Genomic DNA, 56768 nt, shown 5'->3' with positions numbered 1-56768 from the left:
TGCCGGCCCGGCTGGCCGCCGGCAACGCCACCCGCAATCCCCGGCGGACGGCGGCCACGGCCACGGCGCTGCTCATCGGGGTCACGCTGACCACCGCCATGGTGGTCGGGGCGGCCACCACCCGCTCGACCGCGCAGGCCGGCCTGGCCGCGCAGTACCCGACCGACGTGGTCGTGTACGGCAACACCGAGGACGGCGTCCCGGCGACGCTGCTCGACCGGCTGACCGCCGTGGACGGCGTGGAGGCCGGCGTCGGGCTGACCGGCGGCATCCTGACCGGGCCGGACGGCACCGACACGTGGAGCCAGGGCGTCGACCCGCGGGCCGCGGCGCCGGTGCTGCGCTCCACCGACGACCTCCCGCTGCCCGCCGACGGCACCGCCGTCCTCCCGTGGTGGACGGTGTCGGCGTGGGGCGTCGAGGAGGGCGACCAGGTGACCCTCGAGGGGCCCGGCGGCTCCCGCACCCTCACCGCGCGGCTGGGCGACACCGACTACCCCCTGCTCACCACCGCCGACCTCACGGCCCTGGCGCCCGACGCCTACGTCGACACGTTCTGGCTCCGGCTGGCCGACGGCGCCGACCAGACCGAGGTCGTCGACGCGCTGACCGACCGGGTGGGCGAGGCACTGCCCACGGCCCTCGTCTCCGGGCTGGCCAGCGAGCGGGCCGCGCTGGACTCGGTGCTGGACGTGCTCCTGCTGGTGGTCACCGGCCTGCTCGCGGTCGCGGTGCTGATCGCGCTGATCGGCGTGGGCAACACCCTGGCGCTGTCGGTCGTGGAGCGGCGCCAGGAGAACGGCCTCCTGCGGGCCCTGGGGCTGACCCGCGGGCAGCTGCGCGGGCTGCTGGCCTGGGAGGCGGTGCTGGTGGCCGGGGTGGCCGCGGTGCTCGGCGTCGTGCTCGGCGGCGGCTACGGGCTGGCCGGCGCCGCGTCGGTGCTGGGTGACGTCGGCGAGGTGCAGCTGACCGTGCCGTGGCTGCAGGTGGCCGCGATCGTCGTGGTCGCCACCGCGGCGGGGCTGCTGGCCTCGGTGCTGCCGGCCCGCCGGGCGGCGCGCACACCGCCGGTGGCCGCCATCGCCGCCTGAGTGGAGTGGGAGGGACGCGGATTCCGCGCCCTCCCACTCCGCTCAGCGGGGCGGGGGAAGGGAGCGGCAGTCCGCGGCGAGGACGGCGCGCAGCAGGTCGGGGCGGTCGGTGACCACCCCGTCGACCCCGGCCGCGACGACGGCGCGCATGGTCGCCGGGTCGTCGACGGTCCACACCTGCACCCGCAGGCCGAGCGCGTGCGCCTGGCCGACCAACCGGCTCTCGGCGAACGGGACGTAGCCCGGCGTCCCGGCCGCGCCGTCGAGGGGGAAGCCGTGCGGAACGGCGATCCCGTCGAGGTGCAGGGCGGCGACCGCGGCGACGACGTCCCCGCCGAAGGCGTCGACGTCCAGACCGGCCAGCCACGGCGACCGCCCCGGCCGGCCGAGCTCCAGCTGGTCCGGCCCGGAGAACAGCGCGGTGAGGGCCAGCCGGGGCTCGACGGCGCGCACCTGCAGCAGCGCGCTCCAGTCGAACGAGGAGATCGCGACCCGGCCGACCAGGCCCGCCCGCCGCACCTCGGCCACGACCAGCGGCACCAGCCGGTCGCGCAGCGCCGGCTCGGCCGGGGTGACCTTGAGCTCGACGTCGACCGTGACCTCGCCGGCCCCGGGCGCGCGCACCAGGTCGAGGACCTCTCCGAGCAGCGGCAGCCCCGCCGGCGACGACGGCGGCCCGCACGCCACGGTGCGCACCTGCGCGAGCGTGAGCTCCGACAGCCGGCGCGGTCCGGGCACGTAGGGGAACTCCGGGTCGCCGGGCACGGCGGGGCGGGTGTCGCGGCAGCTCGCGGGGGCGAGGTCGCCGTCGTGGCCGACCACCACCTGCCCGTCCTCGGTGACGTGGACGTCGAGCTCGAGGGTGCTCACGCCGAGGGCCAGCGCCCCGCGGAAGGCGGTCAGGGAGTTCTCCGGCCACAGGTCGGCGCCCCCGCGGTGGGCGACCACCGCGACCGGGGGCAGCGGCACCAGCGGCGTCGGCTGGGCGGCGGCCGCCCGGCGGGCCGCGCCCGGTCCGACGTCGGAGACCAGCGTGACCAGCAGCGCGACGGCGACGACGGCGACCGACCAGGCGGATCTGCGCAACGCGGCACCTTCCGCGGGCCCCGGCCGGCCGGCCGGAGGGGGCGCTAACCCTCCCAGACCTCGCGGACCTCGGACAGGGCCTCGCGCGCCTGGCGTCGGCCGGCCTCGGCGGCCGGCCGCCGGGCCGCGGGGTCGAGCACGTTCGCGCCGATCGCCCGGCGGCTGTCCGCATCGGGGGCGACGACGGCGACGCGGGCCACCATCCCGGTGACCTGCGCGTCGACGCTGGCCATCGGCCCGACCCCGCGCGGGATCGGCGCCAGCACGACCAGCCGCTCGCAGCCGTCGGCGAGGTCGGCGTTGGCCGCCGACCGCATGCCGCCGTCGACGTACCGGCGGCCGTCGATCGTCACCGGCGGGTACACCCCCGGGACGGCGCAGCTCGCCGCGACCGCGGAGACCAGCGGCACCCCCGACTCCCGGTCGAGGGCGCGGAACTCCCCGGTCTCCGCGTCGACGACGGTGACCACCAGCCGCCGCTCCGGCCACTCCGTGCTGACCAGCCGGGAGCCGATGACCTCCAGGCGCTCGGCCTCCGGCGGGGTCAGCCCGGCCCGCTCGGCGGCCAGCGCAAGCGCGCCCACCCGGCGGCGGAACTCCTGGTCGCGCCCGCGGCTGCGCAGCATGGCCCATCCGTAGCGCGCCAGCGCCGCGCGCGTCATCCGGGCCACCTTCTCGGCGGCCGGCGGCTCCAGCTGACGGGCGTAGAGCTCCTCCAGGTCGGCGCCGCTGGTGATCTGGGCGCCCACCACCGAGCCGGCCGAGGTGCCCACCACGAGGTCGGCGGGAGTGAGGTCGACGCCGGCCTCGGCCAGGCCGGCCAGCATGCCGATCTCCCAGGCGATGCCGGTGATGCCCCCGCCGCCGAGGACGAGGGCCGTGCGGGGTGCGCTCATCGGGTCATCCTCACAGAGCGCGCACACTCGACACGGGACTGTGACCTGAGCCACGCTGGTCGGGCCCCGACCGGCGCCGAGAGGGACCCGCATGACCGCGACGCAGGACGCCTCCACCACCGCGATCCGCAGCTGGCCGCCGGGCCTGCCGCGGTCGCTGGACTACCCGCTGGTGCCGGTCGGCTCGATCCTGCGGGCGGCCGTGCGGCGCTGGGGCGACCGCACCGCGTTCCTCGACGCCGACGTGCCGCTGACCTACACCGAGCTGGGCCGGCGGGCGCACGCGGTCGCCGGCTGGCTGGCCGACGCCGGCATCGGCCGCGGCGACGTCGTCGCGGTGCACGCGCCGAACTGCCGCCAGTACCCGCCGCTGTACTACGGGGTGCTGCTGGCCGGCGCCACGTTCTCCCCCACCAACCCGCTGCTGCCCGCCGAGGAGCTGGCCGCCCAGCTCACCGACGCCGGCGCCCGGGTGCTCATCACCTGGGAGCAGGTGCTGCCGCTGGTGCGGGACGCGCTGGCGCGCACGCCGGTGGAGACCGTCGTCGTGACCGGGCCGGCGCACGTGCTCGACCTCGACGCCCGGCTGCAGCTCGCCGACGGCGACGTCGACGCCGCCGACCTGCTGGGCGCCGACCCCACCGACCGGCACCTCGACGACGCCGTCGACCCGGCCACCGACCTCGCCCACCTCGCCTACACCGGCGGCACCACCGGGGTGAGCAAGGGCGTGGAGCTGCCGCACCGGTGCGTCGTCACCAACGTGCTGCAGTCGGCCTGCTGGACCTCGGGGTCGGTGCCCGAGCTCGACGCGGCGGGCGACGTGACGCTGCGCCAGGTGGTGGGCCCGGAGGAGTACCCGGTGCGGCTGGGCGAGGCGCGGGTGGTGAACCTGACGCCCTGGTTCCACGCCATGGGCGCGATCGGCTACCTCAACGGCCTGGTCATGGGCGGGACGACCACCGTGATCCACATGCGCTTCGATCCCGAGCGCTACCTCGCCGACGCCGTCCGGCACCGGGTCACCAGCCTCGGCGGCGCACCCCCGGTGTTCGCCGCCCTCCTGCAGCTGCCCGGGATCGCCGAGGCCGACCTGTCCAGCGTGCGGGGCGTCGCCAGCGGCGCGGCACCGCTGCCGGTGCCGGTGATCGAGCGGCTGCAGGCGCTGGTGCCGGACGCCGTCATCGGCGAGGGCTACGGGCTGACCGAGGTGACCATGCAGGCCACCGGCAACCCGACGTTCCGCTCCGGCACCCGCAAGGCCGGCACCGTGGGGGTGCCGGTGTTCGACACCGAGATCACCATCCGGCCGCTGGGCGGCGGACCGGCGCTGCCGCCCGGCGAGCGGGGCGAGGTGTGCATCCGGGGGCCGCAGGTCATGCGTGGCTACGCGCACCGGCCGGAGGCCACGGCGGAGGCGATCGACGCCGAGGGCTGGTTCCACACCGGCGACGTCGGCGTGCTCGACGAGGACGGCTACCTCGCGATCGTCGACCGCACCAAGGACATGCTGCTGCACAAGGGCTACAACGTCTTCCCGCGGGAGCTGGAGGAGATCCTGTTCGGGGTGCCGGGCGTCGCCGGGGCCGCCGTCGTCGGCCGGCCCGACGAGCTGGCCGGCGAGCTGCCGGTGGCCTACGTCGTCCGCGCGGCCGGGGACGACGGCGCGGCGCTGACCGCGGAGTCGGTGATGGCCGCGGTGAACGGGCGGGTGACGCCGTACAAGCGGCTGCGCGACGTCGTCTTCGTCGACGCGATCCCGGTGTCGGCGGCCGGCAAGGTGCTCAAGCGCGAGCTGGCCGCCCGGGAGCGGGCCGGGCTGCCGGAGGCCTGACCGGGCGGCCGCCCTCCCCCGGAAGGGTGCGGCGCCACGCCGCGGGCCGGTGCGCTCACTATCGTCCGCGACGTGAAGCAGCACCGCGGAGACGCCGACGACCCCCACACCGGGGTGATGCTGGCGCACATCGAGGAGTCACCGGCCCGCCAGGTGCGGCGGCGGGTGGCCCTGGCCGCCTTCTTCCTCGGCCTCACCGTGCTCATCGTCTGGCTGGACCGGGACGCCTACCGGGACGGCGACGAGATCGGCATCTCCCTGCTCGACGCCGTCTACTACTCGACGGTCACCCTCTCGACCACCGGCTACGGCGACATCACGCCGCTGACCGACGGCGCGCGGCTGGTGAACATCCTGTTCATCACCCCGCTGCGCATCATGTTCCTGATCGTCCTCATCGGAACCACCCTCGAGGCGCTGACCGCGCGCTCGCGGGAGGAGTTCCGCATCCGCCGGTGGAGGTCCCACGTGCGCCAGCACGTCATCGTCTGCGGCTACGGCACCAAGGGCCGCAGCGCCATCCGCGCGCTGCGCGCCAACGGCACGCCGCCCGAGCAGATCGTCGTCGTCGACACCGACGCCCGGCTGGTCGACGAGGCGACGACGACCGGGCTGACCGGCGTGGTCGGCGACGCCGGCCGCCGCGAGGTGCTCAAGCGCGCCGCCGTCGAGCGCGCGCGGGCGGTGATCGTCGCGGCCAACCGGGACGACGCCGCGGTGCTCATCACGCTCACCGTGCGCCAGCTCAACGCGACCGTGCCGATCACCACCAGCGTGCGCGAGGAGGAGAACGCCAACCTGCTGCGCCAGTCCGGGGCCGACACGGTCATCACCACCTCGGCGACCTCCGGCCGGCTGCTGGGCCTGTCGACCGACCACCCGCGGGTGGTCAACGTGGTCGAGGACCTCGTCACCGGCGGGCAGGGCCTGGACCTCCACCAGCGCACGGTGAGCTCCGGCGAGGTGGGGCTGGGGCCGCGTCAGCTGCGCGACATCGTGCTGTCGGTGACCCGCGGCGGGCGCACGCTGCGCTTCGACGACCCGCTGATCGGCACGCTGCAGGCCGAGGACGAGCTGGTGGTCGTGCGCGCGCACTGACCCGCCGATGAGTTCGCGGCCGCCCGCGGGTCCGACCACCATGGGACGGGCACCGGACCGCGGGCTGATCGCGGCAGCAGTCGAGCCGCACGTCGAGTCGGGGGCGGTGCCCGGCCTGGTGTGGGCGGTGGCCCGCGGGGACGACGTCGCCGTCGGCTGCGCCGGGCTGCTGGACCCCGCCACCGGGACGCCGGTGCGCCGCGACTCGCTGTTCCGCATCTCCTCGATGACCAAGCCGGTCACCGCCGTCGCCGCGCTGGTGCTGGCCGAGGAGGGCCGGCTCGGGCTCGACGACCCGGTCGACGAGCTGCTGCCCGAGCTGGCCGGCCGCCGGGTGCTCGCCGCGCCGGACGGCCCGCTCGACGACACCGTGCCCGCCGAGCGCCCGCTCACCCCGCGCGACCTGCTCACCTCCACCATGGGGCTGGGCGCGGACATGACCGGCGCGCCGCAGCCGGCGATGGCGCGGTTGGCCGAGCTGGGCCTGCCGATGGGCCCGCCCGCGCCGGCCGCGATGCCGCCGCCCGGGGAGTACCTGCGGCTGCTCGGCCAGGTGCCGCTGGAGCACCAGCCGGGCCGGCGCTGGCTGTACCACCTCTCCCTCGACGTGCTCGGCGTGCTCGTCGGCCGCGCGGGCGGCGGGCCGTTCGACGAGGTGCTCGACGCGCGGGTGCTGCGCCCGCTGGGCATGCGGGACACCGGCTTCTGGGTGCCCGCCGCCGACCGGCCCCGCTTCGGCCCGAGCTGCTGGACCGATAACGGCACCGGGCAGCGGCAGGTCTACGACCCGGCCGACGGCCAGTGGGCGGCCCGGCCGGCGTTCCCCGGCGGTGGCGCCGGGCTGGTGTCGACCGTCGACGACCTGCTGGCCTTCGGCCGGATGCTGCGCCGCGGCGGCGACGGGCTGCTGTCGCAGGCCGCGGTGGCGGCGATGACCACCGACCAGCTGCCGCCGTCGGCGGCGGTCGACCCCACCGGCGCCACCGGCTGGGGCTTCGGCCTGGGCGTGCAGCGGCGCGACGACCCGCCGCTGCGGGCCGGCGCCTACGGCTGGGACGGCGGCATGGGCACCGTCTGGCGGAACGACCCGGGCCTGGACATGACCGCCGTGCTGCTGACCAACGAGCTGTGGAGCTCGCCGGAGCCGCCCCCGGTGGTGGGCGACTTCCTGCGCGCGGCCTACGCCTCGGTGGGCGGCTGACGCAGCACGTAGGTGCGGGTCGTCTCGCCGCGCCCGCGCAGCTCCACCTCCGCGCCGGGCGCCCAGCGCGACGCCTCGCCGCCGCCGGCGCTGCGCACGGTCGGCTCGCTGGTGACGATCCGGCCGGGGTGCTCCTTGGCCAGCTCGGTGAGCCGGGCCGCCTCGTTCACCGGATCGCCGATGACCGTGTACTCCAGCCGGCTGGCCGCGCCCACCTGGCCGGCCCAGACCCGCCCGCAGGCCACCCCGATGCCGACGTCGACCTCGCCGGCACGGCGCACCTCGGCGCCGATCCGCCGCGCCGCCCGGAGCGCGGCGCCGGAGGGGTCGGCGTGCTCGGCCGGCGCACCGAAGACGCACAGCGCGGCGTCGCCCTCGAACTTGTTGACCAGGCCGCCCTCGGCCTCGATCGCGTCGACGACGACGGCGAAGAACCGGTTGAGCAGGCCGACCATGTCCTCCGGACCGGTGCGGCGGACCAGCGAGGTGGAGCCGGCGATGTCGACGAACAGCGCGGCGACGGTGCGCAGCTCCCCGCCCAGCGAGACGCCGTCGGACAGCGCGCGCTGGGCGACGGTCGTCCCGACGTGCCGGCCGAACAGGTCGCGCAGCCGCTCCCGCTCGGCCAGCCCCGCGGCCATGGTGTTCAGCCCCTCCTGGAGCAGGCCGATCTCGCCGCCGTCGTCGACGACCACGCGCGCGTCGTAGTCGCCCTCGCCGACCCGCTGCACGGCCTGGCGCAGGTCGCGCAGCGGCTGGCCGACGGCGCGGGCGGTGAGCAGCGTGGCCAGGCCGCCGACCAGCACGGCGACCACGGTGAGGAAGACGACGGGCACCGGCCCGGGCCCGCCCGGATTGCTGGGGTCGAGGAACAGCAGGACGACGCCGACCATCGGCACGCCGCTGGTCAGCCCCCAGGTGAGCAACAGGCGCGGGCGCACGCCGAGGGTCAGCCGGCCGGTCGGCGGATGGGCGGCCAGCGCGCGGGCGGTCACCCCGCGGGCGGCTCGGGCGACCAGCAGGTAGGTGACGCCGGCGGTGGCGATGCCGCCGAGCAGCACCGCGACCGCGATCCGGATGCCGACCCGCGCGTCGGGGAACGACGCCGCGGCGACGACGCCGACCAGCACCGCGCCCACCAGCCAGACCAGCCCGGCGGTGACCGCGGTGTCCACCGGCAGCCGCAGGGTGCGCGCGGCCTCCTCGCGGGTGGGCTCGCGCCCGGCCTGCAGCCACGCCTGGGTGGTGCGCTGGCGGCCCAGCCCCACGCCGATGCCGATCGGCAGCCCGACGGCCAGGTAGGCCAGCGCGGTGAGCAGCACGGGGGTGCGGCCGTCGTCGCCGGCGCCGTCGTCGACACCGACCAGCAGCATGGTGACCGTCGCGACGCCGACCAGGTTGGCGACGACCACCAGCAGCACGATCAGCGGAACGGCGATCCGCCCGGTCGGCGCCCACGCGAGGACGGCGTCGGCGCGCTGCACGACGTCCGCCGTCCGGCGGGCACGGGAGGTCACGCGCTCATGATCGCCGAGCCGGGTCGCCGACGCCGTCCCGCTCCCCCGACGGGAGGACGTCCCTGCCCCCGGGACGACGGTGCCGGCACCGCCCGCACCGTGCCAGGGTGGGCCCGTGTTCGCGGTGCCCGACGGGCTGGTGGCGGTGGTCAAGCGCGACTGCCCCACCTGCGTGCTGGTCGAGCCGGTGCTCCGGCGGCTGGCCGCGAGCGGCCCGCTGACCGTGTACAGCCAGGACGACCCCGGGTTCCCCGCCGGGATCGCCGTGGTCGACGACCGCGAGCTGGAGGCCAGCTGGCGCCTGGGCATCGAGACGGTGCCCACCCTGCTGCGGATCGAGGGCGGCCGGGAGACCGGCCGGCTGGCCGGCTGGCTGCGCGACGCGTGGGCGGCGTTCACCGGCGTCGACGACCTCGGCGCGGACCTGCCCGAGCACCGGCCGGGCTGCGGCTCGCGCAGCGTCGAGTGGGGTGTCGAGGAGCAGCTGGCCCGCCGGTTCGGCGGGCGCGTGCTGACCAGCCGGCGGGTGGAGCTCGCCGACCTCGAGGACGAGGTCGAGGCGATGTACGACCGCGGCTGGACCGACGGGCTGCCCACGGTGCCGCCGACCGAGGAGCGGGTGCTGCGGATGCTCGCCGGCACCTCGCGCGCGCCCGGCGAGGTGGTCGCCGTCGTCCCGCCGGACCTGGTCGAGTGCACGGTGGAGAAGGTGGCCGTCAACGCCGTCCTCGCCGGCTGCCGGCCGGAGTACCTGCCGGTGGTGCTGGCCGCGGTCGAGGCGGCGTGCACCGACGCGTTCGCCCTGCACGGCGTCCTGGCGACGACGTACTTCGCCGGCCCGATGCTGGTCGTCAACGGGCCGGTGACCCGCCGGCTGCGGATGAACTCCGGCATCAACGCGCTGGGCCAGGGCAACCGGGCCAACGCGACGATCGGCCGGGCGCTGCAGCTGGTGGTGCGCAACGTCGGCGGCGGCCGGCCCGGCGGCGTGGACCGCGCGACGCTGGGCAGCCCGGCCAAGTACACGTTCTGCATCGCCGAGGCCGAGGACGGCCTCTCCCCCTTCGCCCCGCTGGCCGCCTCCCGGGGAGTGCCCGGGTCGGCGGTGACCGTCTTCGCCGCCGCGGGCTTCACCCCCGTGCTGGACCAGAGCAGCCGGACGCCGGAGCCGCTGGCCGCCACCCTGGCGCGGACGCTGGCCCAGCTGCCGCCGGGGGTGGACGCGCTGGTGGTGGTCAGCCCCGAGCACGGCCGGGTGTTCCGCGAGGCCGGCTGGGACCGGGCGCGGCTGGTGGCCGAGCTGGCGGCACTGGCCCCGCGGCCGCGCGAACCGCTGCTCACCTACGCCGGCGGCCCGGCCGGGATGATGTCGGCGGTCATCAGCAGCTGGGTGGCCGGGCCCACCGGCAGCGTCCCCGTCACCGTGCCGATCGAGGAGCCCTGATGGCCCGCGTCCTGCTCGACCCCACCTCCGAGCGGCAGCCCGCGCAGCGGACGCTGACCGCGCGCCCCGCGTCGCTCGACGGACTCACCGTGGGGCTGCTCGACATCTCCAAGACCCGCGGCGACGTGGTCGTCGACGAGCTGGAGCGGCTGCTGGCGGCCGACGGCGTGCGCACCCTGCGCTACCGCAAGCCGACCTTCGCCCGGCCGGCTCCGGTGGACCTGCGGCACGAGATCGCCACGCGGTGCGAGGTGGTCATCGAGGCACTGGCCGACTAGGGCTCGTGCACGTCGTGCAGTGTGCACGACATCGCCGATCTGGAGGGTCGTGGCGTGGTGGGGGTGTTCCTCGCCTCGAGCGAGTTCGCCGACGCCGCGACCACCCAGTCGCGGGCGCTGGGCCTGGCGGTGCCGCACGTGCTCGTGCCGCATCCGATCCAGGACCGGACCGACGAGGAGCTGCGGCAGCTGGCCCGCGACGCGTACGCCGCGGTGCTGGCCGCGGTCACCGCCGGCTGACCTCGGGGATCGGCTCGAGCAGGCGCGTCCGGGGCGTCCCGGCCAGCGCGGGTGAGCTGTCTCGGGAGGCCCACACCGTCGTCTCGAGGAAGGTGAGGAACCGCTGCGCCTGATCCCGGGTCGGGAAGTCGAGATCGACGACGACGTAGCGGTCGTCGTCGACCGGGTGGTTCACCCGCTCGCCGCAGACGCCGCCCTGTCGGCGGCGCTCGGCGAACCTGTCGAAGGCGGCCTTCCAGGTGGGGAGGTCGCTGATCGGGTGCTCGATGTGCAGGGTGATCATGGCCGCGACGCTAGGAGCGAGGCGGCGGCGGGCCCATCCCAGAAGTCTGGGGTCTCGGGGCGACGGGGCGCCCGGCGGTGCCGCGGCGTCCGTAGCCTGACGCCGTGGCCGGGTCCACGGCGGCGCGGGAGCGAGTCGAACGGATCTGCGCGGCGGGTGCCGACGCACGCACGGTGCGCCTGCGGCTGCTGGCCGAGTTCCGCCGCGCGGTCGGGTTCGACGCCTACGCCTGGGTGCTCACCGACCCGGAGACGCGGGTGGGCTGCGCGCCGCTGGCCGACGTGCCGTGCCTGCCCGAGCTGCCGCGCCTGATCCGGCTGCGGTACCTGACCCGGCTGAACCGCTGGACCACCCTGGTCGACCAGCCGGTCGCGCTGCTCACCGAGGCCACCGACGGCGACCTCGGACGGAGCCCGCTGTGGAGCGAGCTGCTGTGCCGGTACGACGTCGCGGACGTCGCCTCGGTGGTGTTCCGCGACGGCTTCGGCTGCTGGGCGTTCCTGGAGCTGTGGCGTACCGGCGGGCACCCCTTCGACCGGCAGCACGCGCAGTTCCTGCGGACCATCGCCCCGACCGTCACCGTGGCCCTCCGGCGCGGCCAGGCGCACACCTTCGAGGCGGCCTCGCCCTCCGACCACCTGGCCGGTCCCCTGGTCCTGCTGCTGGCGCCGGACCTGCGGGCGGTGCGGCTGACGCCCGGCACGCAGGACGCGCTCCGGCTGCTGGTGCCCCGCGACGACGAGGGGCCGCCGGTTCCGGCCGGCGCCTACAACGTCGCCGCGCAGTTGCTGGCGGTCGAGGCGGGAGTCGACACCTCGCCGCCGTGGGCGCGGGTCCACCTGGCCGGGAACCGCTGGCTGACCCTGCGGGCGGCCAGGCTCGAGGGCGACGCGCCACGCGAGGAGCGCGACATCGCCGTCACCATCGACGAGTCGAGCGCCTCCGAGCGGCTGTCGCTGTTCGCCCGCTGCACGGGGCTCAGCGCCCGGGAGGCCGAGCTGCTCGCCCACCTGGCCACCGGCGCCGACACCCGCGACGTGGCCGCACGGATGTGCCTGTCCGCGCACACCGTGCAGGACCACCTCAAGTCGGTGTTCGACAAGACGGGCACCCGCAGCCGCCGGACGCTGCTGGCACGCGCCCTCGGCACCTGACACCGGCGCGTTCCGATCGCGGGGCCGACGCCGGTCGGCGATCCCTGCCGCGGTCTCCGCGGGCCGAGGGTGTACCCCGGCGTCCTCGTGCTCTGCCCCCACCTGTGGGCAGAGCACGAGGACGCCGGGAGGTGGGTGGTCCCCCCGGACCTCAGCCGATGAGCTCGGCGGACCAGTCCGCCATGCGCCCGGCCTCGAGCACCAGGTCGGCGGCGGTGGTGTGCCACCCCGCCACCAGGAGCAGCGGCCACGCGCGCTCGGAGTCCCCGGAGGCCGTCGCGGCCGACATCCCCGCCTGGGCGATGGCCCGGCACGCCGTCTCGTTCATGCCGGGGAGATCGGCAGGAAGGGCGCCGCGCTCGATCCGGGGAGGCGCGGCTCACCCCCGGGGGTGAGGTGGACGCCGGTTCAGCGGGCGGCGGCCGCCGAGCGCACGTAGGGCGCCACCGGGCTGAACCGGAAGGACACCGGCAGGGCGCGCACCAGCGGCGTCTCCCCGGTCACGACCAGCCGCCGGTCACGGATCGCCGCGCCGTACTCCATCGCGCCCTCCCAGACCTGGTAGAGCGTGCCGAGGTCGGCGTCGACGGTGACGTCGACGTCGAAACCCGGGTCGGTGAAGCACAGCGAGACGTCGTCCTGCTGCAGGACCAGCCAGAAGTGCCGGCGCCGGCCCTCCCGGAACCGCACGTGCACCACCACCCGCTCGCGGTCGCCGAACGCGGCCGGGTCGATGCCGCCGCGCAGCCACCACATGAGCACCGTGGCGTCGAGCTCGTCGGCGCGCGGCTCGCCGAACGCCCACCGGGCACCCCACTCGGCCAGCCCGAACACCACCGGCCGCAGGTCCAGCGCGGCCTGGGTGGGCAGGTAGCGGCCGTCGACGTGTTCCACCAGGCCGGCCCGCACCAGGTGGTCCAGCCGCTTGGCCAGCAGCCCGCGGGACAGCCGCGGCAGCCCCCGGGCCAGCTCGTTGAACCGCTCGGCGCCCACCAGCAGGTCACGGACGACGAGCAGCGTCCACCGGTCGCCCAGCAGCTCCAGCGACCGCGTGATCGGGCAGTACTGGCCGTAGGTCGGCATGCCGGGGATGCTCGCAGCGGTTCAGAACGAGGACTAGTGCCCGAGGTCCACGGTCGCGACCGTCGACGGCATGACGACGACCCTCTCCCCCGCCCCTCCGTCCACCGCCGACGACCGCTTCTGCGCCCTCGCCGCCGAGATCGGCCGCACCGCCCGCGAGCACGACGCCGCGCACGACCGCGACGCCACCTTCGTGGTCGAGGCCTACCGCGCCATGGCCGACAGCGGCTACCTCGCCATGGCCGTGCCCCGCGAGCTCGGCGGCTCCGGCGCCACGATCCGCCAGGTGGTCTGCGCGCAGTACGAGCTGGCCCGCTGGTCCGGCTCCGCGGCGCTGGCCTCGGCCATGCACCTGTACCTCACGCTGCTGCAGCGGTTCCGCCGCGACGCCGGCGCGGCCGACGCCGAGGCGGTGCTCACCCGCGTCGCCGACGAGGGCATCGTGCTGGCCACCAGCGGCGGCTCGGACTGGGTGTGCCCCACCACGACCGCCACGCCGGTGGACGGCGGCTTCCTGTTCACCGGCCGCAAGGGCTTCGTGTCGCAGGCGCCGGTGGCCACGGTGCTGTCCACCTCGGCGGTGCTCGGCGAGCCCGGGCCGGGCGCCGAGGTGCTGCACGCCGGCGTCCCGATGAGCAGCCCGGGCGTCACGGTCGACGAGACCTGGGACACCCTGGGCATGCGCGGCACCGCCAGCCACGACGTCGTCCTCGCCGACGTCTTCGTGCCGGCGGCGAAGGTGGCCGGCCGCCGCCCGTACGGGCAGCTCGCCGGGCCGCTGCTGCTGGCCGCCACCTACTTCGCGCCCGTGGTGTCCGGGGTGTACCTCGGCGTCGCGCAGGGCGCCTACGACGAGGCGCTGCGGCTCACCGCCGCCCGGGCCGAGGTCGCACCGGCCGCGGTCCGCCAGCTCGGCGAGATGCGCGCCCGGCTGCGGGTGGCCCGCTGGGCGGTGCTGGGCGCGGTCGACGAGGCCGGCCCGGCGCCGGGGCCCGACCACGCCGTGCTGGCCACCCTCATGACCGCCAAGCGCGCCGCGGTGCTGGAGGCGGTCGCGGTCACCGACCTCGCCCTGCAGGTGGTGGGCGGGCCGGCGTTCGCCCGGCGGTCGCCGCTGGAGCGCGCCTACCGCGACGTGCGCGGCGGCCCGTTCCACCCGCTGACCCCGGAGGTCACGCTGCAGACGGTCGGCGAGGCGGCCCTGCGGGAGGCCCGCGGCTGACTCAGCCGCGGGCGGCGCGCACCGCCTCGGCCAGCGGGGTCGCCGGACGGCCGAGCAGCCGCTCGAGGTCGGTGCTGTCGGTCTCCAGGTCGCCGCGGGCGATCGAGGCGTCGATGGCCGCGACGAAGGCGGCCGGTCCGCTGTCGACCCCGGCGGCCTGCAGCGCCGCGGACAGCTCGGCCGGCGCCAGGTCGCGGTAGGTCACCGGCGTCCCGGTCACCTCGGTGACCACCGCGGCGAGGTCGGCCAGCGAGAACGCCGGGCCGCCGAGCTCGTAGGTGACCGACCCGCCGTCGTCGGCCAGCAGCGCGGCCGCGGCGGCGACGGCGTAGTCGGCGCGCAGGGCGCCGGACACCCGGCCGGTGCCGGCGTTGCCGATGATCTCGCCGGTGGCGAGGTACTGGTCGAGCCGGCCGGTGTAGTTCTCGGTGTACCAGCCGTTGCGCAGCAGCGTGACCGGCAGGCCGGTGGCCGCCAGCGCCTCCTCGGTGCCGCGGTGCTCCACGGCCACGGGGTTGGTGGAGGTGTCGGCCTTCAGCACGCTGGTGTAGGCGATCCGCTGCACCCCGGCGTCCACCGCGGCCGAGGCGACGGCGGCGTGCTGCTCGACCCGGTGGCCCACCTCCGTGCCGGAGACCAGCAGCAGCCGGTCCACGCCCGCCAGCGCGGCCGGCAGCGTCTCCGGCCGGCCGTAGTCGCCCTCGCGCACCTGCACGCCGCGCTCGGCGAGGGCGGCGGCCTTCTGCGGCGTCCGGACGACGGCGACCACGTCCCCGGCCGGGACGCCGCGGGCCAGCAGCTCCTCGACGACGCGGGAACCCAGCTGGCCGGTGGCCCCGGTGACGGCGTACGTGGTCATGGGCGGCACTCCTCGGGACGGGAACGGCACGGACGGCGGGCACCAACCCGGCTGCTGGGCCGGACATTCCGCGCCGGGTGCGGCGGGCCCCACGGGCACCGCCGCGTCCGGTAGAAGGTGGCGCCATGGCAACCGCGCAGCGCCCGGCCGGCACGGTCCGGCGGACGGTCGACCTGGTCCTCCTCGCGGTGGTGGCGCTGGCCGTCGGGATCGGCACGTTCGTGGCGGCGGCGACGGCCGCCGAGGAGCGGGTCGCCCGGCTCTGGGTGGCCGCGACCGTGCAGGACGACGGCAGCGCCCGGGTGGTCGAGGTCGTCGACTACGACTTCGGCTCCGACGACCGGCACGGCATCTACCGCGACGTGCCGGGCCTGCGCACCGACGAGCCGGTCACGGTCACCTCCCCCGACGCACCGGACGACGTGTTCGTGAGCACGGCGGCCGGAGCGCCGCGGATCCGGATCGGCGACGCGTCGCAGACCGTCGACGGCCGGCACCGGTACGTCATCGAGTACACCCTCGACGGGGTCGCACCGGGCGGCGCGCTGGCCTGGGACGCGGTGGGCACCGGCTGGCAGGTGCCGATCGACCGGGTCGAGGTGCACGTCGTCGCCCCGGCCGCGCTGGGCGACGGCGACTGCGCGGTCGGCACGACCGGGTCGACCGACGCCTGCACCATCGGCGAGGCGGCGCCCGGGCACCTGGTGGCGCGGGTCGAGGAGCTGGCCGCCGGCGAGGGGGTCACCGTCACGGCCACCGCGGGTGCCGCGCTGGCCGCCGCGCCCGCCGTCCCGGATCCGCCCCGGTCGGCGCCGGACCGCTCGGGCGTCGACCCCATCGCCCCCGCGGCGCTGGCCGGCGGGCTCACCCTGCTGCTCGCCCTGGCCACGGCCCGGGTGCTCCGGCGGGCCGGCAGGGAGCGGGTGCCCGCCTCGGGCATCCCCGTCGTTGCCGCGCCGGGCGAGGAGGCGCGCGTCGACCTCGCCGAGCTGGGGACGTACGCGACGCCGTCGGCCACGCTGCCCGCCGGGCTGTCGGCGGCGCAGGGCGGCGTGCTGCTGGCCGGCGCGGTCCACTCGCAGCACCAGGCGGCCTGGCTGCTGGAGCAGGCCGCCGCCGGGGTGCTGGAGCTCGAGTCGCCCGACGGCGGGTCGTCGAAGCGCATCGTGGTGACCCGGCGGGCACCGGGCGAGGACCCGGCCCGCCGGATCCTCGACGCGGCCTTCCGCGGCCGCGGCGTGCTCGTCCTCGGCAGCTACGACAAGGACTTCGCCGGGGCCTGGCGGTCGATCGGCACGGAGCTGCGCGGATGGCAGCGCCGCAGCGGCCTGTGGGACGCCGCCGCCGACCGGCGCGCCCGGCGGATCCGCTCCTGGGGCGTGGTCGCCGGGCTCGCCGGGATCGTGCTCGCGCTGTACGGGGCGTCGTTCGCCGCCGACTCCCCCGCCACCTGCCTCGCGCTGGCCACGGTCGCCGGGGTGCTCTGCGGCCTCGGCTGGGCCGGCGCGATCAGCGGCTGGGAGCTGAAGGTGCTGACGCCGGAGGGGTCGGCCGCGTGGCTGCAGGTGGAGTCGCTGCGGCAGTTCCTGGCGACCGCGCCCCGGGAGGCGCTGCTGGACGAGGCGCTGGCCTCCGGCCAGGTCGAGCGCTACACCGCCTGGGCGGTCGCGCTCGGTCAGGCCGACCGGTGGGCCACCGTGCCGTTCAGCCGTACCGCGAGCGGCGGGGGCCGCTACCACCACCCCGCCCACCACGCCGTGTTCGCGCCGGTGTTCGTGTCCAGCTGCACGACGGCGAGCACCAGCCCGTCGTCGTCCTCGAGCAGTGGCGGGAGCAGCAGCGTGGGCGGCGGCGCCGGGGGCGGGGGCGGCGGCTCCTGGTGAGCCGGCTCAGGCCGGCACGAGCTCGGCGGCCGGCCGCGGCGCGGGCGGCGCGGCGACCGGCCGGAAGCCCTTGACCACGAGGTACGTGGCGAGCGCGATCTCCCACGAGAAGACCGGGACGGCGGCCAGCCCGGCCAGCGGCGACGAGGTGTCGTAGACGCCGGACGCCAGCGCGAGGTTCGACGCGAACACCACCGGCCCGCCGACCAGCCCGAGCCGGCCGATCCAGCGCGGCACCAGCCCCGACCGGACCACCAGCGCGGCCAGCACCACGGTGTTGGTGCCGCAGACCAGGCCGGGCCCGACGAGGAACGTCCAGTCGTGCAGGGCGACCAGCCCCTCGGCGACGGCGGCCGTGGTCGCGTCCGCGGTGCCCGACTGCCGCAGGGTGACGACGGCGAGCACGCTGCAGACGCCGACGAGGATGACGCCGGCCTCCAGCGTGCGCAGGCCGACGTAGCCCATCGCCAGCCCCGCTCCGTGCGCCCGGACCACCGGGTACAGCGTCACCGCCGTGCCGACGACGCCGAGGGCGAGCAGCACCTCGAGCAGCGCACCGGCCAGCACCGTGCCGTCCCGGCCGGGGCCGAGCACGTACTCCGGGTCGGTGAGCACCGGCCCGTAGAGGAACACGGCGGTCACCGCGGTGACGTGGGTGAGGAAGTAGAGCGCGCCGGCGACGGCGGCGGTCCTGCGGTGCATGGTGTCCTCCTGCGAACGAGGTGTACGGCGTACACCTACAGCCGGGAACGTTAGGTGTACGGTGTCCACCTGTCAAGCACGCCGAGGAGGACGCCGATGACGCGGGACGTTGCGACCCGGCGGGAGCCGTTGAACCGCGACCGCGTGCTCGCCGCCGCGGTCGCGCTCGCCGACCAGGCGGGGCTGGCCGCGGTGAGCATGCGGCGGCTGGCCCAGGAGCTGGGCGTCGTCCCGATGGCGCTGTACAAGCACGTCGCCGACAAGGAGGAGCTCCTCGACGGCATGGTCGACGTGGTGATCGGCGGGATCGCCCCACCGGCGCCCGGACTGGACTGGAAGAGCACCGTCCGCGAGCGCGTGCTGGCCGCGCGGCGGGCGGTGCTGGCCCACCCGTGGGCGCGGCAGGCGATCGAGTCACGGACCCGGCGCTCGCTCGTCGTGCTCGGCCACATGGACGCCGTCACCGGCGGCTTCCGCGCCGGCGGCCTCTCCCCCGACCTCGTGCACCACGTCATGCACGCGCTCGGCAACCGCATCTGGGGCTTCAGCCCCGAGCTGTTCAACGCGCCGCCGGGCGAGCCGGCGGCGTCGCCGACGGCGGAGGAGCGGGCGGCCATGGCCGAGGAGTTCGGCCGGCGCTTCCCGCACATCCTGGAGATCGCGGCGGCCACCGATCCCTCCGGCACCCAGGGCGGCTGCGACGAGGAGTTCGAGTTCGGCTTCGCGCTCGACCTGCTGCTCGACGGCGCCGAGCGCCTGCACCGTGCGGGCTGGTCGTCAACTCGGAATTGACGACCTGAGCGCCGTCAACCTAGCGTTGACGGCATGACCGACACCTCTCCCCCGCCCACCGTCCGGCTCGACGACCTGATCGGCGCGGTGGCCGGCGCCTCTCCCGAGCCGCTGGAGCGGCTGTCCTCGGCCGTGGTGCTGGCCGAGCACCTCGGCGAGGTCGCCGACGCGCTGATCGGCCACTTCGTCGACCAGGCCCGCCGGGCCGGGGCCTCCTGGTCGGAGATCGGCCGCAGCATGGGGGTGACCAAGCAGGCGGCGCAGAAGCGGTTCGTCGCCCGCGGGCCCGGTGCGGCCGCACCGCTGGACCCCAGCCAGGGCTTCAGCCGGTTCACCGACGACGCCCGCGCCGCGGTGGTCGCCGCCCAGGAGCAGGCCCGCGCCGCGGGCAACGCCGCCATCGGCGTCAGCCACCTGGTGCTCGCGCTGGTCGCCGATCTGGCGAGCCCGGCCGCGCGCGCGGTCGCCGCCGCGGGCATCGCGCCGGACGACGTCCGGCGGACCGCCACGGCCACGCTGCCGCCGCGGGTCGACGAGCTGCCGGCGATGATCCCGTTCGACGCGCACGCCCGGGACGCCCTGGAGCGCACCTTCGCGGAGGCCACCCGGCTGGGCGCCGACGCCGTCGACAGCGGGCACCTGCTGCTCGCCGTCCTCGCGGTGGAGGACGGCACCGGGGTGCTGGCCGGCCTCGGGGTGCGCGCCGACGCGGTCGAGGCGCACCTGACCGGTCAGACCAGCGGCACCAACCCCGACTCGTAGGCCGCGATCACCGCCTGGGTGCGGTCCCGCGCCCGCAGCTTGCGCAGCAGGCTGCTCACGTGGGTCTTCACCGTCTGCAGGCCCAGGAACAGCTCGCCGGCGATCTCGCCGTTGGACAGCCCGCGGGCCATCAGCCGCAGGATCTCCCGCTCGCGGGGCGTCAGGTCGGGCAGCTCCCGGCCGGGCCGGGCGGCCGGTCCGTGCCGGGCGGCGAGCGAGCGGATCGCCGCCGGGAACAGCAGGCTGTCGCCCCCGGCCACGACGCGGACGGCGTCGACGATCTCGGCGGGCCGGGCCCGCTTCGGCAGGAACCCGGCCGCGCCGGCCTGCAGCGCGGCGTAGACGTTCTCGTCGTCGCCGAAGGTGGTCACCACGAGCACGCGGGGCGGCTCGGGCACCCGCCGCCGCAGGTCCCGGGTGGCGGCGATGCCGTCGACCAGCGGCATCCGCAGGTCCATGAGGACCACGTCCGGGCGCAGCGAGGTCACCAGCGGGACGACGACGGCGCCGTCGGCCGCCTCCCCCACGACCTCGATGTCGTCGGTCGCCGCCAGGATTGCGCGCAGCCCGCCGCGGACCAGTTCCTCGTCGTCGACGAGCAGCACCCGGACGGTCACGGCCGCCCCACCGTCGGCAGCCGCACCGCGACCCGCCAGCCGCCGTCGACCGGGCCGGCCTCCGCGGTGCCGCCGAGGGCGGCGGCCCGGGCGGCCAGGCCCCGCACCCCGCTGCCGGTTCCGCTCCCGGCCGGCACGGCCACGGGGACGGGGTTGGCCACGACCAGGTCGACGCCGCCCGGTGCCACGGCGACGCGCAGCTCGACCGGCACCGGGCCGGCGTGCCGGAGGGCGTTGGTGAGCGCCTCCTGCACGATCCGGTAGGCCTCCCGGGAGACGACCGCCGGCACGGCGCCGACCGGTCCGGTGACGGCGCAGTCGACGCGGGCGCCGGCCGCCTCGGCCGAGCGGACCAGCCGGTCGACGTCGGCCAGCGTCGGCGCCTCGGGTGCCGGCGCGTTCTCCCGGAGCAGACGCAGCACGCGCTCCAGGTCGCCGGCGGCCTGGCGGGCGCTGTCCTCGATGGCGGCCAGCGCCCGGTCGACGAAGGCGGGATCGTGGCCGGCGACCTCCCGGGCGGCGGCGGCCTGCAGCAGCGTCACGGTGAGCGCGTGACCGATCGAGTCGTGCAGCTCGGCGGCCAGGCGGGTGCGCTCGAGCAGCCGCTCGGTGCGAACCTGCTGGGCGGCCAGCCGCTCGGCCGGTGACGGGTGCAGCAGCCGGCGGGCCGCCGCGGCGGCCAGTGCCCCGAGGCCGGCGATCGCGTACGCCCACGCCAGCCCGGCGGCGACCGCCGCGGGGAGGACCGCCCACCCGCTCGCCCGCGCCGCGGCGGCCACCGCGAGCGCGGCCAGCTCCCCGGCCAGGACGCCGAGGGCGACCCGCACGACGAGCCAGCCCAGCAGCCGGCCGCGGTCGGCCCACGTGCGCGACGGTTCCACGGTGACGTCGTCGTCCCCGGGCAGGAGGAGGGCGCGCGCCTGCAGGCCCTCGCTGCGGCGCACGGCCGGCACGCAGGCGAGGACGGCGAGCACCGGGAGCGGCGCGAGGTAGAGCCCGAGGACCGTGCGAGCGCTCGTGCCCTCCAGGCCCGGCCACACCATCGCGCAGAGGACGGCCAGCGCCAGGCCGAGGAGCAGGTGCAGGGCGCGGGCCCAGGTCGCCCTCCGGACGAGCGGCTGCCACACGGTCACCGGCCGATCCTCCCGCGCCGGACCCCGGCGCCACCTCCCGCTGGAGAGGGAGCGATCCGGACCGCCGGAGGGAGGTCGGGCGCGCGCCGGCGCGGCAGCGTGGCCGGCATGACGACGATCGAGGTGCGGGGGCTGGGCAAGCGCTACGGCGCGGTGACCGCGGTGGCGGACCTGACGTTCGACGTCCGGCCGGGGATGGTCACCGCCCTGCTGGGCCGCAACGGCTCGGGGAAGTCGACGACGCTGCGGATGGTGCTCGGCCTGGACGCCCCCACCACCGGCGCCGCCCGCATCGGCGGCCGCGCCTACGGGGAGCTGGACCGGCCGCTGTGCACGGTGGGGTCGCTGCTGGACAGCACCGCCGCCCACCCCGGCCGCACCGCCCGGGACAGTCTGCGCTGGCTGGCCGCGAGCAACCGGATCCCGGCCCGCCGGGTCGACGAGGTGCTCGAGCAGGTGGACCTGGCGGCGGCCGCCGGCCGCCGGGTCCGCGGCTTCTCCCTGGGCATGCGGCAGCGGCTGGGCCTGGCCGCCGCGCTGCTCGGCGATCCGCCGGTGCTGCTGCTCGACGAGCCGACCAACGGGCTGGACGCCGAGGGCATCCGGGAGCTCCGCACCCTGCTGCGGAGGCTGGCGGCCGAGGGGCGCACCGTGCTGGTGTCCACCCACCTCCTGGCCGAGGTGGAGCGCACCGCCGACCACCTGCTGGTCATCGGCGCCGGCCGGCTGCTGGCCGACGTCGGGCTGCGGACCTTCCTCGACGCGCATGCGCCGCAGTCGCTGGAGGACGCGTTCCTCGCGCTGACCGGGGCGGCGGCGTGACCGCCGCGCTGCGCGCCGAGTGGATCAAGGCGACGACGCTGTGGTCGATCCGGCTGTCGCTGCTGGCGTTCGCCGTCGTCACCGCCGGGATCAGCGTCGCGGTGGCGGCCACGGTCGGCGCGGCCGAGGCGGCCCGGCCCGACTACGACGCCGCGGTGATCGCCTTCTACGGATTGAACTTCGGGCACGTGGCGGTGCTCGTCGTCGCCGTCCTGCTGACCGCCGGGGAGTACGGCGCGCGGACCATCGGGACGTCGCTGACCGCGGTCCCCCGGCGCGGGGTGTTCCTCGCCGCCAAGGTCGCCGTGGGCGCGGGGCTGGTCCTGGCCGTCGCGACCGTCACCGCCGTCGTCACGTTCGCCGCGACCCAGGCGGTGCTCGGGCCGGACGCGGTGGGCCCGGGGACGCCGGGGGTGCTGCGCTCGATCGCCGCGGCGGCGCTGTTCCCGGCGCTGCTGGCAGTGGTGTGCATGGGCATCGGGATGCTCGCCCGCGACGCCGCGGGCGCGCTCACCGCGCTGGTGCCGTTCTTCTTCCTCGTGTCGCCGCTGCTGGAACTGGTGCCCGGGCTGCAGCGCGCCGCGGTGTTCCTGCCCGACCGGGCGGGTGCGGTCGCGGTCCGGCTGCACGAGCGCCCGGTCGACGCCTTCGGCCCGGTCACCGGGCTGCTGGTGATGGCCGGGTGGGCCGCGGCGGCGGTGCTGGCGGCGTGGTGGGCGCTGCACCGCCGCGACGCCTGAGACCACTACGGTGCGACCGTGATCATGGCCGCCGCCGTCGCGGGCACCGCCGTCCTCGCCGCCCTGGCCGTCTTCCAGGCCGCGCTCGTCGCGGGCGCGCCGCTGGGCCGGTTCGCGTGGGGCGGCCAGCACGTCGTCCTGCCGCCGGGGCTGCGTGCCGGCAGCGTCGTGTCGATCGTGCTGTACGCGCTGTTCGCCTCGGTGCTGCTGCAGGCCGCCGGGACGGTGCGCGTCTGGCCGGCCGGCTGGGTGGGGACGGCGCTCTGGGTGCTGACCGGCTACTTCGCACTCGGCGTCGCCATGAACGCCGCCTCGCGCAGCCGGCCGGAACGGCTGGTCATGACCCCCGTCGCCGTGGTGCTCGCCCTCGCCTGCCTGGTGCTGGCGCTGCGGTGAGGCCCCGGCCGGCTACTCCCCCAGCCACCGGGCCAGCGCCTCCAGCCCGCCGGTGATCATGGCGCCGTAGCCGTCGTCCGGCAGCGCCGCGACCGCCTGCCGGCCGAGCTCGAGGTGGTGCCGGGCGGCGGCGAGGTCGCCGAGCCTGCGGTGGTCCTCGCCGAGGTTGAGGTGCAGCGAGGGGTAGAAGGCGGCGACCGGGCCGGTGGCGCCGGCCGCGGCGGCCTGCTCGTCGGTCACGCTGTCGGCGGCCGCCAGGGCCCGCTGGTCCCAGGCCAGCTCGTCGCGGGGGTCGTCCTGCAGATCGGCCAGGTGGTGGGCGAGCATGCACCGGGCCAGCGCGTCGCCGTCGTCCCCCAGCTCGGTCCAGATGCTCTCCAGCGCGGTGCGCGCCGCGGCCCGCTCCCCGCTCTGGCCGAGGGTGATCGCCGCGCCGATGCGGGTCATGACGTCGTCCGGGGTCGATGGCATGGCCGCACGGTAAGGGTGCCCACCGACGACGCCGTCGCCCCGCGGTCAGTCCCCCGCTCCGGCCTCCTCCACGATCTCGGCGTCGATGATGTCGACCAAGGGCACCTCGTCCTCGTCGCCATCGGCGTCCTTGCGGAATAGGGCGGCCCCCAGGCCGGCCGGACCCTCCGGTCCGTAGCGGTCCTGCAGCAACCGCTCGCGGTAGAGCACGTCGATCTCCTCGATGGCCGAGTCGAGCAGCTGCGCGTTCAGCCCACCGCCGATCAGCATGCCGACGACCGGCACGACCTGCGCCAGCTTGCGCTTCACCAACCGGTATCCGAAGCGGTCGTAGACCTTGCGGACGACACGGGTGAGCAGGTGCTCGTTCAGCTTCTCCCACGTGGCGTCTCGCACCAGCTTCTGCGCGAGCTGGCTGAGCTCCGCGTAGGCGGCGCTCTTGCCGGTGCCGGCGAGGGCTGCGTTCATCACGCCCAGGGCGAAGAGGCGCTCCTCCGGCCTCGTGGCGTCGTAGCCGTAGTAGGCCGCCACCTGGGCCACTCCCCGGTTCACCGCCCCCAACGTGAGTGCCGCGTCCGTGGCCATGGCCGTCGCCACGACACCCAGCCCGGGGGCGGCGCCCGCAGTGGAGGCCAGCGCCCCGCCGCCCGCGACGGCCCCTGATGCCGCACCGGTGAGGAAGGTGCCCAAGGCATACCGGACGTCGAGCGCGGGGCGCACCTCGTCGATCGACCGCAGGGGCAGCTCCCTGATGTCGGCGAGGTCGACGACGGCGGCGCCGTGGCGGGAGTAGCGGGCGACGATGCGCCGGCGGCGCACGGTGCGGACGGCGGCCTTCCCGATGAGGCGGTTGCCGCCGTCCAGCGCTCGCGAGAACGCACTGTGGAACACCTCCGCGCCGGGAGCGGACTCGAGGAACGCGCGCAGCCGCTCGCTGAGCTCGTCGACGGCACGGCGAGGCCCGGGTGGCAGGAGCCGGCGCGGACTCCGCTCGGCCTGCCGTCGCTTGTGCTCCTGCACCGCCTCCCACGCCGCGCGCTCGTACTCGAAGTCGTCCGCCATGCCCAGTCCCCCGTCGTGCGATCCGATCGAGACGACTGTGGGGCACGCAGCGCCGGGGGTCGAGCCGGGCGCGCTGCGACGGAGCACGCTCATGCGATGAGCACGCCTCCGCAGCCCCTCGATCCCCCCGACCTCGCGCAGACCGCCGGCTCGGCGCTGGCCGACCGGGACGGCGTCCTGCGCGTCCTGTCGGAGTACCTCGCCGCCGCCTGGCGCTCGTTCGACGCCCCGCGGCCGTCGGAGCCGGAGCCCGACGAGGACCTGCTGGAGCGGCTGCGTGCCGGCCTGCCGGCCGGCCCGTGCGATCCGCGGGAGGCCCTGGACGATGCCGTGCACGTGCTGGAGGCCAGCGTCTCCCCCGCCCGCCCGCTGTTCCTGGCCTACGTCGGGTCCAGCGGCCTGGAGACCGGGGTGCTGGCCTCGGCGCTGTCGGCCGCCTACGACGCCAACCTGGCCTCGGCCGCGGGCACCGCCGACCTGCTCGACCAGCAGGCGGTGCGCTGGGTCGCCGAGTTCGTCGGCTTCCCGATGGCCGAGGGGCACTTCACCAGCGGCGGGCAGACGTCGAACCTCACCGCGCTGCTGGCCGCGCGCGAGCAGGCGCTGCCCGGGTCGCGGGAGGACGGCGTGGCCGGCGTGCGGGCCGCGGTCTACTGCTCGGACGAGGCGCACCACTCCGTCGTCCGCGCGGTGGAGGCGGCGGGGCTGGGCCGCCGGGCGGTCCGGCGGATCCCCACCGACACGCGGCGGCGGATGCGCCCCGACGCGCTCGCCGAGGCCCTGGAGCGCGACCGTGCCGACGGGGTGACGCCGGTGGCGGTGGTCGCCACCGCCGGCACCACGCTGACCGGCGCGGTCGACCCGATCGACGCGGTCGCCGACGTGTGCGCACCGGCCGGGGTGTGGCTGCACGTGGACGGCGCCTACGGCCTGCCCGCCGCCGCGACGACCGCCGCCGGGCACTGGTTCGCCGGGCTGGACCGGGCCGACTCGGTGACCGTCGACGCGCACAAGTGGCTGGGCATGCAGAAGAGCTGCAGCGTCGTGCTGGTGCGCCGGCCCGGCGCGCTGCGGGCGGCGTTCGGGCACGAGGAGCGCTACATGCTCCACGACGAGGACGCCGGCAACCCCGTCGACTCGACCTTCGAGTACTCCCGGCCGTTCCGGTCGCTGCGGCTGTGGCTGTCGATGCGGGTGCACGGCGCCGACCAGTTCCGCACCTGGATCGAGGGCACCCTGCAGAACGCCGCGCTGTTCACCGAGGCGGTGCGCGGCACGCCGGGCTTCGAGCTGCTGCACGAGCCGATGCTGTCGACGGTCTGCTTCCGGCACGTTCCGGACGGCCTGCCCGCCGGCGAGCTCGACGGGCACAACGCGCGGCTGGCCCGCACGATGCAGCGCGACGGCCGGGTGTTCCTGGCGCCGGCGGAGGTTGACGGGCACACCTGCCTGCGGGTCTGCTTCGTGAACTTCCGGACGACGCCGGAGCAGGTGCGCGTCGTGCTCGACGTGGCCGCCGAGCTCGGCGAGCAGCTCAGCCGCGCACGGTGACCGGGACGGCGACGTCGGCGGTGTAGGCCGCGTGGTCGGTGAGCAGCGATCCCTCGGCCGACAGCGGCCGGTGCACCGCCGCGGCGCCCCGTGCGAGCGGCGCGCTGACCGCGAGGTGGTCGATCGCCGGCGCCTCCGGCTCCAGGTGCTCGGCGTCCTCGGTGAGCGGGCGGAGGCCGAACCGGTCGAAGGCGGCGCGCAGCCGGTCGATGCCGCCGTGCGTGCCGGCCAGGCGGTAGCCCAGCGCCTTCCGGGCAGGGTCGAGGTGGCGCAGCTCCTGGTTGAAGTCGCCGCCCCAGACGATCGGCTCGGCGCCGTCCCAGGCCTCGGCGATCCGCCGCACGTGGTGCTCGAGGACGAACGCCTGCTGGTCGTCCAGCCGGTTGCCCGGCAGACCGGGCCAGTACCGCGCGCAGCCGCCCCAGGGCAGGACGGAGCAGGCGACGAGCAGCGACGTCGCGTCGGGGAGGTGCACCCGCGCCAGGCTCAGCGACTCCTCCGCCTGGGGGCGCGCGCCCGCGCCGTCGTCCAGCTGGGTCATCGGCAGGGCGGTCTGGACGGCGGCCCAGCGCCGGACGTCGGAGGCGGCGCCGCCGCGCGGCGGCGAGCAGGCCACCTGCCCGGCCGGTGAGATCCAGTCGCGGTGCACCTCGGTGAGCAGCCAGACGTCGGCGGCGACCTGCTCCTGCCAGCGGGCGATCTCCTGCCCCCGCGCACCCCAGGGGTCGGGGGCGCGCTCGACGTTCCACGTCGCGACGCGCAGCGTGCCCACGGCCTTGGCCGCGACCGGCTCGGGGCCGAACGACCGGCCGCACCGCGGGCAGGCCCACCGCGGCATGGGCCCCTCCTCGACCAGGCAGCCCCCGAGCACCACCTCGCCCCGCTCGGCCGCCTCGATCGTCTCCCCGGCCGGCAGGCCGAACACGAGGGCGACCGCACGGGGCCACCCCGGGCAGTCCGGGCAGCGGGGCGCGCGGCGACTCATGATCGGCACGGTAGGGGCGACCACCGACAGGACCAGGGCGTCTCGCCCGTCAGGGGGAGCTGCGAGCATCGGGGGCGTGACGACGACCGACCGCGCCATGCCCCCGCTGCAGGCCGACGAGGCCACCACGCTCGCCGCCTGGCTGGACTTCTACCGGGCCACGCTGGTCGGCAAGTGCGCCGGGCTCACCGACGAGCAGCTGCGCACCGCCGCGGTCGACCCGTCGCCGCTGACGCTGCTCGGGCTGCTGCAGCACATGGCCGAGGTGGAGCGGAACTGGTTCCAGCGCGTGCTGCTCGGGCAGCGGGTGCCACCCATCCACGACCCGGCCGCCGACCCCGACGGCCCGGACGGCGGCTTCGAGGTGACGGGGAGCAGCACGCTGGCCGCGGCGCGGGAGACGTGGGAGGCCGAGGTCGCCGTGTCCCGGGCCAACTGCGCGGAGCGCGGGCTCGACGCGACCAGCCCGTTCATGGGCACCGAGGTCACGCTGCGCTGGATCTACGCGCACATGATCGGCGAGTACGCGCGGCACGCGGGGCACGCCGACCTCATCCGCGAGCGCATCGACGGGGCCACCGGCGTCTGACGCCGTCGGTCAGGTAGGTCCTCCCGAGATCGGACGCCCACGGGAGACGCAGATCGCCAGCGCCTGGACCGTGTAGCCGTACTCCTCGTCCCATGTGGCGGTCGGCCAGCCGTAGTAGGCAGCGGCCCGTTGCACCAGCGCATCGAGGCCGCGGATCAGCGGGCTGAGCCAGCCGGCCGTCTCTGCGACCGATGTACGGAACTCCTGCTGCTGCAGTACGCCCGGTGCCCAGTCGGGGCTCTCGACCTGTCCGACGAAGGGGCCCAAGCCGTGCGGCTGGGCGTGCACCAGTGCTGAGAGGAAGCGGTGGTAGTAGCGACCCGCCTCGGGCCCGTAGGCGTCCAACAGCTCGGCGATCATCGGCCCGGAGTCCGGGAGCTTGGCCCCGATCGAGCGCTCCAGCGGCCATCCGGTGCCCGAGTACGCCTTGCCACGGACCGGGAAGCCGAGGGCCTCGGCGTCCTCGAGGAGGCGACCGGCCAACTGTTGGACCTGCTGACGGTGGTCCGCGTCTTCCGGCGCGAGGAGCAAGCGCTCCTGCTCGGTCAATGAGATCAACTGGAGGTTCAGCCAGCGCCGGATCCGCTCGAGGGCGTCGAGGCCGGGCTCGAGGAGATGGTGGGCCGTCGCAGCGGACTCACAGGTGGGCCGCAGCAGCGAGAGCGGCGCCACGATGACCCCAGCAGCCGAGAGCAACACACCGAGGCCGTGCAGGTGGTCGGCGGTGTGCGCGAGCAGTTGCCGCGCCGCCTGGGATGCCTCCAGCGGAATGTTGCGAAAGCACACGGCGTCCGGCAGTGCCCACGCCTCGTCCGCCAGCGCCGGTGCCCCCTCCGCGGGGGGAAGCAGGTTGAGCCCGGACAGGGCCTCCGACAGGTCGACGAACTGCCGACCGAGCGCGTCGAAGGCGTCTCGGATGGGCGGCGTGGCCGACGCCGTGCGGTGCACGCCCCGGCGACTCCGGGACCGACCCCCTCTGGACATGGCGGGAAGGTAGCCGCCGTCCGGCCGGCAGCCCGGGAGGCCGCCTCCCTACCCTCCGACCGTGACCCTCCCCCTCGACCGCGAGACCCTCGCCGCCCGGCTCGCCGGCTTCCCGCGGGTGCCGATCGACCGGCCGGACCTCAAGCAGGCGGCGGTGGCCCTCTGCGTCACCGAGGTCGAGGGCGCACCGGCGCTGGTGATCACCCGGCGGGCGGCGCGGCTGCGCGGCCACGCGGGCCAGTGGGCGCTGCCGGGCGGCCGCCGCGATCCCGGCGAGACCGCCGTGGAGGGCGCGCTGCGCGAGACCCGCGAGGAGGTCGGGCTCGACCTCGGCCCGGACGCCGTCCTCGGGGTGCTCGACGACTACGCCACCCGGTCCGGCTACGTGATGACGCCGGTCGTCTGCTGGGTCGGGCCGGCCGGTGCCCTGCGCGGCAACGCGGGCGAGGTGGCCACGGTGCACCAGGTGCCGCTCGCCGACCTCGACGTGGAGCCGGTGTTCACCTCGATCCCGGAGTCCGACGCCCCGGTCATCGGGCTGCCGCTGTTCGACCGGCACGTGCACGCGCCGACCGCGGCGATCGTGCACCAGTTCTGCCGGATCGCCTGCCGCGGCGAGGTGGTGCGGGTGGCGCACTACGAGCAGCCGGTGTTCGCCTGGCGCTGAGCGTTCCCGCGGGAACGCCGTCAAGGGCCGAGGCTTGACGACGTTCCCGCGGGAACGCCTTCGGCGGCTGGAGGAGCAGGTCGGGTCACGCCGGCCGCCCCGATACCGTCGGGGCCCATGACGACCGGGCGACCGTGCGTGCACGGAGAACTCCCCTGGCTGACCGGCCCCCTCCACCGGGTGCACGGGAGCGCCCGCACGGAGGTCGACGCATTCCTCGACCGGTTCCCGTACCGGCGGATCCACCTGGACGGCCGCGCGATGACCTCGAGGCCGGCCGCCCACCGTGAGCTGGCGCGGGCATTCGCGTTCCCCGAGTACTACGGCCACAACTGGGACGCGTTCGACGACTGCTGGGAGGACTTCGCGATGAACCACTCCGGGCAGCTCGTCGCAGTCGTGTGGGACCACGTGGACGTCGCCGCCCGTGCGGCACCTGCCACGACGGTCGAGGTCGGGTGGGCTCTCCTCGAGCGCTCGGCCACGAGCACGGGACGGCTCGTCGCATTCGACGTCTTCGCGGTCGGGGACGGCGACGACTTCGACCGCCCGACGTAGCGGCACCATCGCAGAGGGGTGGCGGTCGCACGCTGACTGCCGGCGACCTCCTCGGACAGCTTCGCCTGGCGCTGAGCGTTCCCGCGGGAACGCCGTCAAGGTCCACGGCTTGACGACGTTCCCGCGGGAACGTCTCGACCGATGCGGAGATGTCAGCTCCCGGACGTAGCTTGCGCGCATGCGGGTGGGTCTGAGCATCCCGGTCATGGACGAGCCGGCTGCGCTGGTGGAGATCGGCGTCGCCGCGGAGGCCAACGGGTGGGACGGCGTCTTCCTCTGGCACCACGTCGTCGGCACGCCCGACCTCCCGATGCCGATCGCCGACGCGTGGGTCGTGCTCGGCGCGCTGGCGGTGCGGACGTCGCGCGTCCGGCTCGGCACCACGATCACCGCGCTCCCCCGCCACCAGCCGCAGGAGGTGGCCCGCCAGGCGGTGACCGTCGACCGGTTGTCGGGCGGGCGGATGACGCTCGGCGTCGGCCTCGGTGAACCGCCGGCGGAGTACACGGCGCTCGGCCGGAGCGCGGACCGCGCCACCTTGGCCGCTCTGCTCGACGAGGGGCTGGAGGTGGTGTCGGGCCTGTGGTCCGCGGAGCCGTTCTCGCACGCCGGCGCGCACTACACGGTCGACGGCGTCCAGTTCCTGCCCCCGCCGCTGCAGCAGCCGCGCATCCCGGTCTGGACGTCGGCGATGACCCGCACCGAGCGCACGCTGGGCCGGGCCGCCCGGTGGGACGGCGTCATCCTCGGCGCGATGACCGCCGAGGGCGGGATGGACGTGCTGCCGCCCGAGGCGGTGGCCGAGGTCGCCGCCCGCCCCGACGCACCGGCCGACGTCGTCGTCGCGACGCCGACCGGCACCGACCCGGCGACCTACGCGGACGCCGGCGCGACCTGGGTGCTGGTCACCGGCTGGCTGGACGAGCTGCGGGAGGCCGCCGCGGCGGCTCCTCGGAGCGTCCCTCGACCGCGCCGTGACGGATCAGGCTGACGATCGCCAGCACCAGTCCACCCCAGATCACGGCCATCGCCACCAGCATCATCACGATCGCGCTGCCGCTCATCGGGGCCCTCCCTCGTGCCGGTCCCGGTCGTCCGGAGCCGCAGTCGCGTGCAGTGGCGCCGCAGGGTCGGAGCCGGGTGGCGGCCCGTCCAGGTGCGTTCCGGCGCGCCACCTCAGCCGGGCGACGACGAAGCCGATCACCGGCAGGGCCACGACCATCCCCCAGCCGAAGACCACGAGCAACCAGGTGGGGTAGTCGCCGTAGGGGGCCTCGAGGTCGTCCCGCAGCGCGAACACGAGCACGAGGGCCAGTCCCACCGGGGCCACCAGGCTGACCAGGACCCGCCAGCCGGTGCCGACCCGCGGCCGGCCGTGGACGTTCAGGTGCGCGCTCAGTCCGGCCAGGGCCCGGAGGAGCCAGGCGACGACCAGCATGCTGACCAGGGCCACGACGAGGATGCCGTACTGGTTGACGAAGTGGTCGACGACGTCGAGGACGTAGAGGCCGCTCGTCGTGCTGAACAGCACCAGGCTCAGGATCGCCGCCGGGACGGCCACGACGAGGGTCGCGGTGAGCCGGCCGGTGTCGAGCTTGTCGCGGACGGCGGAGATCACGACCTCGATCACGCTCACCAGCGAGGTGATGCCGGCGATGACCAGCGACGCGAAGAACAGGACGCCGATGAGGGCGCCGGCCGGCGCCTCGCTGATGATCGTCGGGAAGGCGATGAAGGCCAGCCCGATCCCGTCGCTGGCGACCTCGGCGACCGGGACGCCACCGGCCTGCGCCATGAAACCGAGGGCGGCGAAGACACCGATGCCGGCGAGCAGCTCGAAGCTCGAGTTGGAGAAGCCGACGACGAGCCCCGAGCCGATCATGTCCTCGCGACGGCCGACGTACGAGGCGTAGGTGATCATGATGCCGAAGCCGATCGACAGCGAGAAGAAGATCTGGCCGAAGGCGGCGGCCCACACCGAGGCCGAGGCGAGCGCCGACCAGTCGGGGGTGAAGAGCGCGTCGAGGCCGGCCGCGGCGCCGGGCAGCAGGAGCGCCTGCACGACGAGGGCGGCGAAGGCGAGCACCAGCACCGGGATGAAGATCAGCGAGGTCGCACCGATCCCGCGCTGGACGCCGAGCGCCATGATGGCGATGACGGCCAGCCAGACGACCAGGAGCGGCACCAGCACCCCGGGCACCACGTCGGCGGTGACCGAGACGTCGCCGGCCTGCAGGAACTCGCCGAAGAAGAAGCCCTCGGGGTCGGCTCCCCATGCCTCGTCGAGCGAGAAGAAGGTGTAGCGCAGCGCCCAGGCGATGACCGCCGCGTAGTAGATGGCGATGACGAAGCAGATGCCGACCTGCCACCAGCCGAGCCCCTCGGTGCCGCGGCGCAGCCGGGCGAAGGACAGCGGCGCCGAGCCGCGGTGACGGTGGCCGATCGCGTAGTCCAGCAGCAGGAACGGGATGCCGGCGGTCAGCAGCGCGACCAGGTAGGGCACCACGAAGGCACCGCCGCCGTTCTCGTAGGCGACGTACGGGAACCGCCAGATGTTGCCGAGGCCGACGGCCGATCCGATGGCCGCGAGGATGAAGACGCGCCGCGAGCTGAACGCGCCGCGGCGGCGCTCCTGGCCCGCCTGTTCCGTGGTTGTGCCGGCCGTGCTCATGCGACCTCCCGGTTCGCGGTCCGCCGAGCCGGGCGGATCCGATCCACATCGCGCCGTCGACGGAAGGATCCCAGGATCCGGGCGTCCCGGCTCCCGGAGCGGGTGTCCGACCGACACCTCCGGCGGCGCGGACTCGGCAGGGCCGTCCGCCTCTTCGCCCGGAGGTCCAGGACCTCTACCGTCGGCCCATGACCGGGAAGCCCGTCCGGTGCTGGCTGGGGTTCCACTCCTACGTGCAGCGGCGGCCGGACGACGAACGCCCGCGCGGCCCGGACCAGAAGGTCTGCCGGCTGTGCGGCAAGCAGCGGGACGTGCCGTTCGGCAACCTGCCGGGGTTCGGCATGGGGGCTGGTCTCGGGGGCGGCGGGCTCTGACCGGGCCGCTCAGGCCTCGCCCGGCACCCGCCGGTCGCGCAGCGCGTCCAGGGAGCGGCGCATCCCGACCGTGACCGCGCCGAGTGCGAGGAAGGCCTCGTCGTCGGTCACCTCCGAGGTGCGCAGCAGCGTCGTGAGCCGGGCCAGCGCGTCCTCCGCGGCGTCGATGGCGGCGGCCCGCTCGTCCGGGGTCTGCTCGCCGTCGCCGGTCCGGTAGGGCACGCAGACGACGCGGGCCAGGCTCGCCAGCGCGTCGGCCAGGAGCGCGCCCGTGCCGCCGTCGATGCGGTCGGCGCCGACGCGGTGCGGCTGGAACTCCACGACCAGCGTGGTGAGGTCGTCGACGAGGACCGCGACGCGGTCCAGGGCGCGGGACTGCTCCCGGATGCTCGCGGCACTGCCGCCCCAGCGCCGGGCCCGCGGGTTGGCCCGCCGCGCCCGCTCCACCAGCCCCTCGGCGCCACGCATGCGGTCCAGCGCCGCATCCAGTTCACCGCCGCGCCGCGCCCACTCGTCGGTGGTGGGCACCGCACCGCGGCGCAGCCCGTCGGCGATGTCACGCAGGTGCCGGGCGAGCAGCCCGCGGGTGCTCGCGATGCTGCGGGCGGCCGTGGTGAGCTGCAGCGGCGGGAACAGCACGGTGGTCACCAGCACGCCGATCGCCGCACCGACCAGGGTCAGCCCGGCGTAGGCCAGGGCGTACCGGGCGGGGTCCCCCGCCGTCCCGACGGTGAGCATCAGGACGGCGGCGAAGCTGACCCAGCTGGCGTGCTCGCGCAGCGCCCGCCACTGTTCGAGGACGATCGCCAGCGCGACGATCAGCGCGATGGTGAGCGCGTTGGGGATCGACCGGGTCAGCTCGTGCACCACGACCGCCAGGCCGAACCCCATGAGGATCGCGACGACCGTGCGCCAGGCCGCCGCGGCGGAGTCCGCGACCGTCGGGTGCACGGCGATGACGGCGCCGAGCGGCGCGTAGTAGGCGTACTGCGGCATCGGCGGCGGCAGCAGCGTCGCGACCTGCCACGCCACCGCCGCGGCCAGCGCCGCGCGCACCCCGCGCTGCACCCAGGGTTCGCGCAGCAGCTCCCGGGCCGGGGTCACCCCCGAGGCGTTCCCGGCACCGCGGACCTGCCGACGACCCCGGCGCGGGTCTCCTCGCGCACCGGCGCCACGCCGGCCACGTTGTCCACGAACTGCACCGGCGGGGTCGCCGCCGTGCCGTCGTCGGAGGTCGCGGCCGCCTCCACGACGATCACGAAGTCGTCGCCGTGCCTGGTGATGCCCTCGACCACCGCCTGCTCGACGGCCTCGTTCGCGTAGCTGCGGCGCAGCACCATCGGGTCGGAGCGCACGTCCTTGGCCAGCGAGACGGCCAGGCCGACCATGACCAGGGCGAAGGGCAGCGCCGCGATGATCGTCAGGTTCTGCAGCCCGGTGAGCGCTTCGTCCCCGCCGACCAGCAGCATCACCGCCGCCACCGCGCCCATCACGACGCCCCAGAAGACGACGGTCCGGCGGCTGGGCACGAGCGTGCCCCGCTCCGACAGCGACCCCATGACGATCGAGGCGGCGTCGGCGCCGGAGACGAAGAAGATCGCCACGAGCACCACCACCAGCACCGTCATGACGGTGGCCATCGGGTACTGCCCCAGCACCCCGAACAGCTGCCCCTCGGAGGTGGCCTGACCGGCGACGTCCGCGCCGTCGCGCTGAGCGGCGATGCCGGCCCCGCCGAAGACGGCGAACCACATCAGGGTGACCGCGCTGGGCACCAGCAGCACGCCGGTGACGAACTGACGGATGGTCCGGCCGCGGCTGATCCGGGCGATGAAGACGCCGACGAACGGCGTCCAGGAGACCCACCACGCCCAGTAGAAGACGGTCCAGCCGCGCAGCCACTCGGCCATCGCGTCCCCGCCGGTGGCCTCGGTGCGGGCGGCCATGTCGGCGAGGTCGGAGAAGTAGCTGCCGACCGCCTCGGGCAGCAGGTTGAGGATCAGCACGGTCGGTCCGGCCACGAACACGAACAGGGCCAGGACGACGGCGAGCACCATGTTGACGTTGGACAGCCACTGGATGCCCCGGCCGATGCCGGAGACCGCGGAGGCGACGAAGGCCGCGGTGAGGACGGCGATGATGCCGACCAGGACGCCGTTGCCGACCGACCCCGCCCAGCCCAGGATCTCCATCCCGCTGCCGATCTGCAGCGCGCCCAGACCCAGCGAGGCGGCCGAGCCGAACAGCGTCGCGAAGATGGCCAGGACGTCGATGAGCCGGCCGGCCGCGCCCTCGGTGCGGCGCCGGCCGAACAGCGGCTCGAAGGCGGCGCTGATCAGCTGCTTGCGGCCACGGCGGAAGGTGCCGTAGGCGATGGCGAGGCCCACGACGGCGTAGATCGCCCACGGGTGCAGCGTCCAGTGGAACAGCGTCGTGGCCATCGCCGTCCGGACCGCCTCGGGGCTCTCCCCCGGAACCGTGCCCGGCGGGGGCGCCACGTAGTGCGCCAGCGGCTCCGCGACGCCGTAGAACATCAGGCCGATGCCCATCCCGGCGCTGAACATCATCGCGATCCACGAGACGGTCCGGAACTCGGGCGCCTCGCCGTCACGGCCCAGCGGGATCCGGCCGTACCGGCTCGCCGCCAGCCACAGGACGTAGACGACGAAGGCGGACGCCAGGGTCACGAACAGCCAGCCGAGATTCTCCTCGATCCAGGTGAGCGCCGAGCCGCTGGCCGAGCCGAGACCGCTCGGGGTGAGGAAGCCCCAGGCGACGAACGCCAGGGCGAGGACCGCCGCGACGGCGAAGACGACCCGGTCCAGCGACCCCTTCTCGTCGGCCACCGGCGGCGGCGGCTCGGCGATCGCCGGGTGCTGGTCGGTGTCGGGGCCGGTCGCCTCGGCGTCGGGACGAGGCGGTGTGGGGAAAGTCGTCACAGGCAGGTGCTGCGCCCGCGCGGGGGCGCCCTCCGATCGTGTGCAGGGACCCGCGGTCCGCAGTCTGGGGCCGGCCGAGTTCCGCGCCCAGCGCGCTCGGCCCATCACTCCCAGCCTCATGCGAAACGGATCGATCCGCAATACACGACAGGCGGCCGGGGCTGTGGTTGTCGTCATGTGCCGACGGCGGGATGCGCGCTGTCAGTGGTCGCGGCGTGTCGTCGCAGGTCAGCCAGGGCGCGGCAGCGCCGATGGGGGGAGGCCGTGGTGCTGTGATGCTCCTCGCGGTCGGGGCCGGAACCCGGCTCCGGACCCGCGGACGACGAGAGCCGGTGGCCACCGCTGTCCGCGGTGACCACCGGCTCGTCGCCGACTGTCGTCCTGGCTGCTCGCCAGGACCAGGGGTGGGGTCTTCGTGGATCGAAGAACGGCGAGGTGAGAGCAAGGTTTCTGCGAACGTCCCACGGGCCTGGCACCCATCGACTCCAGAATCAGCACCCCCGCCGCCTGACGATCACCTCGCTGGCGCACTGCTCGCGTAGGTCCCCAACCTCCGCTCGAGGTTCGCGATCAACGCCTCGACCACAGACTCAGCGGTGCTGGCGATGGCCCCGACTGGCTGCTCCGCGACAGCCCGCGCCACCGCATGCTTGACCGCCGTGAGGTCAGCCACGGATTGGCCGCTCGCCTGGAACACCCGGCTTGCACGGTCCGACCAGCGCGCGCGTCGAGCGTTGAAGTCGGGGGTGGGGAACGTGACGCCGTAGTGATTGACGAGCACCTGCCCGTACGCAGCAGGGTCGAAGAGGTCCTCAACCTCAGAATCCCGCATGCCCGCAGCCATCGCGAAGTTCACCTCGGAAGGCTCGAGCAGGTTCTCCCTCCGCGCACGCTCCTCCGCCTCCCGGCCCGCCTGGTCGTGGTCTATGAACACGTGGACTGCGCAGAGGAAGCCGCGCAAGAGAGTCAACTGGTTGGCAAGGTTGCGCACACCACGCATGCTCATGACGACGAGTTGACCGTTTCGAACTGCTTCATCGAGGCGCCGAGAACGCGACCGCAGGACCGAGCTGATCGACAAGACATCAGTCTCTCCCTCGACCAGCAACACCAGAGCCGCGGACGCAAGGTTGTCCGAGACCTCCACTCCGAGCACGTCACGAACATCTGCGAGCGAAGCCGCTGCCCGCGCGCGGTTTCGGTGCACCACGACGTTCTGTCGAATGTTGGACCTGTTTGTCAGTAGGGGGCTGTGCGTTGTGACGACTACCTGCTGATCCCGGCTGATGTCTTGGAGCACCCGGCGGAGAGCATGGATCGCCTTCGGATGAAGATGCGCTTCCGGCTCTTCGATCGCAAGCATGATCGCCCGCGACGTCTCACCAGATTGACGGGATAGGTGGTGAGCAAGACTCAGCGCCGCAACGCTTTGGACACCGTCGCCCTTCTGCCCGAGAGGCGTCGGCACGCCGTCGTCAACAAACACCTCACACTGTCTCCGCAAGGCCGACATCCTGTCCTGGACGGTGACGCGGACCGACTTCACGTCTGGAAGAAACTGGGACAGCGACCCGCATAGGACATTCTCGAGCGCGTCGAGGACCGGCTGCTGCATTTCGGCGACCTTCGCCACTGCAGCCTGGTAGTCGTCGGAGGCTTCCAGCAGTTGCAGTTCCGACTCGACCATTCGCCGAACCATCTCCACCGCACTGGCCCCGGTCCGCACTGCGGGGATGTGTTCCAGCTTGATCATGGACCCTACGAAACGGGAGATCAGACGACTCTTACTCGACAGCGTCTTCGCCCCGGGACCTTTCTTGCGCACCTCGAATGTCAGCGCCTCTGAAGATACGGTTATCCTAACGGGCAGCCGACCGTTGAGATTGCTCTTGACCGTCTCCTTGAACTGTCGAACTTCATCGTCGGTCAACTCAAACTCGAAGTCGAAAACCGTCTTCGTGGATGCGTTCCCCTGCAATGAGATCGGCACGTCACGCTCCCACTCGAAGACGCCGGAGCGCGCGACGCGCTGCATGATGACCCGGTCCGTCGTCCGGACGCCGATGGGAGCGTCATGCAAGGCCAGCAGTCGCATTCCTGCGACAAGACCGGACAGGATGTTCGACTTGCCCTCATTGTTCGGGCCCACAAGCACCGTGAGGTCACCAAGAGCGATTTGCTCCGTACGACGAATGCTCCGGTAGTTCTGCAGGGAGAAGTGCACCAACCTCACGCGGCGACGACCTCGGCGGCGAACAACTCGGCCTGCTGCATGACCATGAGGACGGCACCCTCCTGCTTGTCCGGCGGATAGCGGTACTTCATCAGGAGCCGGCGGATGTGCCGGCGCAAGGACGCCCGTACCTGCTCCTTCTTGTCCCAGTCGACGGTGGCGTTGCGGCGGACGATGCCGACCAGTTCGTGCGCGATCGCCTTGAGGGTGTCGTCACCCAACTCCAGCACCGCAGAGTCGTTCTGGCACACAGCGTCGTAGAACGCGAGCTCGTCCTCGCGCAGGCCCAGCTTCTCGCCGCGTTCGTGTTCGGCGCGCATCTGCTTGGCGAGCTGGACCAGTTCGGCGATGACCTCGGCGGCGTCGAGGCTGCGGTTGGTGTAGGAGCGCATCGCTCGTTCGAGCATCTCGGAGAACTTCCGCTCCGTGATCAGGTTGCGCTTGGCGATGGTCTTCAGCTCGCTGTTGAGCAGCCGCTTGAGCAACTCGATCTGCAGGTTCGGGTGCGGCTTGGTCGACAGCCGGCGGGCGAACTCCTCGTCGATGATGCTGATGTCGGGCTTATCGATGCCTGCGGCGGCGTAGATGTCGATCACCCCGCCGGTGGTGACCGCGTCGGAGACAACCTGGCGGATGGCGGTCTCCATCTCCACGTCGTCGGCGACGCCCGGAGTGCTGTCGGCACGGGCCCGGCGGAGCTCGACCGCGACAGCCTGAAAGAAGGCCAGGTCGTCGCGGAACCGCAGCGCCTCCGGTGAGGAGACGGCCAGGGTGAACGCCTGCGCGGCGACCCGGGCATGGTGGAGGAACCGGTCAGGCAGGTCCATCTCGGAGGCGCCCAGCAGGTGCTCGAGGGCGGCCATGATCGCCTCGACCTTCGCCCGGTCGGACCCGGAGGCCAGCGCTTCGCGCCAGGGGCAGCCGTAGAGCAGCTCGCCGAGGACCTCGACCTTCTCCTCCAGCAGGGCCAGCGCCTCGTCGACCGGGGCGCCGACCTCCTGCCGGGCCCGGTCGCGGTCGGTGTAGTCGGCCAGCGCCGCCTGCAGGGACTCCGCGATGCCGATGTAGTCCACGACCAGCCCACCGGGCTTGTCGCGGAAGGTGCGGTTGACCCGGGCGATGGCCTGCATCAGCCCGGCGCCGCGCATCGGCTTGTCGACGTACATGGTGTGCATGGCCGGAGAGTCGAAGCCGGTCAGCCACATGTCCCGGACGATCACCAGTTCCAGCGTGTCGTCGGGGTTCTTCGCCCGGGCCTTCAGCTCCGACAGCGCCTGCTTGCCGCGCACGTGCCGCGCAAGCTCAGGGCCGTCTGCGGCCGAGCCGGTGATGACCACCTTGACCTTGCCCTTCGTGTCGTCATCGCTGTGCCAATCCGGCCGCAGAGCGACGATGGCGTCGTAGAGCTCGACGCAGATGCGCCGGGACATGCAGACGACCATCGCCTTGCCGGCGAGCGCACCGCGGCGGGCCTCCCAGTGGGCGACGATGTCGGCGGCGACCGCCTTGACCCGCTTCGACGCGCCAACGACGGCTTCGACCCGGGCCCAGCGGGTCTTCAGCCTCTCCCGGGTGTCGGTCTCGGCGAGCTCGGTGACGTCCTCGAAGCCGCTATCCAGGGCTTGGCGCGCCTCGTCGGGCAGCTCGACCTTCGCTAGCCGCGCTTCGTAGAACACCTTGACGGTGGCACCGTCCTCGACGGCCTGGGTGAGGTCGTAGACGTCGATGTACTCGCCGAAGATGGCGCGGGTGTTGCGGTCGGCGGCCTCGATCGGGGTGCCGGTGAAGCCGATGAACGACGCGTTGGGCAGGGCGTCGCGCAGGTTGCGGGCCAGGCCGTCGATCAGGTCGTACTGCGTGCGGTGCGCCTCGTCGGCGATGACGATGATGTTGCGTCGGTCGGACAGCACCGGGAAGGTGCGGCCGGCCTCGCGATCCCCCTTCGTCAGGCCGAACTTCTGCATCGTGGAGAACACGATGCCCCCGGAGGCCTTCGACGCCAGCACGCTGCGCAGGTGCTCCCGGCTGGTGGCCTGCACCGGGGTCTCCGGCAAGGTCCGGGCCGGAGCGAACACCTCGTCGAACAACTGGTCGTCCAGGTCGTTGCGGTCGGTCAGCAGCACCGCGGTGGGGTTGGCCATCGCCGGGTGCCGAAGCACCTTGCCGACGTAGAACAGCATCTCCAGGCTCTTGCCGGAGCCCTGGGTGTGCCAGACGACGCCGGCGCGGCCGTCGCCGCGCGATACCGCGGCGACGGTCTCCGCGACGGCCTTGTTGACCGCGTGGAACTGGTGGTACTTCGCCACCCGCTTCACCAGGCCGATCCGCTCGTCGGTGAAGACGACGAAGTTGCGCAGCAGGTCCAGGAACACCCCCGGGGCGAAGACCCCGCGGACGAGGACCTCAAGCTCCGGCAGGCCGGCCGGCGCGAGCCCGTAGCCGTCGATCGTCTTCCACGGCGCGTAGTGCTCGAACTGCCCACCCAGCGCGCCGAGGCGGGCCTGAGTGCCAGTGGAGATGACGCTGATCGCGGTGTGTGCGAGGAGGGCCGGGATCTGGTCGGCGTAGGTGCGCAACTGGTTCCACGCACCGCGCAGCGTCGCGCCCTCCTGCCCGGGCACCTTCAACTCGATGAGCCCCAACGGCAGACCGTTGACGAAGGCCAGCACGTCCGGCCGCCGGGTCCGGTTGTCCTGCTCGACGCTGACCTGGTTGACGGCGACGAAGTCGTTGCTCGCCGGGTCGTCGAAGTCGACCAAACGCGCGACATCGTGCCGGGTCCCGCCGTCCGCGGTGCGCCGCTCAACTGGGACGCCGTTGGTGACCAGCCGATGTACTCGCCAGTTCTCCGCCAGCAGATCCGCACTCTCGGCGCGGCGCACAGTCGCTATGACTTCGCTGATTTCCTCGTGCGCAAGGTCTGGGTTGAGCCGAGCAACTGCCGCCCGCAGTCGGCCCTCCAGCAGGACGTCCCGGTATGACAACCGCTCCGCGGTCTGCTCGCCCGGAGCGATGTCCGGCCCGTGCAGCACCTGCCAGCCCAGGTCAGCGAAGTACTCGAGGCACACCTCCTCGACGCCCGACTCCGCTACGAAGCCCCTCATGGCCGCACACCTGCCAGGGTTTCCACATCGCGAACCTGTAGTTCGCCTGACATCAGCGGTGGAAGTAGCGCGTCTCGCAGTACCACCAGGCGACGGTTTTCTTCTTCAGCCTCGGCACCGCGGCGGACAAGAGACGAGAGAGCATCTTCCATATGTCTCACGTGTTCCGATTCCGGGAGCCTGATCCGCACTTGCTCCAACCGATCAGTCGGCAAACGTCCGGTGCCATGTCCAGCTTCATCCACAAGCGCAAGGATCGTGTCGCGAACGGCAAGAAGCCCCACTGCCACAGTGGCAGTGGGCAAGTCATCGTGCAGCACAACCGCCTTGCAGTCCTGACCGAATGCGACTTCCCTCTGCGCGACGCCTACTCGGAACTCGGACTTCAGACTCATTCCTCGAACAACAAACAACACCGCTCCAGCTGGTGCGAGACGGGTCCCTGACCTTGCGCCCACATCGGTAAGGGTGCGGTCACTGCAAGAGACGAAGAACGACTTGAGGCTAGCGGCAGAGATCCACGGGATCGAACCGCCCCAGTATTCGGGATTGCTCGTGTTCGGTGTTCCACCTGATAGCCACTTCCCCGCCGCCTTCAGCGTTGTCGAGGATGAGGACCCGGCCACTGATTTCTCGTACATCGCCGTCGCTGTCCGCAACACGAGGCCCCGAATACGCCCGTTCAAGGCGATCTTTTCGTCCAGTACGCCAAGTATTTCCGCAATCGCTCGCTGCGTTTCTATTGGTGGCAAGTCGATCGTCATGCTCCGCAGATCAACGAGGTTGATGTAAGGAGCCATGTCAGTCTGCCCTGCAACCACGTGCGCTTGGGCCTGGAACTGCGGGGAGCGCACCCAGCAATAGAGCCAATGCGGATCGATCACCTGAGTGTCAAGCGCCCTTAGAACACACAACTGTGGGCTATAGACGAACTCGGGGGAAGTCGACGAAATCATGGCGGCCCTGCCAACAGTGCCTTTGGTGGTGATCAAGACGTCATTCGGCAGCGACGTCTTGCCTCTCATCTTGGGCCTAAACTCGGACCGCACGTGATCCTTGAACACAGGCCGCACCACACCTTCCAGCACTTCGGCAACTCGAAGGATCGGTATGCCGCCTATTCCGAGTTCGGACGCTTTCGTGCGGTAGCCGTCACTCAAGTACAGGGCACGCCGCGATACCAGAGCGCCCAGAGTCGTCCTTTCAGCCACCAATCCGCTCCAGGGCCGCGCGCAGCTTCGCCTGCACGCGATCACTCTCTTCGAACGCCGCAAACAGCTCGCTGGTCAGCCGCTGCACTTTCTGGTCGAGCGGCTCGCCGTCCTCGTCAGCGTCCTCCGTACCGACGTAGCGGCCGGGGCTGAGGACGTACCTGTGTTCGGCGATCTGGTCGAGGGCTGCACCGGCGCAGAAGCCTGGAGTGTCGGTGTACTCTCCCGCGCCCGGTTCACCACGCCAAGCGTGGTAGGTCTCCGCGACGCGGGCGATGTCATCGTCAGTAAGTTCACGATGCGTCCGGTCCGCCATCACGCCGAGGTTGCGGGCATCAATGAAAAGCAGCTCACCGCGTCGGTCCCGCCATGCCCGCGCGCCACCAGGAGACTTATCGCGGTTGAGGAACCAAAGCGACACTGGAATGCCAGTGGAATAGAAAAGTTGCGCGGGGAGAGCAACTACAGCTTCGACGAGATCAGCTTCAAGGAGTCGGCGGCGGATGTCGCCTTCCCCGGACTGCTGTGACGACAGCGACCCGTTTGCGAGAACGATGCCCGCAGTCCCGTTAGGAGACAGCTTGGCCGCGAAGTGCTGAAGCCAGGCGTAGTTGGCGTTCCCAGCTGGAGGAACGCCGTGCGCCCAACGTCGGTCGTCCCGGAGTTGGTCACCGCCCCAGTCGGAGACGTTGAAGGGCGGGTTGGCCAGGATGTAGTCGGCCTTGAGGTCCGCGTGCAGGTCCTCATGGAACGTGTCACCCCACCGCGGACCGAGATCAGCCTCGATGCCGCGGATGGCGAGGTTCATCTTGGCCAGTCGCCACGTGGTGTCATTCAGCTCCTGGCCGTACACGGCGATGTCGTTTCGCCGGCCGCCGTGGGCTTCGACGAAGCGCTCGGCCTGGACGAACATGCCACCCGACCCGCAGCAACCGTCGTACACGCGGCCGGAGAGCGGCTCGATCATCTCCACGAGGAGCTTCACAACCGATCTGGGGGTGTAGAACTCGCCACCACCCTTGCCTTCGGCGGAGGCGAACCGGCCGAGGAAGTACTCGTAGACCCGGCCGAGGATGTCCTTCTCCCGGTGCTCGGCTGAGCCCAACCCGATGCCGGACATCAAGTCCACCAGCTCGCCGAGCCGACGAACGTCGAGACTCGGCCTGGCGTAGGTCTTCGGCAGCACGCCGCGCAGCGTGGGGTTGTCGATCTCGATCAAGTCCATCGCGTTGTCGATGAGCTTGCCGATCTCGGGCTGCTTGGCCCGCTCCTTGAGGTACTGCCAGCGCGCCTCCGGCGGAACCCAGAACACGCCCTCGGCCGTGTACTCGTCGCGGGACTCCAAGAGTTCCTCAGCGGCCTCACCCGTAATGCCATCGGCGGCGAGTTCGTCCCGGAGCACGCCGCGGCGTTCCTCGAAGGCATCCTCGACGTACTTGAGGAAGATCAGGCCGAGGACGACGTGTTTGTACTCACTGGCGTCCATCGAGCCGCGGAGCTTGTCGGCTGCCTTCCACAGCACGTCTTCGAACCCCAGCGGTTCGGACCCGTTCTTCTTCGCGCGCGGTGGCACGTGCAACTCCCTCGGTTGTTCCAAGCAGAAGCACGGTAGCCCGCCACTCGCCGCACAGTGGACAGCCGGACACGGTCAGTCACGCCGACGAGCGGTTCACCTCCTCTCGGCGCCGGCTGCACCTGCACCTGTCCCGTACCCGGCCAACAGGGGCTTCGGACATCAGCGAGAACGCGGCGACAGCGCCGTCGGGGATCACCTCCTTCGGTGACGGCTGCCGGTCGCCGGCGACCCGGCGTCTCTCTGCTCCCTATGGAGTTGTCAATGTGCGGTCGGCGGATGCCCCCAGGGCGCCGCCGCAGGGCGGCGGTCACCGAGGCCGTCGCCTTCGTCAATCGGGCCCGCGTCGAATGCAGCCGCCTTCCCACCCGGCACCCCTCGATGAGCGGAACACCCGTCGCGGCCCTGTATGTGTCGCCTAACCACCGGAGGTGCCGGTCATGCCCGTGCTCCCCTTCCCGCCCGTCGTCAACAGCCACCAGCCGTGGCCCACAGACCACGTCAACGGGGCCTCTGACCAGGCCGTGCTCGCCCGGGCCGCCACCCTGGTTGGACTCCCGGCCGACCATCTCCCGCTGCCGCTGCGCTGGGGCCCCGGTCCCACGCAGCTCGCGGTGCTCCGGACGACCGCGGAGCTGCTCCTGGCGCGGCTCGAGGAGACCTCGGGTGCGTGCCCCGCCTGCGCCGGCTCCGAGCAGGCGATGGACTGCGCCCGTGAGCTCGGGAAGCTGGAGGCGCGGCTGGCCGCGCTGGCCCACGACGCGAAGCTCGTGCTGGGCTGGCTGCAGGGGTCGTAAGGCGTGCGGTGAGCTAAGGCTTGCGTCCTGAGATGGCGCGCTGAGGGGTGACGCGGACGGGCTCGGCCCGTTCGCGTCACCCGCACCGCCGGTGCTGGGGACGCCGATCGGCACGGAGACGCCGATGACTCCCAACTCACACACCCCGGGCGCCAGCGCCCCCGAACCGCTGCGCGACTACCAGTTGCGGAAGCTCCTGACGCGCCGGCAGGCGCTCGCCGACGCCGCTGTGGAGCACCTCTGCCACGACCTGCCCGGCGCGGACCTCCTCTGGCAGGCCGTCGGCCGCGTCGAGGACCGCCTGCGGCGGGAGTACCCCGCCGTCTGGGCCCGGTCGAACACGGACTGGGTGGCCGCTGACGGCGCCCGGCTGCATTCCGCTGACCGGCCGGCACCGGAGTCCTGCCGGATCTGCCGGCAGTGGCACGTACCCGGCGCCGAGGTCCGCCCGGCGTCCTGACCGCCACCGTGGCCCCGCCCGCAAGGGCGGGGCCACACCCATGTCCCACCTCCGGCACGCGGCTGGCCAGCCCTGCCGCCCCGGCCGCCGCTAGTACGTCAGCCGGCAGATCGACCTCATTGCCGATCCACTGCACCGCCGGACCGGTACCGGTATGACCGCTACAGCCGACGGCCCGGCCCCCCGGCTCGACGAACCCGCTGAGCTCGACCGCTTCCTCACCAGCTACACCCCGACCGGGGTGGACGCCGACCGGTGGGCGGGCCTCGCCTCGGACGCCATCGCCCTGGTCAGGCAGGCCGGACCGCTGACCCGGACGCGGGTGGAGAAGGACATCCAGGCGCTCGGGGCCGTCGCCGCCCGGCTGATCGAGCGCAACCGCCAGCTGTCGCTGGACGAGGCGCTGGCGGACGCGACGCTGCTGGACTTCGACCTCGCACTCGCACGCGCCGGTGCCCGGGACAAGACCCGCGAGAACCGGCGCGGCATCCTGCGCCGTCTGCAGGCGGTGCACCACGGCGTGCCCTGGCGTCGGGAGCGCCGCGGGGACGGCGATCGGGTGGACGAACTGCCCCCGCTGTCGCTCGTGTGCGAGGTGGCCCGGGTCGTGGCCGTCGCCGGGGCGGACCGCGGCGCGGACGCGGCGGCGTTCGTCGCCGCTGTGGACGCGGCTCGACGTGCCCGCCGTGGAGACGCCGAGGCCGGCACCGCTGACCCGGCGTCCTGGCGACGGGCCCGGGCGTTCGCCGAGCGCCACGGGCTCGGGCTGACCCAGCGGGTGCTGGCCGCGGCGGTCACCCACGAGCTGCTGCAGATCGAGCAGCCGGTGGCGGTGCTGATCGCCGCGGCGGGGCTGACCCGGCGCGACCTCGACCTCGGCCTGACCCACGTCGCGGTCCTGCCAGAGCGACCGTCGGAGCTGCAGCGGGCGGTGCTGCGCGGCGCCTGACGACGGCGGGTCGGCGGTGATTGCCGTACCGGTCGCCCCCCGCACGGTCCCGGCCCGAGCTGCCCGGAGAGGCCGGGCGGCCGGACCGAGGAGCCCGGCCTTGACGAGCAACTCCACCCGGCGGCGCAAGCCCAGCAAGGCGGCGATGGGCCGCCAGCTGGCGCAGGTGCAGGCCGAGCACGAGCAGCAGCGCGAGCTGCCGCCGGCGCTGGCGCAGCTGATCGACGACTACACCGGCGCCAGCTACACCGCGGTGCAGATGGCGAGCATCCGGCCGTTCCTCCGCACCGTCATCACCGCCAGCACGCTGACCGGCGCCGAGAGCGTTCGGAAGCACTGCACCCACATCGCCGGGCTGGCGGCCTACGCGATCTGCCGCGGCGTCGCCCTCGAGCCGCCGCAGGTGCTGACCACGGCCTTCATCGACGAGTACGTGCGCCTGGGCATGACCGGCGCCGGCGACTCGGTCAAGGCCGAGCGGCGTCGGCGCCTGCTCGCCGTCGCCCGCACCGTCAACCCGGGCCCGACCACTCCGGCTCGGCTCACCCCGATCGGCCACAGCGCGGTCAAGCCGCCCTACACGCCGCCGGAGCTGGCCGTCATCGCCCGCGTCTGCCGCACGCAGCCCACCGAGACCAAGCGCCGCGACCTGTCGGTCGTGGTGGCGCTGTGCGCCGGCGCCGGCCTGGACAGCGTCGACCTCCGCCATCTCTACACCGAGCACATCGAGGACCTCGGCGCCGACGGCCTGCAGGTCCACGTGCAGCAGCCGCGGCCGCGGACCGTGCCGGTGCGCAGGGGGATGGAGGACCTGCTCCGCGCCGCGATGGGCGGCCGGCGCACCGGCGAACTGATCATCGGGGAGAAGGCGGATCGGCGGAACACCGCCGCCCGCGCCGTGGAGAACGCCGCCCTCTACAACGTCCCGCACATCGAGCCCGCGCGGCTGCGCGCCACCTGGCTCGCCGACCTGATGACCGACACCGTGCCCATCGGGGTTCTCCTGCAGGCGGCCGGGCTGAAGTCCGCCCGCACGCTGGTCGACCTGATGCCCCACGTGGGCCCGTGGCTGGAGCACAAGAGCCTGACCGCGCCGGCCGCCGACGCGCTGCGCGGGGGTGCCCGGTGAGCGCCAAGCACCTGACTCCGGCGCTGGTCGACCGCACGGTGCACGTCATCGACAGCAGCGGCGTCCTCGACCTGGCCTGCCCGCCCCGGCAGCCCGGACAGCGCGGCCGGATCGGCAACATCCGGGACAACACCCGCCTGCTGCTCCTCGGCATGCACCTGTGCACCCGGCTGGGGCACGAGGCCACCCTCAGCAGCATCCACCAGGTGCTCACCGAGGCGCTGCCCCGGGACAAGCAGTGGGAGCTCGGCGTGCTCCGCCCGACCACCACGAAGAATCGCGCCAACGGCAAGCCGTTCGATCCCGACGCGCCCGCGCTGGTCAAGAACGGCAAGCCCCGCAAGCGCATCTGGACCGAGGACGGCGTCGAGGAGATCAGCTACGACGACCTCTACAACGCCGCCACCGCCCTGCGGAAGCGGCTCGACTACGGCCACGGCGCTGCCCCGGGCCTCGACGACGCCGAGCGCGCGGCCCGCCAGGACGCCGTCGAGCAGATCATCGACGCGCTGATCGCCGCCACCACCATCCCGCGGACCGGCAGCACCTGGGGCCTCGACGCCACCGGCCAGTGGGCCTGGACCCGCGGTCCGAGCAAGCGCAAGAAGGAGCTGGAGAAGAAGCTCGCCGACGGCGCCGCCGACGCGGAGGACCCCGACGGGCTCGAGGTCGCCGGCATCGCCACCGACGACGAGGGCGCCACCGCGCCCGAGGACCAGAGCGCCCCCGCGCCCGCCTCCGCCCGGGGCCGCTGCCTCGACGCCGCCTGGGGCTACAAGACCAGCAAGACCGGGGAGAAGGAGGTCGGCTTCGGCTTCCACCAGCACACCATCTGCCGCGTTCCGGACCCCACCGCCGACAACGACGACGAGCCGCTGCTCATCGACGGGTTCGTCCTCACCCCGGCCAACGCCGACGTCGTCGACGCCTCCCTCGGGCTGATCGACCGCATCCGCGCCCGGCACGGCTTCACCCGGCTTCTCGGGGACATGCTCTACACCAACCTCAAGGGCGGCCGGTGGGCCGTGCCGCTGGCCCAGCGGGGCATCGAGCAGGGGCTGGCGATGCGCAGCGATAACCACAAGGTCGTCGACATCAACGGTGCGCAGATGCAGCACGGCTGGCTGCACTGCGCCGCCGCCCCGATGGACCAGCGGCCGCTGCCGCCCGACCGGGCCTCCGCCGAGGAGTGGGAGACCTTCCACGACAGCGTCGAGGAGTTCCAGCGCAACTGGGCCTTCGACCGCAAGGAGAGCGGCCTCGGCAAGAACCTGACCAGCAAGTGGATCTGCCCGGCCCGCGCCGGCCGCGCCGGCTGCCACGCCCTCGGCGCGGCGCAGGTCCAGGCGGCCACCGAGCTGGAGCTGCCGATCATCACCCCGCCCGATGACTGGCAGACCCGGCGATGCTGCACGGGCAAGACGATGGACTTCACGCCGGACCCGGACGACGTGAATCACCAGCGCAAGCTGATGCAGCGCGAGTACTACGGCAGCCGGCGGTGGCGCCGGCTGTTCAAGCGGCGGGCGCTCGTCGAGGGCGCCTTCGGCATCCTGAAGAACGCCAGCCGGCAGCGCCTCCGCCGCGGCCAGAACCGGCTGCCCGGCCTGGCGATGGCCTCCATCGTCGCCGCGGTCAAGGCCAGCGTGTTCAACGAGGAGCAGCTCCGCAGCTGGCACGACCGCACCGGCCGCGGCCCGGCCGACCACCCGCTGCTGCAGCCCGACCCGCCGTACTGGGGCTTTCGCGACCTGACGAAGGAGGAGGCGAAGGCCGTCGACACCGAGCATCTGCGCCGCCTCCGCGGCGGCCACCTGGAGCCGGTCCCCGAGGCCGCCTGACACCGGCATGAGACGACGAACCGCCCCGGACCTGGAGGTCCGGGGCGGTTCGTCATTCTGCGAAGAGTCTCCGCGAAATCTGCGAAGACCTCGGGGTGGAGGTGGCGGGAATCGAACCCGCGTCCTCCGACGCATGACCAGGGCTTCTCCGAGCGCAGTCCGCTCTGCCTCTACTCGACCCCACCGATCGCACGAACACGTCGGTGTGACGGGCCCAGTCGCTGTGTGGTGTCCCGCACGCGCCCGCGACCGGCACGCACGGTGAGTCATCTAGCTGATGCCAGGATCCGGGCCGATGACGAACCCGGGCTGACAGACCCGCCTACGCTGCTATCAGGCAGCGAGGGCGAAGTCGCGCTGACTGGAGTCGGCGCTTGTGTTGTTTGCAACGCGTGGTTAACGAGCTCATCGTTGCCTTCCTCGGCTCGCTTCCCCTGGACACCCGACCGGAGTCGAGACCATTCACCCCCTGTGCAGTTGTGCAGACAGACTAACCGGCGGGGGCCCCCGCGTGTTCCCGCGTCACCCGGCCAGTCGACGGCGCAGCCCGGTCGCCCGGGCCACCGGGCGCGTGACCGCCCGCGCCACCGCCTCCGCCGAGCCGACGACGGTCACCCCGGCCCTCGCCCGGGTCACCGCGGTGTAGAGCATCTCCCGCGTCGCCAGCGGCGAGGCCGGCGGCGGCAGCAGCACCGTCACCCGGTCGAACTGCCCGCCCTGGCTGCGGTGCACCGTCAGCGCCCGCAGCGGCGCGACGTCGCCGAGCCGGCCCAGCGGCACCCGCACCGGCGCCTCCGGCCGGCCGAACGCCGCGACCAGCCCGTCGCCGTCGGCCACCACGACAGCGGTATCACCGTTGAACAGGTCGTTGTCGTAGTCGTTGCCCAGCACGATCAGCGGCAGCCCGGCGTAGTGGCCGTCGCGGCGGGGCGCGATGCCGGTCTCCTCGGCCAGCCAGCGCTCGGCCTGCCGCTGCCAGTACGCGACGCCGCGCGGTCCGCGGCGGTGGGCGCACATCAGCCGGTGCCGCTCCAGCGCGGTCAGCGCCGCGCCCGCGTCCCCCTCCCGCGCGGCGTCGAGCACCGCGACCGCCGCCGCCACCAGCTCGGCGCGCACCGCGGTCAGGGCCGTGCCCGACACCGGCGCGTCGTCGGCCACCTCCCGGAACGCCACCGACGGGTCGCCGAGTCGCAGCACGTCGAGCGCCTCGTCGGCGTCCCCGCGCTGGATCGCGGCGGCCAGCGCGGCGATCCGGCCGCCCTCCTCGAACCGGTGCACCCGCCGCAGCAGGCCGATGCCGTCGCGCACCCGCGCGGCCGGGGAGGACGGCGCCTCGGCCGGTTCGGCGGGCACGTCGGCCGGCACCGCCACCCGCAGCTGCGCCCACCGCTCCGCCGTCCGGGCGCCGTCGGCCCCACCGGTGAGGTCGGCGAGCACCGCGCCGGCCTCGACCGCGGCGAGCTGGTCGGGATCGCCGACCAGCACCAGCCGGGCGGTGTCGGGCAGCGCCTCCAGCAGCCGGGCGAACAGCGTCAGCGACACCATCGAGGCCTCGTCGACCACCAGCACGTCCAGCGGCAGCGGGTTCTCCCGGTCGTGCCAGAACCGTGCCGTCCCGCGCTTGACGCCGAGCAGCCGGTGCAGCGTCGAGGCACCCAGCGTGCGCAGGTACGCGCGGTCGGCGTCGACCAGGACGTCGTCGCGGGCGGCCGCCTCGTGCACCGCCTCCTGCAGCCGGGCCGCGGCCTTGCCGGTCGGCGCGGCCAGCGCCAGTCGCGGCGGTGCTCCCGGCTCGGCCAGCGCCCGCAGCGCCGCGACCAGCCGGGCCACCGTCGTCGTCTTGCCCGTGCCCGGACCGCCGCCCACCACCGCCACCCGCGACAGCACGCCGACCGCCGCGGCCAGCCGCTGGTCCTCCGGCTCGCTGCCCGGCCACAGCCGCGCCAGCACCGGCGCCAGCCGCGCCGCATCGACCGACGGCGGGGACGCCGCCCGGCGCAGCAGGTCGTCGGCGACGGCGACCTCCTGCCGCCAGTAGCGGTCCAGCCACAGCGAGCCCTCCGACAGCCGCAGCGGCCGGCGGCCGTCGTCGTCGGAGCACGCCACGAGCGGGCTGCGGCGCACCGCGGCCAGCCAGGCGGCCGGGTCGGGCCAGGGCAGCTCGGCCAGCGCCTCCGGATCGGCGACCTCCGCCTCGTCCTCCCCCGCCGGCAGCGCGAGCGCCTCGGCGCCGGCCAGCGACAGCAGCACCGAGCCCTGCCGGGTGCTGCGCACCACCAGCGCCGCGGCGAGCAGCACGGCCGGGTCGCTCTCCCCGCCGAGCCGGCTCAGCCGCTGCGCCACGTGCACGTCGGCGGCGTCGAGCACCCCGGCCCGGTTGAACTGCGCGAGCAGCCCGTCGGCGCGCAGCGCCAGCCGCGCGGCGGTCACCGGCCACCCCCGGCGAGCAGGTCGGACAGCTCGGTCACCAGCGCCGCGGGCGGGTGCCAGGCCCAGACGCCCGACACCTCGCCGCCGGCCGCGAGCGGGGCGTCGGCGCCGCACATCCCGCGCAGGAACAGGTAGAGCACCCCGCCCAGGTGCCGCTCGGGCGCGTACCCGGGCTGCCGCCAGCGCAGGAACCGGTGCAGCGCCACCTCGTAGAGCAGCGCCTGCAGCGGGTAGTGCGCCGCGAGCACCGCGGCGTCCAGCGCGGCCGGGCGGTAGTGCCAGGCGGTCAGCGGCTCGTCGGCGTCGGCCAGCCGGTTGGTCTTGTGGTCGAGCACCAGGTACCGCGGCGCCGCCGGCTGCCCCACCCGGATCACCGCGTCCAGCGACCCGGTCAGGTACCCGCGCAGCGGCTGGCCGGCCAGCGCCGGCGCGGCCAGCAGGTCGGCGTAGCCGGCCACCCGGTCACCGGCCGGCAGGTGCGCGCGCAGCAGGTCGGCGACCGCGCCCAGCCGGACGTCGCCGTCCGCGGTGTCGCCCCCGGCCAGCGGCAGCTCGAAGGTCAGCTCGGCGAGCAGGTCGCGCCGCGGCACGTCGCAGAACCGCAGGCCGTCGGCGAGCGGGCCCAGCGGCGTGCACACCGCGGGCAGCAGCCCGGCGGCGAGCGCGTCGGCCTCCGGCCCCTCGCCCAGCCGCCGGGTCACCGCCTCGGCCAAGGCGGCCGCGGGGTCGTCCGGGGTCAGCTGCGCCTCCTCGAGGACGGCGTGCACGAGGGTGCCGAACCCGGCGCCGCCCGGCAGGTCCGCCATCGGCGAGGGCACCGCGCGTAGGTGCTCGTCGGCGTCCGCGGCCGGCGCGGGGGGCGCGTCGTCGCGCTCGTCGTCCTTGACCGGACCCGCCTCCGGCTCCGACGCCACCGACGGCGCCGCCTCGTGCACCGCCCGGGTCAGCCCGGTGTACGACGTGCGCCGCCACCCGGTGTCCACCTCGCGGTCCAGCCGTGCGGCGGCCAGCGCGGCGCCGTCGGCCGGACCACCGGACGGCGCGGGCGGCGGGAGCCCCTCGGCGTCGGCCCGGTCGACCACCTCGACGGACACCCCGCCGCGGCCGGCGGCGGCCAGCGCCCGGAACGCGCTCAGCGCGTCGCCGTCGGCGGGCACCGGGAGCTGCTGCGGCACCCCGCCGCCCGGGGCGGGGCAGAGCAGCAACCGGTGCAGCGGGCTGGTGTTGGTCTTGGAGGCCGGCGCCCACCACAGCACCAGCCGCGACACCGCGCGGGTGGCGGCCACGTACAGCAGCCGCAGCTCCTCCCCCGCCGACTCGTCGTCCTCGGCGCGGCACAGCGCCCCGTACCCGGGACCGTTGGTGCCGCCGACGTGCCGCACCCGGCGGCCCTCGGCGTCGTGCGCCCGGGGCAGCCGCTCCTTCGACCCGCCGCCGGCGGTGTCCCAGGCGAAGGGCACGAGGACGACGGGGAACTCCAGCCCCTTGCTCGCGTGCACGGTGACCACCTGCACCGCCGCCTGGTCGGTGTCCAGCCGGCGGGAGCGCTCCTGGTCGACGTCGCCGCCGGCGTCGGCCACGCGGGCGCGCAGCCACGCCAGCAGCCCGCTGACGCCGAGCTGGCCGGCCAGCGCCTCGGCGTGCAGCACCTCGGCGACGTGCCGGCGGTCGGTGAGCATCCGCTCGCCGTCGGGCCGGCTCAGCAGCCGGGCCGCGAGGTCCTGCTCCTGCAGCACGGCGGCGAACAGCCCGGCCACCCCGCGGCGGGCGAACACGTCGAGCCAGCCGCGCAGCGCGTCGGCGAGCTCGTCGGTGGCGGCGTCGCCGCGGGCCGCGAGGTCGGCGGCGGTCCAGCCGACCATCGGCGTGAGCGCCAGGCGGCGCACCCGGCCGCGGCGGTGCGGCTGGTCCATCGCCTCGAGCAGGGTGATCCAGTCGGCGGCGGCGTCGGTGGCGAAGACGCTGGCGGTGCCGGTCAGCACCGTGGGCACGCCGGCGGCCAGCAGCGCGTCGCGCACCAGCAGCGCCTGGCTGGTGGTGCGCACCAGCACCGCGACGTCGTGCGGCTCCAGCGGCCGGCCGGCGCCGGCACCGCCGCGGGGGACGACGGTCAGCCCCTCGGCGAGCACCGCGCGCACCTGCACGGCGACGTCGTCGGCCACTGCCGGCCGGGCGCCGGAGACCAGCAGCGTGCCGTTCTTCCCCGCGGGCAGCCCGTCGCGCGGCAGCACCCGCAGCCGCACCGGGGTGGCGTCGGGCGCGGGACCCAGCGCCGCGCGGGTGTGCCCCGCGGCCACCGGGCGGACCACGATCCGCGGATCGCCGAGCGCGGCGCCGCGGAACAGCGACTGCAGCCCGGCCAGCACCGCGGCGTCGCTGCGCCAGTTGGTGTCGAGCGTGGCGCGGGTGGTGGCCACCGCGGCGGCGTCGAGGTAGGCGCGCACGTCGGCGCCGCGGAAGGCGTAGATCGCCTGCTTGGGGTCGCCGATGACCACCAGGGTGCGGGCGCCGTGGAAGGCCAGCCGGAACACGTCCCACTGCACCGGGTCGGTGTCCTGGAACTCGTCGACCAGCACCACGCGGAAGCGGTCGCGCAGCCGCTGGCGGGCCTGCATGCCGGTGAGGGGGTCGGCGAGGGTGTCGCGCACCCGCACCAGCAGGTCGTCGAAGCCCTGCACCCGCCGCGCCCGCTTGCGCCGCTCGGTCTCCTGCCGCACCGCCCGCGCGAAGCGCACCCGCAGGTCGGCCGGGGAGTCGCGCACCGCGTCGGCGGGGGCGAGAACCCCCTGCGGGTCCTGCAGCACCGCGGCCCGGGCGACCGTGCGCGCGACGTCGTGCCCGAACGCCGGCTCGGGCGAGGTCGGCCGGCAGTACATCTGCAGGTAGAGGTCGTCGCAGACCTCGGCCACCAGCTCGCCGAGGTCCTCGACCAGCGCGGTGTCGGGATCGAGGTCGGCGACCACCCCGAGCCCGGCGAGCACCTCCTGGCAGAACTGGTGGATGGTCGCCACGGTGGCCGCGTCGAAGCCGGCGAGGGCCTCGGCCAGCCGGGCGCGGCGGGCGGCGACCTCGGCGGCGTCCCCGTCGGCCAGCAGCGCGATCACCGGATCGGGATCGGTGAGCGCCGCGGCCGGATCGGCCAGCGCGTCGCGCGCGGCGACCAGCCGCTCCCGCACCCGGGTGCGCAGCTCGCTGGTCGCCGCGCGGCCGAAGGTCACCACCAGCAGCTGGTCGAGGCGGGCGACGTCCTCGGCGACGTAGCGGGTGACCAGCCCGGCGATCGTGTACGTCTTGCCGGTGCCCGCGCTGGCCTCGAGCACCGTGGTGCCGGTGGGCAGCGGTCCGCGCAGGTCGACGGCGACCTCGGCGGCGGCCGGCGGCACGACCTCGGCGGTCATCGGGTGGTGATCCGCTCGGCGTCGAGCAGCGGCTGCCACAGCAGCCGCGCCAGCCGGCCGAGGTCGGTGGGCTCGTCGGGGTACCGGCCGGTCAGCTCCCCCGGTGGCGCGGTCCAGCCCTCCAGCACGGTCAGCTCCGCCCCTCTCCCCCACACCATCGCGTGGTCGTCGTCGTCCCTCTCCCCCGACCGGTTGAAGCCCCCGGCCCAGTCGGAGTCGGCGGCGGCCTGCGCCTGCTGGGGTGTCCGGCCCGCGGCCCGGCGGGTCGCGTAGGCCGCAGCTGCCGCCACCGGCAGGGGCAGAGGGGTGCACCGCCCCACCGCCCGCCAGTGCACGAGGTCGGCCAGCACCTCCCGGGCGTCGGCGACGGCCACCGGGCCGAGCGTGGCGACGGCGACGTCGTCGTCGGACCCCCGGCCGACGACGACCGCCTGCCACGGCCGGTCCGGCCGCGCCGCGGTCAGCGCCACCAGCTGCACCCAGGCGCGCAGCCGGTGCTTGGGTGCCAGCCGCGAGTAGACGACGGCGAGCACCGTGTCGCCGTGCACGCCGCGGACGGCGCCGAGCACCCGCGGACCCCCCGGCACCGCCGCGTCGACGCCCACCGTCTGCGCCGGCCCGGTGCGGAACGGCTCGCTCACCGCGACCAGCCGGTCGACCCGCTGCCCGATCGCGCCGAGCTTGCGGTGCCCCAGTGGCGGGGGCGGGAGCGCACCGCGGGCCCGCTCCAGCGCCTGCACCTCGGCCACCTGCGCGCCGCGCAGGCGGGCGGCGAGCACGCGATCGCCGACCGCCCACAGGTCCAGCGGGGTGGGCTCGACCGGCAGCGCGTCGTCCGGGTCCTCGTCGCGGGCGGCGGGCGCGAGGTCCAGCCGCTGGCCCAGGAAGCCGCGCGCCGGGTGCTGCCAGAACGACACCAGCTTCGACAGCTCGACCACCCCCTCCTCCGCGGGCGGGGGCAGCGGCTCGCCCAGGAACGGGCCGGGCTCGGACCGCTCGGCCGCCGCCGCCCGGGCACCGGCGAGCGCGGCCGCGTCGAAGGAGAACGGCGCCGGCCGGCCGAGCGCGCCGGCGAGGAAGTTGCGCGCGTCGAAGGGCTGCAGCGGATGCCGGACGACGACGGCGTCGCGCACCCGCCGGCCGTCGGCGCAGACGGCCGTGGCGTCGAGGGCGTCGAGCAGCTCCCCGACCGGCACCGCGGGCGGCAGGTCGGCGCCGGTGCGGACGTCGGCGCCGCAGTAGGTCAGCACCAGGTGCTCCCCGGCGGCGCTGATCGCGTCGAGGAAGAGCTGGCGGTCCTCGCTGCGGGCGTCGCGCTCGCCGACGCAGGGGTCGCGCAGCAGCAGGTCGTCGCCGTCGACGTGGGTCTGGCGGGGGAAGGCGCCGTCGTCCATGCCGAGCAGGCAGACCACCCGGTGCGGCACCGAGCGCATCGGCGTCAGCGTGCAGACGGTGAGCCCGCCGGTGCGGAAGCCGGCGGTCGTGGGCCGGCCGGCCAGCCGGCCGCCGACCAGCGCGGTGATCTCGGCCAGCCCCACCTCGCCGCCGGCCGGCGGCGCCGCGGCGGGGCCCGCCGGCGCCGAGCCGCGCCCGGCGCGGGTCTGGCACATCCCGGCGGGGGGGCCCTCCGGCCCCCGGGTGACCCACACCTACTGAGCT

General features: G+C 74.5%; 49 protein-coding genes, 1 other RNA gene and 1 pseudogene (1 of these 51 running past the window's edge). 25 read left to right on the top strand and 26 right to left on the bottom strand.

Translation table 11 applies throughout. The annotated features are described in order from the left end of the window. Positions 1 to 1091, top strand: the 3' end of a protein-coding gene (locus tag ACI79R_RS16465; protein WP_456574723.1) for an ABC transporter permease. Its footprint begins 1357 nt before the window's first position; the window shows 1091 of its 2448 coding nt (coding positions 1358–2448); the start codon falls outside the window, past its left edge; its stop codon occupies positions 1089 to 1091. A gap of 42 nt (positions 1092 to 1133) precedes the next feature. On the opposite strand, the gene ACI79R_RS16460 is transcribed toward ACI79R_RS16465, so the two are convergent. Both ACI79R_RS16460 and ACI79R_RS16455 read right to left on the bottom strand, forming a co-directional pair. Then, a complete protein-coding gene (locus ACI79R_RS16460; RefSeq protein WP_456574722.1) occupies positions 1134 to 2177 on the bottom strand; it encodes a glycerophosphodiester phosphodiesterase in 1044 nt (347 codons plus the stop codon). 44 nt (positions 2178 to 2221) lie between these two features. Then, on the bottom strand, positions 2222 to 3073 hold the full coding sequence (locus ACI79R_RS16455) for a patatin-like phospholipase family protein (protein WP_456574721.1): 852 nt from the start codon (positions 3071 to 3073) through the stop codon (positions 2222 to 2224). Positions 3074 to 3164: 91 nt separating this feature from the next. On the opposite strand from ACI79R_RS16455, the gene ACI79R_RS16450 reads away from it, so the two are divergent. The 3 genes from ACI79R_RS16450 to ACI79R_RS16440 all read left to right on the top strand — a co-directional run bounded on the left by ACI79R_RS16450 (position 3165) and on the right by ACI79R_RS16440 (position 7206). Beyond that, positions 3165 to 4907, top strand: a complete 1743-nt coding sequence (locus ACI79R_RS16450) for a class I adenylate-forming enzyme family protein (RefSeq protein WP_456574720.1) — start codon at positions 3165 to 3167, stop codon at positions 4905 to 4907. Between the two features lie 72 nt (positions 4908 to 4979). Further along, on the top strand, positions 4980 to 6005 hold the full coding sequence (locus ACI79R_RS16445) for a potassium channel family protein (protein ID WP_456574719.1): 1026 nt from the start codon (positions 4980 to 4982) through the stop codon (positions 6003 to 6005). Between the two features lie 40 nt (positions 6006 to 6045). After that, positions 6046 to 7206: a serine hydrolase domain-containing protein gene (locus ACI79R_RS16440; protein WP_456574718.1), complete on the top strand. Its 1161-nt coding sequence runs from the start codon at positions 6046 to 6048 to the stop codon at positions 7204 to 7206. Here ACI79R_RS16440 and ACI79R_RS16435 read toward each other — a convergent pair. After that, positions 7185 to 8723: an adenylate/guanylate cyclase domain-containing protein gene (locus tag ACI79R_RS16435; RefSeq protein WP_456574717.1), complete on the bottom strand. Its 1539-nt coding sequence runs from the start codon at positions 8721 to 8723 to the stop codon at positions 7185 to 7187. The two genes, ACI79R_RS16440 and ACI79R_RS16435, sit on opposite strands and share 22 nt — an antisense overlap. A gap of 115 nt (positions 8724 to 8838) precedes the next feature. Here ACI79R_RS16435 and ACI79R_RS16430 point away from each other — a divergent pair, with 115 nt between their 5' ends. Together ACI79R_RS16430 and ACI79R_RS16425 are read left to right on the top strand one after the other, a co-directional pair. Beyond that, positions 8839 to 10167, top strand: coding sequence for a thioredoxin family protein (locus tag ACI79R_RS16430; protein ID WP_456574716.1), 1329 nt, complete (start codon positions 8839 to 8841; stop codon positions 10165 to 10167). Next, a pseudogene (locus ACI79R_RS16425) lies at positions 10167 to 10685 on the top strand (UGSC family (seleno)protein). The gene ACI79R_RS16430 and the pseudogene ACI79R_RS16425 overlap by 1 nt, the downstream one beginning before the upstream one ends. Here the strand turns inward: ACI79R_RS16425 and ACI79R_RS16420 are convergent. Further along, positions 10672 to 10968 (bottom strand): hypothetical protein, encoded by a 297-nt coding sequence (locus tag ACI79R_RS16420; protein WP_456574715.1) that lies wholly within the window; start codon positions 10966 to 10968, stop codon positions 10672 to 10674. The pseudogene ACI79R_RS16425 and the gene ACI79R_RS16420 overlap by 14 nt on opposite strands. 104 nt (positions 10969 to 11072) lie before the next feature. Between ACI79R_RS16420 and ACI79R_RS16415 the strand changes: the two genes are divergently transcribed. Further along, on the top strand, positions 11073 to 12122 hold the full coding sequence (locus tag ACI79R_RS16415) for a helix-turn-helix transcriptional regulator (RefSeq protein ID WP_456574714.1): 1050 nt from the start codon (positions 11073 to 11075) through the stop codon (positions 12120 to 12122). A 151-nt stretch (positions 12123 to 12273) separates the two neighbouring features. Here ACI79R_RS16415 and ACI79R_RS16410 read toward each other — a convergent pair whose 3' ends face one another. Both ACI79R_RS16410 and ACI79R_RS16405 read right to left on the bottom strand, forming a co-directional pair. After that, positions 12274 to 12450, bottom strand: a complete 177-nt coding sequence (locus ACI79R_RS16410; RefSeq protein ID WP_456574713.1) for a hypothetical protein — start codon at positions 12448 to 12450, stop codon at positions 12274 to 12276. 80 nt (positions 12451 to 12530) lie between these two features. After that, entirely contained in the window at positions 12531 to 13205 is a 675-nt protein-coding gene (locus ACI79R_RS16405) for a winged helix-turn-helix transcriptional regulator (RefSeq protein WP_456574712.1), read from the bottom strand. A gap of 70 nt (positions 13206 to 13275) precedes the next feature. Here ACI79R_RS16405 and ACI79R_RS16400 point away from each other — a divergent pair, with 70 nt between their 5' ends. After that, positions 13276 to 14427 carry an acyl-CoA dehydrogenase family protein gene (locus tag ACI79R_RS16400; protein WP_456574711.1) on the top strand — a complete coding sequence of 384 codons (1152 nt, stop codon included), beginning with the start codon at positions 13276 to 13278 and terminating at the stop codon, positions 14425 to 14427. Between the two features lies 1 nt (position 14428). On the opposite strand, the gene ACI79R_RS16395 is transcribed toward ACI79R_RS16400, so the two are convergent. Beyond that, positions 14429 to 15286: an NAD(P)H-binding protein gene (locus ACI79R_RS16395; protein WP_456574710.1), complete on the bottom strand. Its 858-nt coding sequence runs from the start codon at positions 15284 to 15286 to the stop codon at positions 14429 to 14431. Positions 15287 to 15411: 125 nt separating this feature from the next. On the opposite strand from ACI79R_RS16395, the gene ACI79R_RS16390 reads away from it, so the two are divergent. Next, complete coding sequence (locus ACI79R_RS16390) at positions 15412 to 17169, top strand: DUF2207 domain-containing protein (protein WP_456574709.1); 1758 nt, start codon at positions 15412 to 15414, stop codon at positions 17167 to 17169. Positions 17170 to 17175: 6 nt separating this feature from the next. Here ACI79R_RS16390 and ACI79R_RS16385 read toward each other — a convergent pair whose 3' ends face one another. Continuing rightward, a complete protein-coding gene (locus ACI79R_RS16385) occupies positions 17176 to 17871 on the bottom strand; it encodes a DUF4386 domain-containing protein (RefSeq protein ID WP_456574708.1) in 696 nt (231 codons plus the stop codon). A 96-nt stretch (positions 17872 to 17967) separates the two neighbouring features. Here ACI79R_RS16385 and ACI79R_RS16380 point away from each other — a divergent pair, with 96 nt between their 5' ends. Then, positions 17968 to 18663, top strand: a complete 696-nt coding sequence (locus ACI79R_RS16380) for a TetR/AcrR family transcriptional regulator (RefSeq protein WP_456574707.1) — start codon at positions 17968 to 17970, stop codon at positions 18661 to 18663. 33 nt (positions 18664 to 18696) lie between these two features. Continuing rightward, positions 18697 to 19425: a Clp protease N-terminal domain-containing protein gene (locus tag ACI79R_RS16375; protein ID WP_456574706.1), complete on the top strand. Its 729-nt coding sequence runs from the start codon at positions 18697 to 18699 to the stop codon at positions 19423 to 19425. Here the strand turns inward: ACI79R_RS16375 and ACI79R_RS16370 are convergent. Beyond that, complete coding sequence (locus tag ACI79R_RS16370) at positions 19395 to 20042, bottom strand: response regulator (protein WP_456574705.1); 648 nt, start codon at positions 20040 to 20042, stop codon at positions 19395 to 19397. The genes ACI79R_RS16375 and ACI79R_RS16370 overlap by 31 nt on opposite strands. Beyond that, positions 20039 to 21175, bottom strand: coding sequence for a histidine kinase (locus ACI79R_RS16365; RefSeq protein ID WP_456574704.1), 1137 nt, complete (start codon positions 21173 to 21175; stop codon positions 20039 to 20041). The genes ACI79R_RS16370 and ACI79R_RS16365 overlap by 4 nt, the downstream gene beginning before the upstream one ends. 108 nt (positions 21176 to 21283) lie before the next feature. Between ACI79R_RS16365 and ACI79R_RS16360 the strand changes: the two genes are divergently transcribed. The 3 genes from ACI79R_RS16360 to ACI79R_RS16350 are packed head-to-tail and all read left to right on the top strand — an operon-like array spanning position 21284 to position 23133. Continuing rightward, on the top strand, positions 21284 to 21997 hold the full coding sequence (locus ACI79R_RS16360) for an ABC transporter ATP-binding protein (protein ID WP_456574703.1): 714 nt from the start codon (positions 21284 to 21286) through the stop codon (positions 21995 to 21997). Further along, positions 21994 to 22737, top strand: a complete 744-nt coding sequence (locus ACI79R_RS16355; RefSeq protein WP_456574702.1) for a hypothetical protein — start codon at positions 21994 to 21996, stop codon at positions 22735 to 22737. The genes ACI79R_RS16360 and ACI79R_RS16355 overlap by 4 nt, the downstream gene beginning before the upstream one ends. A gap of 24 nt (positions 22738 to 22761) precedes the next feature. Then, a complete protein-coding gene (locus tag ACI79R_RS16350) occupies positions 22762 to 23133 on the top strand; it encodes a hypothetical protein (protein ID WP_456574779.1) in 372 nt (123 codons plus the stop codon). Between the two features lie 12 nt (positions 23134 to 23145). Here the strand turns inward: ACI79R_RS16350 and ACI79R_RS16345 are convergent, their stop codons facing one another. Then, complete coding sequence (locus ACI79R_RS16345) at positions 23146 to 23604, bottom strand: hypothetical protein (RefSeq protein ID WP_456574701.1); 459 nt, start codon at positions 23602 to 23604, stop codon at positions 23146 to 23148. A 45-nt stretch (positions 23605 to 23649) separates the two neighbouring features. Next, entirely contained in the window at positions 23650 to 24666 is a 1017-nt protein-coding gene (locus ACI79R_RS16340) for an EcsC family protein (RefSeq protein ID WP_456574700.1), read from the bottom strand. Between the two features lie 96 nt (positions 24667 to 24762). On the opposite strand from ACI79R_RS16340, the gene ACI79R_RS16335 reads away from it, so the two are divergent. Next, positions 24763 to 26217: a pyridoxal phosphate-dependent decarboxylase family protein gene (locus ACI79R_RS16335; RefSeq protein ID WP_456574699.1), complete on the top strand. Its 1455-nt coding sequence runs from the start codon at positions 24763 to 24765 to the stop codon at positions 26215 to 26217. Here the strand turns inward: ACI79R_RS16335 and ACI79R_RS16330 are convergent. Then, the gene (locus ACI79R_RS16330; RefSeq protein ID WP_456574698.1) at positions 26201 to 27202 is read right to left on the bottom strand and encodes an endonuclease/exonuclease/phosphatase family protein; all 1002 of its coding nucleotides are present in this window, start codon (positions 27200 to 27202) and stop codon (positions 26201 to 26203) included. The two genes, ACI79R_RS16335 and ACI79R_RS16330, sit on opposite strands and share 17 nt — an antisense overlap. A gap of 76 nt (positions 27203 to 27278) precedes the next feature. Here ACI79R_RS16330 and ACI79R_RS16325 point away from each other — a divergent pair, with 76 nt between their 5' ends. Continuing rightward, a complete protein-coding gene (locus ACI79R_RS16325) occupies positions 27279 to 27791 on the top strand; it encodes a DinB family protein (protein ID WP_456574697.1) in 513 nt (170 codons plus the stop codon). Between the two features lie 9 nt (positions 27792 to 27800). Here ACI79R_RS16325 and ACI79R_RS16320 read toward each other — a convergent pair whose 3' ends face one another. Beyond that, a complete protein-coding gene (locus ACI79R_RS16320; RefSeq protein ID WP_456574696.1) occupies positions 27801 to 28739 on the bottom strand; it encodes a hypothetical protein in 939 nt (312 codons plus the stop codon). 97 nt (positions 28740 to 28836) lie between these two features. Between ACI79R_RS16320 and ACI79R_RS16315 the strand changes: the two genes are divergently transcribed. From ACI79R_RS16315 to ACI79R_RS16305, 3 genes are all read left to right on the top strand, one after another. Further along, on the top strand, positions 28837 to 29442 hold the full coding sequence (locus ACI79R_RS16315; protein ID WP_456574695.1) for an NUDIX hydrolase: 606 nt from the start codon (positions 28837 to 28839) through the stop codon (positions 29440 to 29442). 117 nt (positions 29443 to 29559) lie between these two features. Next, on the top strand, positions 29560 to 30000 hold the full coding sequence (locus ACI79R_RS16310; RefSeq protein ID WP_456574694.1) for a barstar family protein: 441 nt from the start codon (positions 29560 to 29562) through the stop codon (positions 29998 to 30000). A gap of 178 nt (positions 30001 to 30178) precedes the next feature. Then, positions 30179 to 30991 (top strand): LLM class flavin-dependent oxidoreductase, encoded by an 813-nt coding sequence (locus ACI79R_RS16305; protein WP_456574693.1) that lies wholly within the window; start codon positions 30179 to 30181, stop codon positions 30989 to 30991. On the opposite strand, the gene ACI79R_RS16300 is transcribed toward ACI79R_RS16305, so the two are convergent. Next, positions 30906 to 31175 carry a methionine/alanine import family NSS transporter small subunit gene (locus tag ACI79R_RS16300; protein WP_456574692.1) on the bottom strand — a complete coding sequence of 90 codons (270 nt, stop codon included), beginning with the start codon at positions 31173 to 31175 and terminating at the stop codon, positions 30906 to 30908. The two genes, ACI79R_RS16305 and ACI79R_RS16300, sit on opposite strands and share 86 nt — an antisense overlap. Then, complete coding sequence (locus tag ACI79R_RS16295; RefSeq protein WP_456574691.1) at positions 31061 to 32671, bottom strand: sodium-dependent transporter; 1611 nt, start codon at positions 32669 to 32671, stop codon at positions 31061 to 31063. Before ACI79R_RS16295 ends, ACI79R_RS16300 begins: the two co-directional genes overlap by 115 nt. Positions 32672 to 32859: 188 nt before the next feature. Between ACI79R_RS16295 and ACI79R_RS16290 the strand changes: the two genes are divergently transcribed. Further along, a complete protein-coding gene (locus ACI79R_RS16290; RefSeq protein WP_456574690.1) occupies positions 32860 to 33045 on the top strand; it encodes a hypothetical protein in 186 nt (61 codons plus the stop codon). Positions 33046 to 33054: 9 nt separating this feature from the next. On the opposite strand, the gene ACI79R_RS16285 is transcribed toward ACI79R_RS16290, so the two are convergent. The 6 genes from ACI79R_RS16285 to ACI79R_RS16260 form a co-directional block, all read right to left on the bottom strand. Further along, entirely contained in the window at positions 33055 to 34149 is a 1095-nt protein-coding gene (locus tag ACI79R_RS16285) for an FUSC family protein (protein WP_456574689.1), read from the bottom strand. Next, positions 34146 to 35984 (bottom strand): BCCT family transporter, encoded by a 1839-nt coding sequence (locus ACI79R_RS16280; RefSeq protein WP_456574688.1) that lies wholly within the window; start codon positions 35982 to 35984, stop codon positions 34146 to 34148. The genes ACI79R_RS16285 and ACI79R_RS16280 overlap by 4 nt, the downstream gene beginning before the upstream one ends. A gap of 514 nt (positions 35985 to 36498) precedes the next feature. Continuing rightward, positions 36499 to 38217: an ATP-dependent nuclease gene (locus ACI79R_RS16275; protein WP_456574687.1), complete on the bottom strand. Its 1719-nt coding sequence runs from the start codon at positions 38215 to 38217 to the stop codon at positions 36499 to 36501. Next, positions 38214 to 41321 carry a type I restriction endonuclease subunit R gene (locus ACI79R_RS16270; protein ID WP_456574686.1) on the bottom strand — a complete coding sequence of 1036 codons (3108 nt, stop codon included), beginning with the start codon at positions 41319 to 41321 and terminating at the stop codon, positions 38214 to 38216. Before ACI79R_RS16270 ends, ACI79R_RS16275 begins: the two co-directional genes overlap by 4 nt. Then, the gene (locus ACI79R_RS16265) at positions 41318 to 42481 is read right to left on the bottom strand and encodes a restriction endonuclease subunit S (RefSeq protein ID WP_456574685.1); all 1164 of its coding nucleotides are present in this window, start codon (positions 42479 to 42481) and stop codon (positions 41318 to 41320) included. Before ACI79R_RS16265 ends, ACI79R_RS16270 begins: the two co-directional genes overlap by 4 nt. 43 nt (positions 42482 to 42524) lie before the next feature. Further along, the gene (locus ACI79R_RS16260; protein WP_456574684.1) at positions 42525 to 44105 is read right to left on the bottom strand and encodes a class I SAM-dependent DNA methyltransferase; all 1581 of its coding nucleotides are present in this window, start codon (positions 44103 to 44105) and stop codon (positions 42525 to 42527) included. Positions 44106 to 44545: 440 nt separating this feature from the next. Between ACI79R_RS16260 and ACI79R_RS16255 the strand changes: the two genes are divergently transcribed. The 5 genes from ACI79R_RS16255 (at position 44546) to ACI79R_RS16235 (ending at position 49281) form a co-directional block, all read left to right on the top strand. Next, positions 44546 to 44902, top strand: coding sequence for a hypothetical protein (locus ACI79R_RS16255; protein WP_456574683.1), 357 nt, complete (start codon positions 44546 to 44548; stop codon positions 44900 to 44902). Positions 44903 to 45026: 124 nt separating this feature from the next. After that, entirely contained in the window at positions 45027 to 45362 is a 336-nt protein-coding gene (locus ACI79R_RS16250; protein WP_456574682.1) for a hypothetical protein, read from the top strand. Positions 45363 to 45516: 154 nt separating this feature from the next. Then, positions 45517 to 46311, top strand: coding sequence for a hypothetical protein (locus ACI79R_RS16245; protein ID WP_456574681.1), 795 nt, complete (start codon positions 45517 to 45519; stop codon positions 46309 to 46311). A gap of 100 nt (positions 46312 to 46411) precedes the next feature. Then, positions 46412 to 47440 (top strand): hypothetical protein, encoded by a 1029-nt coding sequence (locus ACI79R_RS16240; RefSeq protein ID WP_456574680.1) that lies wholly within the window; start codon positions 46412 to 46414, stop codon positions 47438 to 47440. Further along, positions 47437 to 49281: a hypothetical protein gene (locus tag ACI79R_RS16235; RefSeq protein ID WP_456574679.1), complete on the top strand. Its 1845-nt coding sequence runs from the start codon at positions 47437 to 47439 to the stop codon at positions 49279 to 49281. The genes ACI79R_RS16240 and ACI79R_RS16235 overlap by 4 nt, the downstream gene beginning before the upstream one ends. A gap of 93 nt (positions 49282 to 49374) precedes the next feature. Here ACI79R_RS16235 and ssrA read toward each other — a convergent pair. From ssrA to ACI79R_RS16215, 4 genes are all read right to left on the bottom strand, one after another. Beyond that, positions 49375 to 49751, bottom strand: a transfer-messenger RNA (tmRNA) gene (ssrA, locus tag ACI79R_RS16230). Positions 49752 to 49803: 52 nt separating this feature from the next. After that, on the bottom strand, positions 49804 to 51711 hold the full coding sequence (recD, locus tag ACI79R_RS16225; protein WP_456574678.1) for an exodeoxyribonuclease V subunit alpha: 1908 nt from the start codon (positions 51709 to 51711) through the stop codon (positions 49804 to 49806). Further along, positions 51708 to 55109, bottom strand: a complete 3402-nt coding sequence (locus ACI79R_RS16220; protein WP_456574677.1) for a UvrD-helicase domain-containing protein — start codon at positions 55107 to 55109, stop codon at positions 51708 to 51710. Before ACI79R_RS16220 ends, recD begins: the two co-directional genes overlap by 4 nt. Then, positions 55106 to 56719, bottom strand: coding sequence for a hypothetical protein (locus ACI79R_RS16215; protein ID WP_456574676.1), 1614 nt, complete (start codon positions 56717 to 56719; stop codon positions 55106 to 55108). The genes ACI79R_RS16220 and ACI79R_RS16215 overlap by 4 nt, the downstream gene beginning before the upstream one ends. Positions 56720 to 56768 lie beyond the last annotated feature (49 nt).

It is taken from the genome of Blastococcus sp. SYSU D00820 (genome assembly GCF_054050695.1).
The sequence above is the reverse complement of the archived record's forward strand: the minus strand, read 5'-3'. Positions and strand labels throughout refer to the sequence as shown.

Bases quoted from the DNA above. Each gene is read 5' to 3' on its own strand.
- ACI79R_RS16360 (WP_456574703.1), top strand. From the start codon at position 21,284: ATGACGACGATCGAGGTGCGGGGGCTGGGCAAGCGCTACGGCGCGGTG.
- ACI79R_RS16340 (WP_456574700.1), bottom strand. From the start codon at position 24,666: ATGGCGGACGACTTCGAGTACGAGCGCGCGGCGTGGGAGGCGGTGCAG.
- ACI79R_RS16380 (WP_456574707.1), top strand. From the start codon at position 17,968: ATGACGCGGGACGTTGCGACCCGGCGGGAGCCGTTGAACCGCGACCGC.
- ACI79R_RS16440 (WP_456574718.1), top strand. From the start codon at position 6,046: ATGGGACGGGCACCGGACCGCGGGCTGATCGCGGCAGCAGTCGAGCCG.
- ACI79R_RS16350 (WP_456574779.1), top strand. From the start codon at position 22,762: ATGGCCGCCGCCGTCGCGGGCACCGCCGTCCTCGCCGCCCTGGCCGTC.
- ACI79R_RS16390 (WP_456574709.1), top strand. From the start codon at position 15,412: ATGGCAACCGCGCAGCGCCCGGCCGGCACGGTCCGGCGGACGGTCGAC.
- ACI79R_RS16375 (WP_456574706.1), top strand. From the start codon at position 18,697: ATGACCGACACCTCTCCCCCGCCCACCGTCCGGCTCGACGACCTGATC.
- ACI79R_RS16385 (WP_456574708.1), bottom strand. From the start codon at position 17,871: ATGCACCGCAGGACCGCCGCCGTCGCCGGCGCGCTCTACTTCCTCACC.
- ACI79R_RS16405 (WP_456574712.1), bottom strand. From the start codon at position 13,205: ATGCCGACCTACGGCCAGTACTGCCCGATCACGCGGTCGCTGGAGCTG.
- ACI79R_RS16215 (WP_456574676.1), bottom strand. From the start codon at position 56,719: ATGTGCCAGACCCGCGCCGGGCGCGGCTCGGCGCCGGCGGGCCCCGCC.
- ACI79R_RS16250 (WP_456574682.1), top strand. From the start codon at position 45,027: ATGACTCCCAACTCACACACCCCGGGCGCCAGCGCCCCCGAACCGCTG.
- ACI79R_RS16255 (WP_456574683.1), top strand. From the start codon at position 44,546: ATGCCCGTGCTCCCCTTCCCGCCCGTCGTCAACAGCCACCAGCCGTGG.
- ACI79R_RS16220 (WP_456574677.1), bottom strand. From the start codon at position 55,109: ATGACCGCCGAGGTCGTGCCGCCGGCCGCCGCCGAGGTCGCCGTCGAC.
- ACI79R_RS16450 (WP_456574720.1), top strand. From the start codon at position 3,165: ATGACCGCGACGCAGGACGCCTCCACCACCGCGATCCGCAGCTGGCCG.
- ACI79R_RS16270 (WP_456574686.1), bottom strand. From the start codon at position 41,321: ATGAGGGGCTTCGTAGCGGAGTCGGGCGTCGAGGAGGTGTGCCTCGAG.
- ACI79R_RS16305 (WP_456574693.1), top strand. From the start codon at position 30,179: ATGCGGGTGGGTCTGAGCATCCCGGTCATGGACGAGCCGGCTGCGCTG.
- ACI79R_RS16295 (WP_456574691.1), bottom strand. From the start codon at position 32,671: ATGAGCACGGCCGGCACAACCACGGAACAGGCGGGCCAGGAGCGCCGC.
- ACI79R_RS16420 (WP_456574715.1), bottom strand. From the start codon at position 10,968: ATGATCACCCTGCACATCGAGCACCCGATCAGCGACCTCCCCACCTGG.
- ACI79R_RS16410 (WP_456574713.1), bottom strand. From the start codon at position 12,450: ATGAACGAGACGGCGTGCCGGGCCATCGCCCAGGCGGGGATGTCGGCC.
- ACI79R_RS16245 (WP_456574681.1), top strand. From the start codon at position 45,517: ATGACCGCTACAGCCGACGGCCCGGCCCCCCGGCTCGACGAACCCGCT.
- ACI79R_RS16345 (WP_456574701.1), bottom strand. From the start codon at position 23,604: ATGCCATCGACCCCGGACGACGTCATGACCCGCATCGGCGCGGCGATC.
- ACI79R_RS16455 (WP_456574721.1), bottom strand. From the start codon at position 3,073: ATGAGCGCACCCCGCACGGCCCTCGTCCTCGGCGGCGGGGGCATCACC.
- ACI79R_RS16290 (WP_456574690.1), top strand. From the start codon at position 32,860: ATGACCGGGAAGCCCGTCCGGTGCTGGCTGGGGTTCCACTCCTACGTG.
- ACI79R_RS16330 (WP_456574698.1), bottom strand. From the start codon at position 27,202: ATGAGTCGCCGCGCGCCCCGCTGCCCGGACTGCCCGGGGTGGCCCCGT.
- ACI79R_RS16335 (WP_456574699.1), top strand. From the start codon at position 24,763: ATGAGCACGCCTCCGCAGCCCCTCGATCCCCCCGACCTCGCGCAGACC.
- ACI79R_RS16395 (WP_456574710.1), bottom strand. From the start codon at position 15,286: ATGACCACGTACGCCGTCACCGGGGCCACCGGCCAGCTGGGTTCCCGC.
- ACI79R_RS16400 (WP_456574711.1), top strand. From the start codon at position 13,276: ATGACGACGACCCTCTCCCCCGCCCCTCCGTCCACCGCCGACGACCGC.
- ACI79R_RS16310 (WP_456574694.1), top strand. From the start codon at position 29,560: ATGACGACCGGGCGACCGTGCGTGCACGGAGAACTCCCCTGGCTGACC.